The sequence below is a fragment of the Streptomyces sp. ITFR-21 genome, from assembly GCF_031844685.1.
Lineage (GTDB): Bacteria > Actinomycetota > Actinomycetes > Streptomycetales > Streptomycetaceae > Actinacidiphila.
Window position 1 is genome coordinate 6,795,660 of the sequence record NZ_CP134605.1, and the last position, 56,207, is coordinate 6,851,866.

Annotated in this window: 46 protein-coding genes and 3 pseudogenes (1 of these 49 only partly in view); 20 read left to right on the forward strand and 29 right to left on the reverse strand. The window is 72.9% G+C overall.

Features of this window, described 5'->3' with window-relative positions:
* Positions 1-95: 95 nt before the first annotated feature.
* The 3 genes from RLT57_RS30375 to RLT57_RS30385 are packed head-to-tail and all read right to left on the reverse strand — an operon-like array spanning position 96 to position 3,603.
* Positions 96-446: a UBP-type zinc finger domain-containing protein gene (locus RLT57_RS30375; RefSeq protein ID WP_311300463.1), complete on the reverse strand. Its 351-nt coding sequence runs from the start codon at positions 444-446 to the stop codon at positions 96-98.
* Entirely contained in the window at positions 443-1,924 is a 1,482-nt protein-coding gene (locus RLT57_RS30380) for an ATP-binding protein (protein WP_311300464.1), read from the reverse strand. Before RLT57_RS30380 ends, RLT57_RS30375 begins: the two co-directional genes overlap by 4 nt.
* Positions 1,921-3,603 (reverse strand): FAD-dependent oxidoreductase, encoded by a 1,683-nt coding sequence (locus tag RLT57_RS30385; RefSeq protein ID WP_311300465.1) that lies wholly within the window; start codon positions 3,601-3,603, stop codon positions 1,921-1,923. Before RLT57_RS30385 ends, RLT57_RS30380 begins: the two co-directional genes overlap by 4 nt.
* 276 nt (positions 3,604-3,879) lie before the next feature.
* Between RLT57_RS30385 and RLT57_RS30390 the strand changes: the two genes are divergently transcribed.
* From RLT57_RS30390 to RLT57_RS30400, 3 genes are all read left to right on the forward strand, one after another.
* On the forward strand, positions 3,880-4,188 hold the full coding sequence (locus RLT57_RS30390) for an SDR family oxidoreductase (protein WP_311300920.1): 309 nt from the start codon (positions 3,880-3,882) through the stop codon (positions 4,186-4,188).
* A 170-nt stretch (positions 4,189-4,358) separates the two neighbouring features.
* A complete protein-coding gene (locus tag RLT57_RS30395; RefSeq protein ID WP_311300466.1) occupies positions 4,359-5,414 on the forward strand; it encodes a chitinase in 1,056 nt (351 codons plus the stop codon).
* 356 nt (positions 5,415-5,770) lie between these two features.
* Positions 5,771-7,756, forward strand: a complete 1,986-nt coding sequence (locus RLT57_RS30400) for a discoidin domain-containing protein (protein ID WP_311300467.1) — start codon at positions 5,771-5,773, stop codon at positions 7,754-7,756.
* Positions 7,757-7,920: 164 nt separating this feature from the next.
* Here RLT57_RS30400 and RLT57_RS30405 read toward each other — a convergent pair whose 3' ends face one another.
* Together RLT57_RS30405 and RLT57_RS30410 are read right to left on the reverse strand one after the other, a co-directional pair.
* On the reverse strand, positions 7,921-8,748 hold the full coding sequence (locus tag RLT57_RS30405; protein ID WP_311300468.1) for an alpha/beta fold hydrolase: 828 nt from the start codon (positions 8,746-8,748) through the stop codon (positions 7,921-7,923).
* 270 nt (positions 8,749-9,018) lie between these two features.
* The gene (locus RLT57_RS30410; protein ID WP_311300921.1) at positions 9,019-10,527 is read right to left on the reverse strand and encodes a dihydrolipoyl dehydrogenase family protein; all 1,509 of its coding nucleotides are present in this window, start codon (positions 10,525-10,527) and stop codon (positions 9,019-9,021) included.
* Positions 10,528-10,861: 334 nt separating this feature from the next.
* Here RLT57_RS30410 and RLT57_RS30415 point away from each other — a divergent pair.
* A pseudogene (locus RLT57_RS30415) lies at positions 10,862-11,355 on the forward strand (ATP-binding cassette domain-containing protein); the annotation flags it as partial.
* A 1,057-nt stretch (positions 11,356-12,412) separates the two neighbouring features.
* On the opposite strand, the gene RLT57_RS30420 reads toward RLT57_RS30415, so the two are convergent.
* Complete coding sequence (locus tag RLT57_RS30420) at positions 12,413-12,913, reverse strand: MarR family winged helix-turn-helix transcriptional regulator (RefSeq protein ID WP_311300469.1); 501 nt, start codon at positions 12,911-12,913, stop codon at positions 12,413-12,415.
* Between the two features lie 39 nt (positions 12,914-12,952).
* On the opposite strand from RLT57_RS30420, the gene RLT57_RS30425 reads away from it, so the two are divergent.
* Positions 12,953-13,927, forward strand: a complete 975-nt coding sequence (locus tag RLT57_RS30425) for a DMT family transporter (RefSeq protein WP_311300470.1) — start codon at positions 12,953-12,955, stop codon at positions 13,925-13,927.
* A gap of 274 nt (positions 13,928-14,201) precedes the next feature.
* Positions 14,202-15,812 (forward strand): MFS transporter, encoded by a 1,611-nt coding sequence (locus tag RLT57_RS30430; protein WP_311300471.1) that lies wholly within the window; start codon positions 14,202-14,204, stop codon positions 15,810-15,812.
* Between the two features lie 29 nt (positions 15,813-15,841).
* Here RLT57_RS30430 and RLT57_RS30435 read toward each other — a convergent pair whose 3' ends face one another.
* Positions 15,842-16,756 carry an IS982 family transposase gene (locus RLT57_RS30435; RefSeq protein ID WP_311300472.1) on the reverse strand — a complete coding sequence of 305 codons (915 nt, stop codon included), beginning with the start codon at positions 16,754-16,756 and terminating at the stop codon, positions 15,842-15,844.
* 212 nt (positions 16,757-16,968) lie between these two features.
* Between RLT57_RS30435 and RLT57_RS30440 the strand changes: the two genes are divergently transcribed.
* Positions 16,969-17,532, forward strand: coding sequence for a COG4315 family predicted lipoprotein (locus tag RLT57_RS30440; RefSeq protein ID WP_311300473.1), 564 nt, complete (start codon positions 16,969-16,971; stop codon positions 17,530-17,532).
* Positions 17,533-17,549: 17 nt separating this feature from the next.
* Here RLT57_RS30440 and RLT57_RS30445 read toward each other — a convergent pair whose 3' ends face one another.
* From RLT57_RS30445 to RLT57_RS30455, 3 genes are read right to left on the reverse strand one after another with little or no spacing between them, the layout of a single operon-like run.
* A complete protein-coding gene (locus RLT57_RS30445) occupies positions 17,550-18,566 on the reverse strand; it encodes an NAD(P)/FAD-dependent oxidoreductase (RefSeq protein ID WP_311300474.1) in 1,017 nt (338 codons plus the stop codon).
* Positions 18,563-19,087, reverse strand: coding sequence for an isoprenylcysteine carboxyl methyltransferase family protein (locus tag RLT57_RS30450; protein WP_311300475.1), 525 nt, complete (start codon positions 19,085-19,087; stop codon positions 18,563-18,565). The genes RLT57_RS30445 and RLT57_RS30450 overlap by 4 nt, the downstream gene beginning before the upstream one ends.
* Before the next feature lie 7 nt (positions 19,088-19,094).
* Entirely contained in the window at positions 19,095-20,159 is a 1,065-nt protein-coding gene (locus RLT57_RS30455; RefSeq protein WP_311300476.1) for a type III polyketide synthase, read from the reverse strand.
* A 232-nt stretch (positions 20,160-20,391) separates the two neighbouring features.
* Between RLT57_RS30455 and RLT57_RS30460 the strand changes: the two are divergent.
* Positions 20,392-21,000 (forward strand): annotated as a pseudogene (locus RLT57_RS30460) (UbiA family prenyltransferase); the annotation flags it as partial.
* Between the two features lie 224 nt (positions 21,001-21,224).
* Here RLT57_RS30460 and RLT57_RS30465 read toward each other — a convergent pair.
* The 3 genes from RLT57_RS30465 to RLT57_RS30475 form a co-directional block, all read right to left on the reverse strand.
* The gene (locus tag RLT57_RS30465; protein ID WP_311300477.1) at positions 21,225-22,103 is read right to left on the reverse strand and encodes an LLM class F420-dependent oxidoreductase; all 879 of its coding nucleotides are present in this window, start codon (positions 22,101-22,103) and stop codon (positions 21,225-21,227) included.
* 144 nt (positions 22,104-22,247) lie between these two features.
* Positions 22,248-22,862 (reverse strand): hypothetical protein, encoded by a 615-nt coding sequence (locus RLT57_RS30470; RefSeq protein ID WP_311300478.1) that lies wholly within the window; start codon positions 22,860-22,862, stop codon positions 22,248-22,250.
* Between the two features lie 145 nt (positions 22,863-23,007).
* Positions 23,008-23,856, reverse strand: coding sequence for a universal stress protein (locus tag RLT57_RS30475; protein ID WP_311300479.1), 849 nt, complete (start codon positions 23,854-23,856; stop codon positions 23,008-23,010).
* Between the two features lie 238 nt (positions 23,857-24,094).
* Between RLT57_RS30475 and RLT57_RS30480 the strand changes: the two genes are divergently transcribed.
* Positions 24,095-24,679 carry an FAD-dependent oxidoreductase gene (locus RLT57_RS30480; protein ID WP_311300480.1) on the forward strand — a complete coding sequence of 195 codons (585 nt, stop codon included), beginning with the start codon at positions 24,095-24,097 and terminating at the stop codon, positions 24,677-24,679.
* 209 nt (positions 24,680-24,888) lie between these two features.
* Complete coding sequence (locus RLT57_RS30485; RefSeq protein WP_311300481.1) at positions 24,889-25,359, forward strand: cyclic nucleotide-binding domain-containing protein; 471 nt, start codon at positions 24,889-24,891, stop codon at positions 25,357-25,359.
* A gap of 21 nt (positions 25,360-25,380) precedes the next feature.
* Here the strand turns inward: RLT57_RS30485 and RLT57_RS30490 are convergent, their stop codons facing one another.
* On the reverse strand, positions 25,381-26,364 hold the full coding sequence (locus RLT57_RS30490; protein WP_311300482.1) for an isopenicillin N synthase family dioxygenase: 984 nt from the start codon (positions 26,362-26,364) through the stop codon (positions 25,381-25,383).
* 37 nt (positions 26,365-26,401) lie between these two features.
* Positions 26,402-26,860 (reverse strand): nucleoside deaminase, encoded by a 459-nt coding sequence (locus tag RLT57_RS30495; protein WP_311300483.1) that lies wholly within the window; start codon positions 26,858-26,860, stop codon positions 26,402-26,404.
* Positions 26,861-27,087: 227 nt separating this feature from the next.
* On the opposite strand from RLT57_RS30495, the gene RLT57_RS30500 reads away from it, so the two are divergent.
* Positions 27,088-28,314 (forward strand): PucR family transcriptional regulator, encoded by a 1,227-nt coding sequence (locus RLT57_RS30500; protein WP_311300484.1) that lies wholly within the window; start codon positions 27,088-27,090, stop codon positions 28,312-28,314.
* Here the strand turns inward: RLT57_RS30500 and RLT57_RS30505 are convergent, their stop codons facing one another.
* A complete protein-coding gene (locus RLT57_RS30505) occupies positions 28,315-29,799 on the reverse strand; it encodes a purine-cytosine permease family protein (protein WP_311300485.1) in 1,485 nt (494 codons plus the stop codon).
* A gap of 349 nt (positions 29,800-30,148) precedes the next feature.
* Here RLT57_RS30505 and RLT57_RS30510 point away from each other — a divergent pair, with 349 nt between their 5' ends.
* Positions 30,149-30,883, forward strand: a complete 735-nt coding sequence (locus RLT57_RS30510) for an SDR family oxidoreductase (protein WP_311300486.1) — start codon at positions 30,149-30,151, stop codon at positions 30,881-30,883.
* A gap of 320 nt (positions 30,884-31,203) precedes the next feature.
* Here the strand turns inward: RLT57_RS30510 and RLT57_RS30515 are convergent, their stop codons facing one another.
* The 5 genes from RLT57_RS30515 to RLT57_RS30535 all read right to left on the reverse strand — a co-directional run bounded on the left by RLT57_RS30515 (position 31,204) and on the right by RLT57_RS30535 (position 36,499).
* Positions 31,204-31,884 (reverse strand): TetR/AcrR family transcriptional regulator, encoded by a 681-nt coding sequence (locus RLT57_RS30515; protein WP_311300487.1) that lies wholly within the window; start codon positions 31,882-31,884, stop codon positions 31,204-31,206.
* A 262-nt stretch (positions 31,885-32,146) separates the two neighbouring features.
* Positions 32,147-33,133 (reverse strand): MDR family oxidoreductase, encoded by a 987-nt coding sequence (locus RLT57_RS30520; RefSeq protein WP_311300488.1) that lies wholly within the window; start codon positions 33,131-33,133, stop codon positions 32,147-32,149.
* Positions 33,134-33,231: 98 nt separating this feature from the next.
* Positions 33,232-34,110 carry a tetratricopeptide repeat protein gene (locus RLT57_RS30525; protein ID WP_311300489.1) on the reverse strand — a complete coding sequence of 293 codons (879 nt, stop codon included), beginning with the start codon at positions 34,108-34,110 and terminating at the stop codon, positions 33,232-33,234.
* 735 nt (positions 34,111-34,845) lie between these two features.
* Complete coding sequence (locus tag RLT57_RS30530; protein ID WP_311300490.1) at positions 34,846-35,628, reverse strand: SDR family NAD(P)-dependent oxidoreductase; 783 nt, start codon at positions 35,626-35,628, stop codon at positions 34,846-34,848.
* Positions 35,629-35,914: 286 nt separating this feature from the next.
* Positions 35,915-36,499 (reverse strand): TetR/AcrR family transcriptional regulator, encoded by a 585-nt coding sequence (locus RLT57_RS30535; RefSeq protein ID WP_311300491.1) that lies wholly within the window; start codon positions 36,497-36,499, stop codon positions 35,915-35,917.
* Between the two features lie 204 nt (positions 36,500-36,703).
* Here RLT57_RS30535 and RLT57_RS30540 point away from each other — a divergent pair, with 204 nt between their 5' ends.
* The gene (locus RLT57_RS30540) at positions 36,704-38,917 is read left to right on the forward strand and encodes an MMPL family transporter (RefSeq protein WP_311300492.1); all 2,214 of its coding nucleotides are present in this window, start codon (positions 36,704-36,706) and stop codon (positions 38,915-38,917) included.
* A gap of 75 nt (positions 38,918-38,992) precedes the next feature.
* Here the strand turns inward: RLT57_RS30540 and RLT57_RS30545 are convergent, their stop codons facing one another.
* The gene (locus RLT57_RS30545; RefSeq protein WP_311300493.1) at positions 38,993-40,564 is read right to left on the reverse strand and encodes an APC family permease; all 1,572 of its coding nucleotides are present in this window, start codon (positions 40,562-40,564) and stop codon (positions 38,993-38,995) included.
* 93 nt (positions 40,565-40,657) lie between these two features.
* Positions 40,658-41,392, reverse strand: coding sequence for a family 20 glycosylhydrolase (locus RLT57_RS30550; protein WP_311300494.1), 735 nt, complete (start codon positions 41,390-41,392; stop codon positions 40,658-40,660).
* A gap of 303 nt (positions 41,393-41,695) precedes the next feature.
* On the opposite strand from RLT57_RS30550, the gene lpdA reads away from it, so the two are divergent.
* The 3 genes and pseudogenes from lpdA to RLT57_RS30565 form a co-directional block, all read left to right on the forward strand.
* Positions 41,696-43,096, forward strand: a complete 1,401-nt coding sequence (gene lpdA / locus RLT57_RS30555) for a dihydrolipoyl dehydrogenase (protein WP_311300495.1) — start codon at positions 41,696-41,698, stop codon at positions 43,094-43,096.
* 269 nt (positions 43,097-43,365) lie between these two features.
* Positions 43,366-44,076 carry a TetR/AcrR family transcriptional regulator gene (locus tag RLT57_RS30560; protein ID WP_311300496.1) on the forward strand — a complete coding sequence of 237 codons (711 nt, stop codon included), beginning with the start codon at positions 43,366-43,368 and terminating at the stop codon, positions 44,074-44,076.
* A gap of 81 nt (positions 44,077-44,157) precedes the next feature.
* Positions 44,158-45,448: pseudogene (locus RLT57_RS30565) on the forward strand (MFS transporter); the annotation flags it as partial.
* On the opposite strand, the gene RLT57_RS30570 reads toward RLT57_RS30565, so the two are convergent.
* Positions 45,441-47,819 (reverse strand): phosphoketolase family protein, encoded by a 2,379-nt coding sequence (locus RLT57_RS30570; protein ID WP_311300497.1) that lies wholly within the window; start codon positions 47,817-47,819, stop codon positions 45,441-45,443. The pseudogene RLT57_RS30565 and the gene RLT57_RS30570 sit on opposite strands and share 8 nt — an antisense overlap.
* Before the next feature lie 598 nt (positions 47,820-48,417).
* On the opposite strand from RLT57_RS30570, the gene tap reads away from it, so the two are divergent.
* Entirely contained in the window at positions 48,418-50,655 is a 2,238-nt protein-coding gene (gene tap, locus RLT57_RS30575) for a telomere-associated protein Tap (RefSeq protein WP_311300498.1), read from the forward strand.
* Positions 50,656-50,661: 6 nt separating this feature from the next.
* Positions 50,662-51,219 carry a telomere-protecting terminal protein Tpg gene (gene tpg, locus RLT57_RS30580; protein ID WP_311300499.1) on the forward strand — a complete coding sequence of 186 codons (558 nt, stop codon included), beginning with the start codon at positions 50,662-50,664 and terminating at the stop codon, positions 51,217-51,219.
* A 111-nt stretch (positions 51,220-51,330) separates the two neighbouring features.
* On the opposite strand, the gene RLT57_RS30585 is transcribed toward tpg, so the two are convergent.
* From RLT57_RS30585 to RLT57_RS30595, 3 genes are read right to left on the reverse strand one after another with little or no spacing between them, the layout of a single operon-like run.
* Positions 51,331-51,855 (reverse strand): AAA family ATPase, encoded by a 525-nt coding sequence (locus RLT57_RS30585; RefSeq protein WP_311300500.1) that lies wholly within the window; start codon positions 51,853-51,855, stop codon positions 51,331-51,333.
* Positions 51,856-51,865: 10 nt separating this feature from the next.
* Complete coding sequence (locus tag RLT57_RS30590) at positions 51,866-52,378, reverse strand: hypothetical protein (protein WP_311300501.1); 513 nt, start codon at positions 52,376-52,378, stop codon at positions 51,866-51,868.
* 28 nt (positions 52,379-52,406) lie between these two features.
* On the reverse strand, positions 52,407-52,688 hold the full coding sequence (locus RLT57_RS30595; protein ID WP_399129725.1) for an integrase core domain-containing protein: 282 nt from the start codon (positions 52,686-52,688) through the stop codon (positions 52,407-52,409).
* 199 nt (positions 52,689-52,887) lie between these two features.
* Here RLT57_RS30595 and RLT57_RS30600 point away from each other — a divergent pair.
* A protein-coding gene (locus tag RLT57_RS30600; protein WP_311295276.1) for an IS3 family transposase occupies positions 52,888-54,080 on the forward strand; the annotation gives its coding sequence in 2 pieces (ribosomal slippage) (positions 52,888-53,152 and positions 53,152-54,080; 1,194 coding nt in all).
* 260 nt (positions 54,081-54,340) lie between these two features.
* Positions 54,341-55,546: an IS256 family transposase gene (locus RLT57_RS30605; RefSeq protein WP_311300510.1), complete on the forward strand. Its 1,206-nt coding sequence runs from the start codon at positions 54,341-54,343 to the stop codon at positions 55,544-55,546.
* 38 nt (positions 55,547-55,584) lie between these two features.
* Here RLT57_RS30605 and RLT57_RS30610 read toward each other — a convergent pair whose 3' ends face one another.
* Both RLT57_RS30610 and RLT57_RS30615 read right to left on the reverse strand, forming a co-directional pair.
* On the reverse strand, positions 55,585-55,905 hold the full coding sequence (locus RLT57_RS30610; RefSeq protein ID WP_311295275.1) for a pentapeptide repeat-containing protein: 321 nt from the start codon (positions 55,903-55,905) through the stop codon (positions 55,585-55,587).
* Between the two features lie 11 nt (positions 55,906-55,916).
* Positions 55,917-56,207 carry the 3' portion of a hypothetical protein gene (locus RLT57_RS30615; protein WP_311295274.1) on the reverse strand. Its footprint extends 210 nt past the window's final position, so 291 of the gene's 501 nt are visible here — the last part of the coding sequence; its start codon lies off the right edge, out of view — the gene reads right to left on this strand; its stop codon occupies positions 55,917-55,919.

Consider the following 56,207-nt stretch of genomic DNA (forward strand, 5'->3'; position numbering starts at 1 on the left):
GGGGAGGCCCGGTCGTACGGGGACCGTCGTGGGAGCCCGGCCGGGCTCCCACGACGGTCCTGGCGGCCGGTGGCGGCCGGCCGTGGTCCCCGCGGTCAGTTCAGCAGGTCGCGCCAGTCGGCCGGCACCCGCTCCGCGGGTCCCGGTACCGACTGCTCGGCGGGCCGGCTCACCGGCGGGCTCAACTCCGGCCCGTCCGCCACGTAGCTCTCCGTGCGGTAGTTCCAGAACCACTCCTCGCCCGGCTCGAAGCTGCGGACGACCGGGTGCCCGCTGCTCGCGGCGTGCGCGCTCGCGTGCTGCGACGGCGAACTGTCGCAACAGCCGATGTGCCCGCACTGCGCGCACCGCCGCAGGTGCAGCCACCAGCCCGCGGCGGCCTCGCACTCGGCGCAGCCGGACCCGCCCGGCTGGACGGACGGGTCGATTCCCTGGATCGCGGTCATGCCGGCTCCTCCTTCGCTGATGACACCGGATCGGTCTCCGGCTCCGAGGACGGTGCGGTGAGCGGCAGCCGCACCCGGAACCGGGTGTCGCCGGGCACCGACTCCAACTGGAGGTCCCCGTGGTGCTTGTTGACGACGATGCGCCAGGAGATGTCGAGGCCGAGACCGGTGCCCTCGCCCACCGGCTTGGTGGTGAAGAACGGTTCGAAGACCCGCTCCCGGATCTCCTCGGGCACCCCGGGACCGGTGTCGCGGAACTCGACCAGCAGATGGTCGCGATCCGGCGCGGTACGTACGGTGAGCGTGCCGGTACGGTCCATCGCGGAGACCGCGTTGTCGATCAGGTTCGTCCAGACCTGGTTCAACTCACCCGGGAACGCCGGGATCCTGGGCAGCGCACGGTCGAACTCCCGGACCACCCGCACCGCCGGACCGATCTTCCCGGCGAGCATCTGCAGGGTGCTGTCCAGGAGTTCGTGCACGTCCACCACCTGGTACGGCGCCCGGTCCAGCTGCGAGTACTGCCGAGCGGCGCCGACCAGTGACGAGATACGGGTGGTGGACTCCTGGATCTCGTTCATCAACAGCTCGGTCTCCACGGTGTAGTTCAGCCATCGCAGTGCCCCGTCCAAGGCGGCGGGGCCGGTCGCCTCCGCGACCTGCTCCAACCAGTCGGTGTCCAGGCCGGCCTGGACGAAGGTCGCGGCCAGGTCCCAGCCGCCGGCCATCCCGCGGTCCTCCAGCCAGTCGGCGACCTCGTCCTCGCGGTCCGAGGTCTCCACCGGGCCGAGCGGTGTCGCATGGGCGGCCTTGGCGGCCTGCTCGACCGCGCGCTCCTGGAGCTCGACCAGCGAGGCGATGGCGGCCCGCCGGCCGGGGTCGCCGGCGAGGGCGCCCAGCTTGTGCCGCATACCGGCCACCCGCTCCCGCAGCCTCGCGGTCGCCCGCTGGGCCGCCGCCGCGGGGTTGTTCAGCTCATGGGTCAGCCCGGCCGACAGCGAGCCCAGCGCCAGCAGCCGTTCGCGCCGGTCGACGGCCTGCTGGGTGTTGCGGGCGCCGAGGAACAGCCCCTCCAGCATGTGCACGGCCATCGGGAACCAGTCCTGCATCATCCGCGCGAACCGGTCGGCCGACAGCACGTAGAAGCGCGAGGGCACGGTGGTCCGCAGCGACTGGTTGTAGACCTGCGGCACCCGGTCGCCCAGGTACGCCTGGAACGCCCCGGCGTACACGCCGGTCTGCGCCGTCCTGGACACCTCCACGTCGTCGGCGCCGACCCGGCGCGACATCACCACCGTGCCTTCCAGGAGAACGTAGAAGCAGGTCGCGGGATCGCCCTCGGCGTAGACCGGGCCGGCCTCGAACGACTCCACGCCGCCCTCCCGGCACAGCCACTCCAGCTGCTCCTCGGTCAGCTTCTCGAAGAGGAACAGCGACCGCAGTTCGGGCACGCTGCACGGGCTCTTCCGCACGTTCACAGCCGCTCCAGGTATCGATGGACGAGCATGACGGCCATCGCGCCCTCGCCGACCGCCGAGGCGACCCGCTTGGCGGACTCCGCCCGAGCGTCGCCGGCTACGAACACCCCGGGAACGCTGGTCTCCAGGTGGTACGGCGGCCGGTCGAGCGGCCAGTCGGCGGGGAGCTTCCCGGCCGCGGCCAGGTCGGGTCCGGTGATGACGAAGCCGTGCCCGTCGCGGCGCACCACCCCGTCCAGCCAGTCGGTGCGCGGCGCGGCGCCGATGAACACGAACAGGTACTGGGCGTCGACCGGTTCGGTCTGCCCGGTGGCGGTGTCGCGCAGGGTTATCCGCTCCAGGTGCTCGGTGCCGTGTGCGCCGACCACCTCGGTGCCGGTACGGACCGAGACGCCGGGGGTCGCCTCGATCTGCTGGATCAGGTAGTGCGACATGGAGGCGGTCAGCGACGGGCCGCGCACCAGGAGCGTCACCGACTTGGTGCCCCTGGCCAGGTAGACGGCCGCCTGCCCGGCGGAGTTGGCGCCGCCGACGATGTACACGTCCTGCCCCTGGCAGCCGGCCGCCTCGGTCAGCGCGGAGCCGTAGAACACCCCGCGCCCGGTCAGCTCCTGCACGCCGGGCGCGTCGAGCTGCCGGTACGACACGCCGGTGGCCAGGATGACGGTGTGCGCCGACGCGGCGGTGCCGTCGGAGAACCGCACCGTCCGGGAGGAGCCGTTGACCTCCAGCGCGGTGACCTCGCACGCGGTCAGGATCTCGGCGCCGAACCTGGACGCCTGCCGGTGTGCCCGGTCGGTCAGCTGCACCCCCGACACGCCGTCGGGGAAACCCAGGTAGTTCTCGATCCGGGAGCTCCGCCCGGCCTGTCCGCCGGTCGCCGTGCGCTCGGCCAGTACCGTCCGCAGGCCCTCGGAGGCCCCGTAGACCGCCGCGCCGAGCCCGGCCGGGCCGCCGCCGATGACCACCAGGTCGTAGAACCGGGCCGAGGGGGTGGTGGCGAGCCCGGCGCCGGCCGCCAGGTCCTGGTCGGACGGCTCCACCAGCACGGCGCCGTCCCGGGTGATCACCAGCGGCAGCCGCAGCCCGTCCTCCTCCGCCGCCGCGAGCAGCCCCTGGCCCTCCGGCTCGTCGCTGGCGTACCAGCGGTACGGCACCTGGTTGCGGGCCAGGAAGTCCCGGACCTCCGAGGAGCGCGCCGACCAGCGGTGACCGACCACCTTGGTCTCCGGCACCGGCCGGCGGTCGCTGGCCTGCCAGGTGTCCAGCAGCTCGTCCACCACCGGGTACAGCTTCTCCTCCGGCGGGTCCCAGGGCTTGAGCAGGTAGTGGTCCAGGTCGACCACGTTGATCGCGTCGATGGCGGCGGTGGTGTCGGCGTACGCGGTCAGCAGCACCCGGCGCGCCGCCGGGTAGACGTCCATCGCCTGCTCCAGGAACTCGATGCCGTTCATCGCCGGCATCCGGAAGTCGGCCATGACCACCGCGACGCGGTCGCCGCGCAGCCGCATCTCGCGCAGTGCGCCGAGCGCGGACTCGCCGGACTCCGCGCGGACGATCCGGTGCCGCTCGCCGTACCGGCGGCGCAGGTCGCGCGCCACCGCCCGCGAGACGGCTGGGTCGTCGTCAACGGTCACGATCACGGTCCGTGTCGCGCCGCCGGGTTCTGTCCCCGGCATGCGTACCCCATTTCGCGCGGTGTGTCGGTGCCCGAGGGCACTTTTGTCCCATCGTAGGCACGGCCGGCGCCCACCCGCAGTCCCGGCCGGCGCCCACCCGCAGTCCCGGCCGGCGCGGGCGCCGGCCGGACGTGCCGGGGCCGGTTTCGGGCCGCGACACCGCGCCGCGTGCGGCTGACGCCCGCGCCGCCGGCCACCGCCGGCGATCACGATGTCCGATCTCGGATGCGGCGGGGGCCCGCCCCGATGCTGGGGGCGGGGCGGTGACCGCGCCGCATCCGAAGCTTCTCCACGTCGCTGTCGAAGGAGTTCGGCGGGCGCGGGGTGCGCGTCAACGGCGTCAGCCCGGGGCCGGTCGAGACCGACCTGTGGCTCGCCGCGGACGGGCTCGCCGCGACCGCGGCCGCAGCGAACGGCTCGACCGCCGCCGACGTACGCGCCCGGGCGGCGGCGGGCACCGTCGGCGGCCGGTTCACCCGTCCGGCGGAGGTGGCGGAGCCGGTGCTGTTCCTGGCGGGCGACCGGACCGCCAACGTCATCGGTGCAGGCTTCACCGTGGACGGCGGTTTCGTCACCACCGTCTGAGCCCGCCCCGGCCCGCCCGCCGCGCCTCCCCCGGAGAATCCCCAGGGGACCGACGGGCGGGCCGGGCATGGTCCAGACCTATTGACGCGTGGTCGAGACCACTCCTACGCTCCCTCGGGCGGCTTCTGTCAACTCGTGGTCACGGACCCACGACGACAAGGGAGCACAGCATGACCGGTCGGAGGTTACGACTGCTGGGCGTCGGCCTGGCGATGGCCTTCCTCGCACAGATCCCGGTCGCCGCGGCGGCCCACGCGGCGGTGACCGCGGACACCTGCGCCACCAAGCCGAGGCCGGCGGGCAAGGTCCTCCAGGGCTACTGGGAGAACTGGGACGGCGCCGCCAACGGCGTTCACCCCGGGCTCGGCTGGATCCCCGTCACCGACGGCCGGATCGCCGCACACGGCTACAACGTGATCAACGCGGCCTTCCCGGTGATCCGCTCCGACGGCACGGTGCTCTGGGAGGACGGCATGGACACCGGGGTGAAGGTGGCGACCCCCGCCGAGATGTGCCAGGCCAAGGCGGCCGGCGCGACCGTCCTGATGTCCATCGGCGGCGCCGCGGCCGGCATCGACCTCAGCTCCAGCGCCGTCGCCGACCGCTTCGTGGCCACCGTCGTGCCGATCCTGCAGAAGTACAACTTCGACGGTATCGACATCGACATCGAGACCGGCCTGGTCGGCAGCGGCAACATCAACACCCTGTCCACCTCGCAGGCCAACCTGGTCCGCATCATCGACGGCGTACTCGCCCGGATGCCCGCGGGCTTCGGCCTGACCATGGCGCCCGAGACGGCCTACGTCACCGGCGGCAGCATCACCTACGGCTCCATCTGGGGCGCCTACCTGCCGATCGTGAAGAAGTACGCGGACAACGGCCGGCTGTGGTGGCTGAACATGCAGTACTACAACGGCAGCATGTACGGCTGCTCCGGCGACTCCTACCAGGCCGGCACGCTGGCCGGCTTCACCGCGCAGACCAACTGCCTCAACGCGGGCCTGGTCGTCCAGGGCACCACCGTCAAGGTCCCCTACGACAAGCAGGTCCCGGGGCTGCCGGCCCAGTCCGGCGCGGGCGGCGGCTACATGTCCACCGGCCTGGTCTCGCAGGCATGGCGGACGTACGACAACGGGCTCAAGGGCCTGATGACGTGGTCGCTCAACTGGGACGGCTCCAAGAACTGGACCTTCGGTGACAACGTCAGGGCGCTGCAAGGCCGCTGAGTCCGGCCGGCACCGGCCGCGCCGTCATCGGCGGCGCGGCCGGTGGCAGACGGTGCCACCTGTTCCGACCCGCCGATTCCGGGCGTTGTTCCGGTACCGCCGGCCCACCGGACCCGGCGGCACGGGACCGGACCGGGCCACGGTCCGACCGGGATCCCCGATGCCGACCGACCAGGGCGAATCATCGGGACAGGCGTTCTTGCGGCCATTGTGTCAATAATTTCGCCTGGCGCGCGGACTATTGCGCTCCGGTAACGCAGTCATTACGATCCCCCGCGCCAGACTTCCCAACCGCTGCCGACTGCCGACCGGTCGCACGGGGCCGGGAGTTGACAGCCGATCGGAGGAGCGTCCAGATGGGTGTCACACGCCGGGTCTTCCTGCAGGCCGCCGTCGCGGTGGGAGCCGCGGGATCGATCGGGGCCGCCGAGACCGCCGCGGCCGGGAGCGCGAACGCCGCCAGTGCTCCCGGTGACGTGGTCGGTAAGGTGACGGTGGGTTATCAGGGGTGGTTCGCCTGTATCGGTGACGGTGCTCCGATCAATGGCTGGTGGCATTGGACGCAGAACTGGGGTCAGACGCCGTCGCCGTCGAACACGGGTATCAAGTGCTGGCCGGACATGCGGGAGTACGCGCACGGTTATCAGACCGGCTATGCGAGTCTGGGGAACGGGCAGCCAGCGACGTTGTTCTCGTCGTACGACCAGCAGACGGTGGACACGCATTTCCTGTGGTTGCAGCAGAACGGTATCGACACGGCGGCGTTGCAGCGGTTCAACCCGACGGGGGGTGAGGGTCCGACGCGGGATGCGATGGCGGTGAAGGTGCGCAGTGCGGCGGAGTCGCACGGGCGGAAGTTCTACGTCATGTACGACGTGTCGGGGTGGTCGAACATGCAGTCGGAGATCAAGGCCGACTGGACGAACAAGATGCAGGCCCACACGGCGTCCCCCGCCTACGCGGTGCAGAACGGGAAGCCGGTGGTGTGCATCTGGGGGTTCGGGTTCAACGACGACAACCATCCGTTTTCGACGGCGGCGTGCCTGGACGTGATCAACTGGTTCAAGGCGCAGGGGTGCTATGTGATCGGCGGTGTGCCGCGGGAGTGGCGGACCGGCGGTGCGGGAACCCGCTCGGGGTATGCGGACGTGTATCACGCGTTCAACATGATCTCGCCGTGGATGGTGGGTGCGATCGGGAACGCCGGTGATTCGGACAACGCGTACAACACGTACACGGTGGGGGATCAGGCGGACTGCAACGCGCACGGGATCGACTATCAGCCGTGTGTGCTGCCGGGGGATGTGTCGGCGCGGCAGCGTGCGCACGGCGATTTCATGTGGCGGCAGTTCTACAATGTGGTGCGCGCGGGGGTGCAGGGGGTCTATATCTCGATGTTCGACGAGTTCAACGAGGGGAACCAGATCGCGAAGACGGCGGAGTCGCAGGCGTGGACTCCGACGAATTCGGGGTTCCTGGCGCTCGACGAGGACGGTACGGCGTGCTCGTCGGACTACTACCTGCGGCTGACCGGTGACGGCGGGCGGATGCTCAAGGGGCAGATCGCGCTGACCGCGACCCGGCCCACCCCACCCGTCGTCACCGGCGGCGGCGACACCACTCCACCCACGGCGCCCGGCAACCTGCACGTCACCGCCCACACCGGCACCTCCGTCACGCTGGCCTGGACCGCCTCGACCGACAACGTGGGCGTCACCGGCTACCGGATCCGATCGGTGTCCGGCTCCACCGCCACCGTCGTCGGCACCACCGGCTCGAACACCACCGCCTACACCGTCACCGGCCTGAACCCGTCCACCGGCTACACCTACGACGTCCAGGCCCTTGACGCGGCCGGCGGCATCTCGCAGGCGTCCAACCGGGTGACCGCCACCACTGACGCGGGCACCCCGCCGCCGGCCACCAACCTGGCGCTGCACCGCCCCACCTCCGAGAGCAGCCACACCCAGGTCTACGGCTCCGGCAACGCCACCGACGGCGACACCGACAGCTACTGGGAATCCGCCAACAACGCCTTCCCGCAGTGGATCCAGGTCGACCTGGGCTCCGCGCTCGGTGTGAAGCGGCTGGTGCTGAACCTGCCGCCGGCCACCGCCTGGGCCACCCGCTCCCAGACCCTCTCGGTCCAGGGCAGCACCGACGGCGGGTCCTTTTCGCAGCTGCTCGGGTCCGCCGCCCACACCTTCGACCCGGCCTCGGGCAACACCGCGACCGTCACCCTGCCGGCCACCGTCACCACCCGGTACGTCCGGCTGACCTTCACCGCCAACACCGGCTGGCCGGCCGCCCAGCTCTCCGAGTTCCAGGTCTTCGGCGCCTGATCCCCGTTCGCCGCCTCATGGACCTCCGGCGCGCGTGCGGTCCGTGAGGCGGCTCAGCCGTCCGCGGCGGACCGGGCCGATCCCGGCCCGGGGGCCATCCATCCGGCCGGTTCCGGGACGGATGGCCCGAAGGGCCGGGGGCCGTGCGGTCCGCTCCTTTGCGGTCAGCTCCGCGCGAAGGCCAGCAGGTCCGCGTTGAACTCGTCGCGGTACGGGGCCACCATCGACAGGCCGTGCGGGGCGCCGGGGTACACCTTCAGCGTCGAGCCCTTGACCAGCTTGGACGACTTGTACGCCGCCGCCACGATGGGCACGATCTGGTCGTCGTCGCCGTGCGCGATGAGGGTCGGGACGTCGAAACGGCCCAGATCCTCGGTGAGGTCGGTCTCGGAGAACGCCTTCACGCAGTCGTACGCGCCCTTGATCCCGACCGTCATCGACCACAGCCAGAACGCGTCCCGCGTCCCCCGGGTCACGGTCGAGCCGGGCCGGTTGGCGCCGTAGAAGGAGGCGCTGAGGTCCTCGTAGAACTGGGAGCGGTCGTTGGCGACACCGTCCCTGATCTGGTCGAAGACCTCGATCGGCAGCCCCTCGGGGTTGGCGGGGGTCTTGAGCATCAGCGGCGGGATCGCGCCGAGCAAAACGACCTTGGCGACGCGGGCGGTGCCGTGCCGGCCGATGTAGCGGGTCACCTCGCCGCCACCGGTGGAGTGGCCGACCAGGATGATGTCGCGCAGGTCCAGCTGCTCGATCAGCGCCGACAGGTCGTCGGCGTAGGTGTCCATGTCGTTGCCGTCCCAGGTCTGGCTGGAGCGCCCGTGGCCGCGGCGGTCGTGCACCACGGCCCGGAAACCGTTCTCGGCCACCAGCTGGGCCTGGGGGTCCCAGGCGTCGCCGGTCAGCGGCCAGCCGTGGCTGAACAGGACCGGCTGACCCGACCCCCAGTCCTTGTAGAAGATCTCGGCGCCGTCCTTGATGGAGATGAAGGGCATGACGTCATTCCTTTCGATCGCATCCAGTGGGACACCACGGCGGTGCGCGTCCCCGCCGCGGCGCTTGGGCGTACGGGGCCGGCGGTCTTCTCGGGGTGACAGGATCTCCGGCCCGGCCGGAACACGCCCGGAACACGGGCAGAAGCGCCGGGGACGCGGGCGACCCGCGTGGCGCGGGCGGCCGAACCGCATGTGCCGCCGTCACCAACGTACCCGACAAATCGGGCACGGGCCTGTTCGCTGGGAGGCGTTCGGCCCGGCCCGCGCGGTCTACTGCCGCGGCCGGGCCCGGCGTTGGGTCCGCAGCGTCTCCAGCAGCCGCAGCCAGACCTCAGCGGCCGTGGGATAGCTGGGCACGACATGCCACAGCACGGACAGCGGCACCCGGGCGACCACCGCCGTCGTCGCGGAGTGGACCAGGTCCGCGACACCGGACCCGACGAAGGTCGCGCCCACCACGGTGTCGGTGGCCCGGTCCACGACGAGCTTGGCGCGGCCCAGATAGTCCTCCCGCATCACGTACGTGCCCGCGAGCCCGGCCATGTCGTACTCGGCCGTCTCGACGTCCAGGCCCGCCGCGCGAGCCTGCCGCTCGGTCATGCCCGCCGATCCCACCTCCGGGTCGGTGAAGGTCACCTGCGGGTTGCCGCGGTGCCCGGCGGCGGCGCTCAGCCCGCTGTCCTCGCCCCCGGCCGGCTCGCGCCCCGCCGCGCGTGCGGCGATCACCTCGCCGGCGACGCGCGCCTGGTACTTGCCCATGTGGGTCAGCAGCGCCCGCCCGCAGGCGTCGCCGACCGCGTAGAGCCACCGGCCCGGCACCGCCCGCACGCACTGCCGGTCGTCGACCTCCAGGTAGCCGCCGCCGTCGGCGCCGACCGTCGACAGGCCGATGTCCCCGGTGTTCGGCGTGCGCCCGGTGGCGAGCACCAGTTCGTCGGCCGACAGGGTGCTGCCGTCGTCGAGCTGGAGGGTGAGCTCGCCGCCGTGGGGCACCCCGGTGCCCGTGTCCCGCGGGCCGGCGCGCCGCACACTGCTGACGGTGCGGTCCGGCAGCAGCCGTACGCCCGACGCGCGCAGCCGATCGGCGACCAGCTGTCCGGCGAACGGCTCGGAACGCCCGAGCAGGCCGGTGCCCCGGTAGACCACCGTCAGCTCGGCGACGCCCAGCGCGCGCAGCCAGGTCGCCGACTCGCAGGCGACCACCCCGCCGCCCAGGATCACCACCCGGCGGGGCACCTCGTGCACGTTGGTGACGTCCCGTGAGGTCCAGGCACGGGCCTCGGCCAGGCCGGGGACCGGCGGCACGGCGGTGGTGGACCCGGTGTCGACCACCACCGCGTGCCGGGCGGTCAGGGTACGGGTGCCGCCCCCGGCCGTCGCCACCTCCACCCGGCGCTCCCCGGCAAGCCGCCCGTACCCGCGCACCACGTCGATGCCGGTGTCCAGCGCCCAGCCGACCTGCGAGGTGTCGTCGAGGCCGTCGACGACGGTGTCCCGGCGGGCCAGCGCCGCGGGCACGTCCAGGGTGCGGCCGACGAGCAGCGAGGCCACCCCGGGCACATGGCGGGCGCCGCTGAGCACCTCGGCCGGCCGCAGCAGCGCCTTGCTCGGCATGCAGGCCCAGTACGAGCACTCGCCGCCCAGCAGTTCCGCCTCGACCAGCACCGCGTCGAGGCCGGAGAACTGCGTCGCGTACTGAGCGGCGTTCTCCCCGGCAGCGGCGCCGCCCAGCACGATGACGTCCCACTCGCAGCGGTCGGGGTCAACGGAGGCCGCCATCGGCTCCACCCCCTTGTCCACGGGTGGTCCTGACCGGGACGAGCCGACTGCGAGCCATACGGTGACCGCCTCCCTGCCGGAAACCCTCGCCCGGCGTACGCCCTTCCACGATCGCCCCGCTCCGGAGGTCCCGCCACCGGCGCGCCCCGGGGCGTACCCGGCGGCCCGTCTCCGTACGACGCCGGTCGTACGGAGCTTCCCCCTGTGGTCGCGGTCGGGTGGAAGCCGGATCCGCCCGCAGGGTGTCGCGGCGCCGGGGGTGCGGAAAGCATGCCGGTCATGCACCGTCCCCCATCCCCATCCCCATCCCCATCCCGTCAGCCGAGGACCGTCGTTGATCGGAGCGCACGTCCTGACCAAACGCTACGGTGAGCGCACCGCGTGGCCGACCTCAGCTTCACCGTACGGCCGGGCGCGGTCACCGGCTTCCTGGGCCCGAACGGGGCGGGGGGAACCACCACGGTGCGGATGATCCTGGGCCTGGACGCTCCGACCTGGGGGCGGGTCACCGTCAACGGCAGGCCCTACGCCGAGCGCCCGGCGCCGCTGCGCGAGGTCGGGGCGATGCTGGAGGCCCGCGCCATCCACACCGGCCGCAGCGCCTACCACCACCTGCTCGCGCTGGCCGCCACCAGCGGCATCCCGCGCCGCCGGGTGGACGAGGTGATCGACGTCGTGGGCCTGCGCGAGGTGGCCCGCAAACGGGCTGGCGGCTTCTCCCTGGGCATGGGACAGCGCCTGGACATCGCCAGGGCGCTGCTGGGCGATCCGGCCACGCTGGTGCTCGACGAGCCGGTCAACGGTCTGGATCCCGAGGGCATCCTGTGGCCCACCTTCTTCACGCTGCTGCCCGCCGTGGTCGCGCCCGTCGGCTTCGGCGTGCTGTTCTGCGCGGTGGCCGCGGCCCGCTGGCCGCACACGGGGGCCGGCGGGCGGGCGGGCTTCGACCCGGCGCTCACCAGCCTGCGCGGCTACTTCCTGGCCCAGCTCGCGGTCGGCGTGCTCGGCGTGCTCGTCGTGCTCGTCGTCAGCGGCGAGTACGCGACCGGCATGATCCGCGCCACGCTGTCCGCCGTACCGCGTCGGCTGCCGGTGCCGTGGGCCAGGGCGGCGCTGTACTCGGCCGTCACCTGGGTGTTGATGACCGCCGGAGCCCTGACCGCCTTCCTGGCCGGGCAGGCCCCGCTGTCCGGCCGGGGCGTCGACGCCTCGCTGAGCGACCCCGGAATCACCCGCATGGTGCTGGGCACCGGCCTGTACCTGACGGTCGTCGCCCTGCTCGGCGTCGGGATCGGCGCGCTGGTCGCAACACCGCGGGCGGCATCGCCACCGTCTTCGGCCTGCCGCTGGTGCTGCCCGCCCTCGCCCAGGCGCTGCCCGCCTCCTGGTACGACCGCATCGGGCCCTACCTGCCGAGCAACGCCGGCCAGGCACTGCTCGCCCTACACCGCGGCGGGCACACCCTGGCGCCCTGGACCGGCTTCGCGGTCTTCTGCCGCTACGCCCTGGCGGCGCTGGCCGCCGCCGCGGTCACGCTCAAGCGGCGCGACGCCTGACGCGGCCTCAGGCCGGGCCGGGGGCGAACCAGAGCTCGTCGTCGGGGTTCAGCGTCAGCACGACGCTGGACCCCTCGTGCAGCACGCCGGCCAGCGTCACCAGCACCTTCGCCGTGCCCACCTCGGCGAAGGCGATCCGCCCGTACACCGGGACGCCCTCGGAGGTCTTGTAGGCGAAGGTCTCGCCGATGAGGCTGCCGTCCAGCTCCTTGGCGGGGACGGCCCTGGCGTTGCGGTGCACGTTCATGTGATCTCCCTGTCCGGGGTGGGGCCGTGATCCTACGGGGCCGCCGGCCGGCGGATCGCGGCGCCGCGGCCGGGACCCGCGCTCAGCGGTCCGGTTCGAGGCGGGACAGCCACGCGGTCAGCAGCGGCTCCAACCGGGCCGCCTCGTCCGGGGTGAGCGCGTCGAGCAGCCGCCGCTCGTTGGCCATGTGGTCGGCGAAGGCGCGGTCGACCAGGTCCCGCCCGGCGCGGGTCAGCGCGACCACCCGGCCCCGGCCGTCGTCCGCCGCCCGGCGCCGGGTGACCAGGCCGGCCGCCTCCAGCCGGTCCACCCGCTTGGTCATGGCGCCGGTGGTGACCATGGTGTGCGCGGCCAGTTCGCCCGGCGCCCGCTCGAAGGGGTCACCGGCCCGCCGCAGCGCCGCCAGCACGTCGAACTCGCCCTCGCTCAGGCCGTACCGGCGGTAGACCAGGCAGAGCTGCTCGGTGAGCAGGACACCGATGCGGTGCAGCCGGCCGATCACCCCCTGGGGAGCGACGTCGAGGTCCGGCCGCTCCCGCGCCCACTCGGCCTGGATACGGGAGATGTGGTCGGAAGGCGGCATGGCCCCAGTGTAGCTTCCGGGGAAGGCATAATGGCTTCCATGGAAGCCAACTTGCGCTGGATCCTGGTCACCGCGGTCGCGCCGGTGGCGTGGGGCACGAACTACTACGTCACCCGCGAATACCTGCCGGCCGGCCATCCGCTCTGGGGCGCCGCCGTCAGGGCGCTGCCGGCCGGCCTGCTGCTCCAGGCGCTCAGCCGGCGCCGCCCGCGCGGATCGTGGTGGTGGAAGGCGGCCGTGCTCGGCGTCCTCAACACCGGCGGCTTTTTCGCCCTGGTCTACCTGGCCGCGCAACTGCTGCCGACCAGCACCGCCTCGACCGTCATGGCCACCTCGCCGCTGGTCATGATGCTGATGGCCTGGGGACTGGTCGCCGAGCGCCCGCGGCCGGCGCATCTGACCGGCGCCGCGGTGGGCATCGGCGGGGTCGCCCTGACGCTGCTCGGCCACGGCGGCCCGGTCGGCGCGCGCGGCGTCCTCGCCTCCGGCTGCGCGCTCCTGATGTCCTCCTGCGGCTACGTCCTCGCCAAGCGCTGGAGCGGGCAGAGCGACGTCCTGGCCGCCACGGCGTGGCAGCTCATCGCCGGCGGCCTGCTGCTCCTGCCGTTCGCCGCCGTGGTCGAGGGCGCCCCCCCGGCGGTCGGCGGGCCGGCCGTCCTCGGCTTCGGCTACGTCACCCTGGTCGCCACCGCGCTCGCCTTCGTGGCCTGGTTCAGCGGACTGCGGCGGCTGCCCGCCGCGACGGTCGGCCTGATCGGCCTGCTGAACCCCGTCACCGGCGTGCTGCTCGGCGTCGCCGCGGCCGGCGACCGGCTGACGGGCCGCCAGACGGCCGGGATCGTCCTCACGGTGGGCGGGGTGCTCTGCGCGGCGCTCGATCCCGGGGCGCTCGGCCTCGCGGTGGGAGCGAGGGCGCGGCGAAGGCCCGGGGCCGGGCGGAGGCCGGCGCCCGCCCCCGCCGCGCCGCCGGCCGCCCCCGCGGCTCCACGGGAACGCCCCGCGGACGGCGGCTGACCGCGCCGCCGCAGGCCGGCTACCTGGCCGCCGACCGCCGACGCCCGGTACCCCCCCCGGGCGGCGGAACGATCAGGTGCCACGCCTCCCCGGTAGGCACCGGGCGGGCGATCCGGCGCTACGGGGGTCCATCGCCACCCGGGGGGAAAGGCCGAGTCGGATGATCGGGCCGCACCCCGGGTCGGTAGCCTGCTCATGGCCGTCGGCGGCCCGCGTCCGGGCCCGCCCGGCTTCACCCACGAGGTCCGCGAGCAGTCCACCAGCAGGAGTCGCAATGCCTGACACCCAGGCCGGCGCGCCCGGCCCCGGCCGCCCCGGCGACCCGTCGCCCGACCCGTCGGCCCGGTACCGGCCCGAGCGGTCCGACCCCGCCTCCGACAAGTGGTGGACCCTCACCGCGGTGTGCCTCGGGACGTTCATGCTGCTGCTGGACATCACCATCGTCAACGTGGCACTGCCCGACATCCAGTCGGCGCTCAAGAGCAGCTTCTCCGACCTCCAGTGGGTCGTCGACGCCTACGCCCTGACCCTGGCCGCCCTGCTGCTCACCGCGGGCAGCCTCGCCGACATGTACGGCCGCCGGCTGCTGTACGTGATCGGCCTGGCCGTCTTCAGCGTCGCGTCGCTGCTGTGCGGTGTCGCGGACGACACGCTGATGCTCCAGCTGTCCCGGGGCCTGCAGGGAGTGGGCGGCGCCGTCATGTTCTCGGTCTCCCTCGCCCTGCTCGCACAGGCGTTCCGCGGCAAGGACCGCGGCACGGCCTTCGGTGTCTGGGGGGCGATCACCGGGCTCGCGGTGGCCGTCGGCCCACTGCTCGGCGGCGCGCTCACCTCGGGCCTGTCCTGGCGGTGGATCTTCTTCGTCAACCTGCCCATCGGGGTGGTCGCCGTCGTGATCACCCTGGCCAAGGTCGCCGACTCCCGCTCGCCGCAGGCCCGCCGCCCGGACTGGCTCGGCTTCGTGCTGTTCACGGCCGCCCTGTCCAGCCTGGTCTACGCGCTCATCGAGTCCAGCCGGAAGTCCTTCGGCGACAGCGTCGTCATCGGCTGCCTGATCGCCGCCGCCGTGCTGATGCTCGTCTTCGTGCTGGTCGAGGCGCGCATCGAGCACCCGATGTTCGACCTGTCGCTGTTCCACAAGCCGACCTTCAGCGGCGGCTCGGTCGCCGCCTTCGGGATCAGCGCGTCCGTCTTCTCCCTGCTGCTCTACCTCGTGCTCTACCTCCAGGACGTGCTCGGCTACAGCGCCCTGGGCACCGGCATGCGGCTGCTGGTGATCTCCGGCGGCATCCTGGCGACCTCCACCGCAGCCGGAAGGCTCTCGTCCAGGATGCCGGTCCGGTACCTGATCGGCCCCGGACTGCTGCTGGTCGGCGGCGGACTGCTCTGGATGCGCGGGCTGGACGCCTCCAGCCACTGGACCCACCTGGTGCCCGGCATGATCATGGCGGGCGCCGGGGTGGGCCTGATCAACCCGCCGCTCGCCTCGACCGCCGTCGGCGTCGTGCAGCCGAATCAGGCCGGGATGGCCTCCGGCATCAGCACCACCTTCCGCCAGGTGGGTATCGCCACCGGGATCGCGCTGCTGGGCACGCTCTTCTCCAGCGAGGTCGAGAACTACGTGACCGACCACGTCGACTCGGTCCCCGGGCTCGGCGGACGCGGCCCGCAGATCACCGGCGCCGTCCAGTCCGGCACGGTCGGGCAGACCCTGGCGACCGTCCCCGCGAGCGCCCGGCGCCCGCTCGCCGAACTCACCGCGGCGGCGTTCACCACCGGCCTGAACCAGATCCTGCTCGTCGGCGCGATCATCGCCCTGGTCTCGGCGGTGATCTCCTTCGTCACCATCCGCAGCAAGGACTTCGCCCAGGCCGCGGGCCACTAGATGATTGAGTCCAAGGGTTGGGGTCACGGTTAGTGGTCGTAGGCGGTCAGGGATCGCTTGATGGGTTGCCCGGTTTTGTCGTTGAGCCAGATCGCGGCGGTCAGCGCGAGGACGCGGGACAGGACTCGTGCGGTGACGCCCGCCGGGCTCTTGCCGCCGTGCCGTTCCAGGTCGAGCTGGCCTTTGAGGGTCTGGTTGATCGACTCGATGGTCTGTTGCAACGGTTTGAACAGGTGCGCGCCGGGCCGTTCGGGTTCGCCCTTGCGGGCCGGTCGCAGCAGGTGCAGGTGACGTTCGGTGAGGTCGTGCTCGAAGTCGTGTCCGTAGTAGTTCTTGTCGCCGATGATCGTCTGGCCGGGGTGGGAGGCGGCCACGTCGGGTGCGGTGTCGAGCATGTCGCGCAGGGTCTCGCGTTCGTCGGCCTTCGCGCCGGTCAGCGCGAACAGGACCGGCAGGCCGCCCAGCGTGCACACCAGGTGCAGGCGCAGTCCCCAGAAATACCGGGAGTGCGACGCGCAGTAGCCGTACTCCGCCCAGCCGGCCAGGTCCGACCGTTTCGCGGTCTCCCGCGAGCAGCCGCAGCCGACCGGTGTGGAATCGACCACCCACACGTCGTCGGTCCACAGCGAGGTGTCCCGGGCCAGGATCCGGATGGTGCTGGTGAGCAGGGACGATGCGGCACGCAGTCGCTTGCCGTAGCCGGAGGGCTGGGGCACGTAGGGGAACATGCCGCGGAAGTCGCGGTCGACGCGGCGCAGCCACCGCCGCTCGGAGGTGTACCCGAGCAGCGCCGACATCACCGCCAGAGTGACCAGTTCAGCATCGCTGAGCGTAGGCGCGATCCCCACCTTCGGCCGCCACGGGGCCAGCCCCGGCGAAGCCTTCAACTCATCATCGATCCGGGCATAGAGTGCAGTCGCGAGGGTGTCCAGGTTTGTCTTCACACACCGACCATGGGCGCCCTCGCGCCATGTCCGCAGGCGAACCCTTGGACTCATTCATCTAGCCGGCGACCGGGCGCCGGAGGAGGGCGCCGCCCGCGTCCTCTTCGTCCGAATGGCTGGCGCCGGGGCGGCCGCGGGCGTGGGGAAAAGCGGTTGCGGGGGCGCGCGTCGGAGGCTGGGGCTCCTGTACGCGCGACACCCCTGGAGCCTTGATGAAGCGCACTGCCACGGCGGTCGGCTGGTCCGCCGCCGCCCTGCTGCTCGCCAGCGCCATGAGCGGCTGTTCCTCCACCGGCAAGGACTCCTCGTCCGCCGCCACCCCCGCCGCGTCCGCCAACGAGGTGGCGGACACCGCAGCCGGTTACGTCGGAGGCACCTCGTCGGCCTCCGGCTCGTCGAACACCCGGCAGGCCACGGTGTCCACGAAGTCCGTCGGCAAGCTCGGCACCATCCTGGTCGACGGCAAGGGCCGCACCCTGTACCTGTTCAAGGGCGACACCCAGAAGAACACGTCCACCTGCGACGGGCCCTGCGCGGTGGCCTGGCCGCCGCTGTTCACCTCGGGGAAGGCCAAGGTCGAGCAGCAGGCCAAGGAGGTCCTGCTGGGCACCGCCAAGCGGTCCGGCGGCACCGAGGTCACCTACGACGGCCACCCCCTCTACTACTTCGCCGGCGACTCCAAGTCCGGCCAGGCCAACGGCCAGGGGCTCAACCAGTTCGGCGCCCTGTGGTACGTCCTGGACCCGGCGGGCAAGCAGGTGACCAAGAGCAACTGACGCCGGTCCGCGCGGGGTCAGGCCAGCCGGTTCACGGCGGTCGTGAAGACGCCGGGGAAGCGGGCGGCCGTGGGCACGATCCGGCAGGCCAGCCGCGGGTGCGCGCGCAGCCACAGCAGTGAGCAGGTCAGCGCGCGGTACTGCCGCGACACCTGGCGCCAGGCCCGGTCGTAGTCCTGCGGCCGGTCCGCCCGTACACAGCGCACCAGCTGCGCGGCGGCCCCCAGCGCCATCGCGATGCCCTCACCGGTCAGCGCGTCGACGTAGCCTGCCGCGTCCCCCACCAACAGGGTCCGTCCCGCCACCCGGGTACGGACCCGCTGGCGCAGCGGCCCCGCGCCCCTGGTGGCGCTCGCCGCGGTGGGTGGCAGGCGGGCGGCCAGCTCCGGGAAGCGCGACAGGTGTTCCTCGAAGGGAGCGCGGTCGCAGGTCAGCACCGCCACGCCGACCAGGTCCGGGCCGACCGGCGTCACGTACGCCTCGGCCCGGTCCGACCAGTGCACCTCGACGCAGTCCGTCCACGGTGGCAGCGTGAAATGCCGCCGCAACCCGTATCTGGCCGCTCGCGGGCCGGGCCCGGCGGCCAGGTCCAGACCGCGCCTGATCGGCGAGTGCAGCCCGTCGGCGGCTGCGAGGTAGCGGGCGGCGATCCCGGCCGCCAGCACCCCGTCCCGGTTCTGCCGGACCGTCTCCACCCGCAACGGCAGTACGGTCACGCCGAGTTCGGCGGCCCGGCGGGACAGCGCCGCGTGCAGTTCGGTGCGCCGGACGCCGCGGCCGGGACCGGTGCGGAAGTGTGCCTCGGCCTGGTGGCGGGCGCCGACGTAGCGGATCCCGCGCAGGGGGTGCCCCTCCACCGCGACGCCGAGCTCGGCCAGCGCCCGCACCGCCGTCGGCATCAGCCCCTCGCCGCACGCCTTGTCGACCGGCCCCGGCCGCGGTTCGGCGACCACAACCTCAAGGCCGGCCCGCGCAGCGTGGATCGCGGTGGCGAGTCCGGCCGGCCCGCCGCCGGCCACCAGCAGGTCGATCACCGGGCGGCGACGGCGGTGGCCGTGGTCAGCGCGGAGTTCTCGCAGCGCAGCCGGACCGCCAGCAGGGGGAGGTCGGCGAGGGTGAAGCAGAGCGCGGTGATCCACGCGCCGTGCACCAGCGGCAGCGCGAGGCCCTCCACGACGACCGCCAGATAGTTGGGATGGCTCATCAGCCGGTAGGGTCCGCCAGTCACCAGCGGCAGCCCGGGGACGACGATGACCCGGGTGTTCCAGCGCGGTCCGAGCGTACGGATGCACCACCAGCGCAGCGCCTGCGCGGCGAGCGCCAGGGCGAACATGGGCCAGCCGAGAGCGGGCTGGAACGGCCGGCCGGCGGTGTGCGCCTCGACCAGACAGCCGGCCAGCAGACCGGTGTGCAGCGCGACCATCACCGGATAGTGGCCGCGGCCGTACTCGGCGGCGCCGTGGCGGCGGCTCCAGGCGGCGTTGCGGCGGGCGGTGACCAGTTCGGCGAGCCGTTCACCGGCCACCAGCAGGACGAGCAGCGTGTACGGGGTCATCGGCGGCCTACCAGCGCAGCAGTACGAGTTCGGAGCAGAATCCCGGTCCCATCGCCAGCAGCAGCCCCGCGGAACCGGGCAGCGGGGGCCGCAGCGCCAGGGTGTCGCGCAGGACGTGCAGGACGGAGGCGGACGACAGGTTGCCGACCTCGGCGAGCGAACGCCAGGCCAGCTCCAGCGCGCGGGCCGGCAGGTCCAGGGTCTCCCGTACCGCCTCCAGGATCCTGGGGCCGCCGGGATGGCAGACCCAGGCCGTCACGTCCTGCGGCTTCAGGTCGTGGTCGGCCAGGAACGCGCGGACGTCGGAGCCGAGATGGGAGCGGACCAGGTCCGGCAGGTCGCCGCCCAGCACGATCTGGAAGCCCCGGTCGCCGATGTCCCAGCCGAGCAGCCGCTCGGTGCCGGGATACAGCCGGCTGCGGGTCGCGACCACCCGGGGGCCCTCGTCCGGCCGGCCGCCGGGGCGGTCGCGTCCCACCGCGACGACGGCCGCGGCGCCGTCACCGAACAGCGCGCCGGCCACCAGGTTGGCCGCCGAGGCGTCGGCGCGCTGCAGGGTGAGCGAGCACAGCTCCACCGACAGCAGCACCGCCACGCCGTCGGGGCGAGCGTCCAGGTAGTCGTGCAGCCTGGCCAGTCCCGCGGCGCCCGCCACGCAGCCCAGCCCGAAGATCGGCACCCGCTTCACGTCCTCGCGCAGCCCCAGCCGCCCGGCCAGCCGGGCCTCGATCGAGGGGGCGGCGATGCCGGTCACCGAGGTGGAGATCACCAGATCCACGTCCCGCGCCCGCAGCCCCGCCTCGTCGAGCGCCCCGCGCACCGCCTGTTCGCCCAGTTCCAGGGCCACTTCGATGAAGCTGTCGTTGGCCTGGCCGAACCCGCTCAGCTCGGCGTAGCGTTCCAGAGGCAGGGCCAGCCGGCGGGTGCGGACGGTGGAGCCGTCGTGCACCCGGTCCAGGACCGCGCGCCCCGCGCCGCGCACCATCCCCATGGCCGCGAGCGCGTCGGTGATCTCGTGTTGCTCGTAGCGGTGCGGTGGGAGCACCCCGTGGACGGCGGCGATTCGCGTCATTTCCGCAGTATAGGAACGAATCCCGCGAAACCTCTCAACTCGGCGTGCGGCAAACAGGGTGTCCCGGCCGGTCGCGCCGCCCCGGCGGACCTAGCATCGAGCCGTGTCCAGCCCAGGAGCCCGTGCCACCGACGGCCGCCCCGTCGACGCCGTCACCACGGTGCCGCCCCGTCGGCCCGGCGCGGCCTGGCGCGGGCTGCTCCGGGCCTGCCACCCCGAACCCACTGTGGCGGTGACGGCCCTGATCACCGCGCTCGCGGCGGCCTCGGGGCGCGATCCGCTGGGCTGCCTGCTCGTCGCGGCGGCCGTGTGCACCGGCCAGCTGTCCGTCGGCTGGTGCAACGACCGGGTCGACCTGCGGCGGGACACCGCCGCCGGCCGCTCCGGCAAACCCCTGGTGGCGGGCGCGCTCAGGCCGGGAGCGGTGACGGCCGCGGCCGGCTGCGCGCTCGCCCTGTGCGTACCGCTGTCGTACGCGAGCGGACCCGCCGCCGGGACCGCGCATCTGACCGCCGTCGCCGCCGCGTGGGGCTACGACCTCGGGGTGAAGCGGACCGCCGCCTCCTGGCTGCCGTACGCGGTGGGCTTCGGCCTGCTGCCCGCCTTCGTCACGCTCGGACTGCCCGGCCGTCCTTGGCCGCCGGCCTGGTCCGTCGCCGCGGGCGCGCTGCTGGGTGTGGGCGCGCACTTCACCAACGTGCTGCCGGACATCGACGCCGACCTCGCCTCAGGGGTACGCGGCCTGCCGCAGCGCCTGGGGCGGCGGTGGACCCGGCTGCTCGCGCCGGTGCCCCTGCTGGCAGCCGGCGTGCTGCTGGTGTTCGGACCTCCCGGTCCGGCCGGGCGCGCCGGATGCGCGGCCCTCGCCGTCACCGGCGCGCTGGCCGTGGCCACCGTCCTGCCCGCCCGGGCCGGCGCGGACAGCCGGGTGCCGTTCCTGGCCACGCTCACCATGGCGGTGACCGCGGTGGGGCTGCTCCTGCTGCACGGCGGCTCGCTGGCCACGCCGGACACCGGCCGGGCGGAGCACCGGGCCCAGCCGGCGTCGGCCGTGCACCGGCGGGCTCAGCCGGCCGCGATCGGACCGATCGTCGCGAGGGCCTCCTCCAGCGCGGCGACGTGCTCGGCGGCCGTCCGCAGCCCCAGGCCCATCGTGTCCACCGTCAGATGGGTCGCGCCCAACCGGGCCCACCCCTCGGCGAACGCGAGCCGCTCGGACGGCGCCACCCGGGACAGGCTCAGCCGCGCCTCGACGCCGATGTGAGAGCGCTGCCGCCCGGCCTGCGCGAGGTAGCGGTCCAGGCGCTCCAGCGTCCGGCGGGTGTCGTCGTCCGGCGGCGACTGCGGGAACCAGCCGTCGCCCAGCCGCGCGATCCGGCGCAGCGTCGCCTCGGCCTGCCCGCCGAACCACACGGGAATGCTCCCGCGGACGGGACGCGGCTTGATCCCGGCGTTGTCCACGTGGTGCCACCGGCCCTCGAACGTGACCTGCGGCCGCGACCACAGCGCGCGCAGCAGTTCGACCTGTTCCTCGCTGCGGCGGCCGCGGTCGGTGAAGGACTCGCCCAGCGCCCCGTACTCCACCGCGTTCCAGCCCACCCCCACCCCGAGCCGCAGCCTGCCGCGGCTCAGCACGTCGACCTGGGCCGCCTGCTTGGCCACCAGCGCGGTCTGCCGCTGCGGCAGCACCAGCACACCGGTCACCAGCTCGGTGACCGTCGTGAAGGCGGCCAGATACCCCAGGAGCACGAAGACCTCGTGGAACGGGGTGTCGACGGTGTAGCCGGTCCAGTCCGGGCGGGTGTCCGTGCCCGCGCCCAGCACATGGTCGTAGGCCACGATGTGCCGGTACCCGGCCCGCTCCACCGCCCGAGCCCACAGGCTGATGTCGTCCGGATTGTCGCCGATCTCGGTCTGCGGGAAGACCGCGCCGATGCGAACCATGGGGGGTGGCCTTCCGCTCAGGAGTCTGCCGTCGTGATCACACGGGCAGCCTCGCCGACATCCGGCGCCGAGTCGAGAACCCCACGCGGAACAGGGCGCCGCCGGTCGGCGGCGCCCCGGGGCGCGGGCGGATGCGCGGCGCGGCTACTGGAGCCAGCGGTGGTCGCGGACGAGGGGGAGGCGGGCCCAGGTGCGGCCGAGGCCCCAGGTGTTGCCCGCGTAGAGGACGGCGAGCAGGATCATGGCCAGGGCGTAGACGACGTGGTAGTCGACCAGGGGGTTGGAGGAGCCGGTGGGGTCGCCGGTGGTGAGGTGCTGGGCGGGGGGCCATTCGGCGGCCCACATCATGGCCATGAGGGCGGTGCCGGCGACGGCGGTGGCGCGGAGTGCGACGCCGGTGGTGAGGGCGAGGCCGATGCCGAGGAGGGCGAGCATGAAGAGGGTGTCGGTCCAGCCCTGGCCGGCGATGGTGTGGAAGAAGGACTGGAGGGGTCCTGCCTGGACGTTGCTGAGGAAGCCCTTGGTGGGTGAGCCGCCGTCGGTCCAGCCCTTGCCGGAGGCGGTGGCGTAGTGCCAGCCGAAGAGCTTGTCGAGGAACGCCCACAGGAACACCAGACCGGTGGCGACCCGGACCACGGCGGCGACCCTGCCGACCACCGGACCACCGAGAACAGCCCGACCCGGCACGGCCGGAGCCCCCTCCACGGCGGCGGCGCTGCGCGTGCTGTCGGTGCGGCGGGATTCCTGGTGGACGGCCATGTCGGGCTCCTCGGACGGTTGGTGGCGCACTCGGTTCGCTGTGACCTCACTGTCCCGCGCGGCGGCCCGCTAGTGCTGGGGGCCGAGGTCCCTGCGCGGGGGGCCGAACGGCCCCCGTTCCGGGCCCGGTCGGGGCCCCGCCCGCTCACCCGCCGCGCGCCCCGCCCACCGGGACCACCGCCACCGGGCAGTGCGAGCGGCGCAGCAGCGCCCGTACCAGCGGCCCCGGCCGGGCACCGCGCCCGGTGCCGCCGGGACGGACCGCGACCACCATCAGATCCGCCTCCCCGGTCGCCTCGATCAGCTCCCGGCACGGCGCGGACCGTACCGGCCGGCTCTCCGCCGGCCTGCGCGGGCCCGCCTCCCGGAGCGGCGCCGCGGCCCGGCCCGGGAGCGCGGACCGCGCCGCGCCCTGACAGGCGACCCGGCCGGGCAGCCGACCGGCCGGCAGGACGAGGGCGGTCACCGGCGGGTACGTCCACGCGTGCAGCACGTCCAACCGGGTGTCGCGCAGCCGCGCCTCCTCGAAGGCGAACAGCGCCGCGTCCGCGTCGCCGTCGCTCTCCAGACCGAGCAGCACCCCGCCCGGCGCGGTCCGCCCGGCCGTGTGGCGTACGTCCGCGCCCGGCACGACGAGCACCGGTCCACGGGCGCGCGCTGCCACCCGGCGGCCCACCGAGGGCGCCAGCAGCCCGGCGAGGCCGGCCGGCCTGCGACTGCCGACGACGGTCAGTACCGCGTCCCCGCCGCGTACGAGCAGCGCCTCGGCCGGATCGCCCACGACCGCCGACAGCGTCACGCGGAGGCAGGGGTGCCGCCCGCGGACCCGCGCGGCGGCGGCCCGCAGGACGGGGCCCGCGGTGTCCGGGTCGGCCGGACAGTGGACCACCTCCAGGCCGGTACGGCGCCGCTCCGCCTCCAACGCGGCGGCGTCCAGGGCCCCGAAGGCGGTGAGGGACCCGTCCACGCCCACGATCACACGCTGCCGGTCCATGGCCGCTCCTCCGTCCGCCGGGTGTCGTCCCCCACCTGATGCTCCGGCCGCGGTCCGGCGGCGGGCAGGGGCCGGGCGAGGCCCGCTTCCGGGGCGGGTCCGCCCTCGGAGCGGGGCCGTTCGGCACTCGGCAGCGGTCCCGGGACGCGGCAGCGTGAGGGGCGCGCCGCAGGTACGACGCCCGGCGGAACCCCCGCGCGCCGCCACCGCGGCCCGCGACGGAAGGAAGGCCACACCCATGGACCCCGAAGTCCCCGTGATCCCCCCGGGCAAGGACATCGTCATCATCGGCGGCGGCGGCGCCGGCACGCTGGCGGCCAACCGGCTGCGCGCCCGCTGCGCCGGGCCCGGGATCCGGATCACGGTCGTCGACCGCACCGGCCACCGCGACCCGGAGACCGAACTCCTCGTAGCTCTCGGCTTGTTCGGGCCCGGTACGCCGCAACCCCCCGAACACCTCCGGCTGCGGGCCGGCATCGGCTTCCGGCGCGCGGAGGCCGCCTCGGTGGACACCGCCCGCGCGCGGGTGCGACTGGCCGGCGGCGCCACCGCCGGCTACGACGTCCTGGTGCTGGCCACCGGGGAGCACCCCCTCCCGCACGGCCTGGGCGGCGCGCGCGGCTTCGTCCCGGCCGACCCGCGCGCAGCGCGTCCGGACGCCGGGCCGGAGGTCTTCGCCGTCGGCGCCGCCGCCGGCGCCCGGCCGCCGGACGGACCCGCGGTCCACGCCCAGGTGGAGGCGCTCGCGGACGGCGTCAGGCGCCGGCTGGCCGGGGACCCCGCGTACCGATCCGGCGGCGGCGTGTTCGCGGCGCCGCGCTGACCGCCGGGTCCGCTACGGGCGGCCGGGACCGCGGCGCGCCCGTCCGAAGGACCCGTCGGCGCATGCCGTCCGGCCCCCGGGCCAGAGCCGTTCGGCCCCAGCCCACCCGCGCCCGCCGGGCCCACGATGAAGCCGTGACCGGCGGCGGCGCACGCGAGCGCGCCGCCCGGTACGGCCCCGAAGACGACCTTGAGACGACGGAGACGACCATGACGAGCAGGCTGATGACCATGACGGCCCGGCTGGACACGCTGTCCGACGAGCACCGCGAGCGCCTCATGGCGCTGGCCCACGAGGTCCGCTACGCCGCCGGGGCCCGGCTGTTCGAGGAACGGGAGCGGGCGGACCGGTTCTGGCTGATCCGCGAGGGCGACGTGGCGCTGGAGCTGCGGGTGCCCGGACGCCCGGCGGCGGTGATCGAGAACCTGGGACAGGGATCGCTGCTCGGCTGGTCGTGGCTGTTCCCGCCCCGCCGCTGGCACATGTCCGCCAAGGCGCTGACCGGTGTGCGGGCCTGGGAGTTCGACGCGGCCGAGGTGCGCCGGCTGTGCGAGGAGGACCCGCGGTTCGGCTACGTCTTCGTGCTCGCCTGCGCCGAGGTCATCGGACACCGTCTGGAGGACGCCCGCACCCGCCTGCTCGACCTGTACGGCCCCTACGGCAGCGGCCTGCCCCGCTGAACGGCACCGGCCGCCCGGCGCTCAGCCGACCGTGATCGCGTCCAGCTTCTCCTTCAGGTAGACCGAGGAGTCCACCGGCTCGTACGGGACCCGGCCGAGCGGGGCGGGCAGCGGCGTCACCGTGGTGTGCGGGTCGCACTCGTAGAAGTAGACCAGCGACATCAGGTCCTCGGCCGGTGCCTCGGGAGAGGGCGGCAGCACCCGGTGCCGGCCCGAGCGCCAGCGGTCCCCGGTCCACCGGGCCATCAGGTCCCCGATGTTGACGGTCAGCGCGTCCGCGTCGTAGGGGGCGTCCTCCCAGCCGGCACCGCCGTCGGCCGGGTCCACGTACACCTGCAGGCCCCCCTTCCCCTGCTGGCGGTCGAGCAGCGTCACCGTGCCGAAGTCGGTGTGCGGGCCGATACGGTACTGGCCGGGCTGCGGCTCGCCGACGACCGCGGTGCCCGGATACCAGTTGATGTTGAGGGTGTACGTGGGATGCGCGGTGTGCCGGGTGAAGAAGTCCCCGGGCTGCCCGAGGGCCGCCGCCAGCAGCCGCAGCACCTCGTCGGCGACCGCGCGCATTGCCGCCAGATGGCCCTCCACCGCCTCGCGCAGCTCCGGCACCTCCCGCTGCGGCCACACATTGGGCTGGAACCAGAAGGCGTCCGTCGCCGGGTCGCCGCTCGGCCGGTCCGCGCCGACCGTCCAGGACTCCTTGAGGTCCGGGGGAGTCGCGGTGCCCTCCGAGTAGCCGTTGGCCTCCGCGCCGCGGCCGAGCCAGCCGCGCCCGCCGACGCTGACCGCGTACCGCTGCTTGGCCTCCTGCGGCAGCGCGAAGAACCGGCGGGCGGCGCCGCGCACCGCCGCGCGCGCCTCCCGGCTGACACCGTGCCCGGTGAGCAGCAGGAAACCGGCCCGTGTCAGCGCGGTGTCCACCGCCGCGGCGGTCGCCGCCCGCGCGTCGGCGTCCCCGGACAGCCACGGGGCGAGGTCGATCACCGGGATACGGGTCCGGTCCTGCATGGGCGTTCCTCTCGTTCCGGCACGGCCGGGCCGGCCGCTACTCGCCGATGTCCTCGAACCACAGCTCGGGCCGGGCGGCGATGAAGTCCGTCATGAGCGCCACGCACTCGGGGTCGTCCAGCAGCGTCACCCGGACCCCGTTCCCGGCCAGCCAGTCGTGGCCGCCGTGGAAGGTCCGCGCCTCGCCGATCACCACATGGCCGATGCCGAACTGCCGGACCAGCCCCGAGCAGTACCAGCACGGCGACAGGGTCGTCACCATCGTGGTCCGCCCGTAGCCGCGCAGCCGTCCGGCGGCGCGGAACGCCGAGGTCTCCCCGTGCGCCGACGGATCGCCGTCCTGCACCCGGCGGTTGTGCCCCCGGCCGAGCACCTGCCCGTCCGGCCCGAACAGGGCCGCGCCGATCGGGATCCCGCCCTCGGCGAGCCCGGCCCTGGCCTCCTCGATCGCCACGCCCAGCATGATCGCCGGGTCCGCGGTCGCCGCGTCACTCATGCCACCCACTGTCCGGGCGGCGGCGCCCGGCCGCAACGTGCGGAAGGTACGCACCTGGCCGCACCCCTGTGGACGCCCTGTCGGCGCGGGCCGCGCCCGCGGGGCGCCCGACCGGGGGTGAAACACCCGCGCAATGTGCGGAAAGTACGCTCCGCAGCGCCGCCCGGAGCGCACCGCCCCGGTCCCGGCGACCGGAGTGGGCCGGGAGGTGCGAGATGGTCCTCGCCTTGAGCGAGATCCTCACGTTCGACGTGCTGGGGCGGGCCGGCGCCGAGGTGCTGGCCGGGCAGGACTCGCTCGGCCGGCCGGTCCGGTGGGTGCACTCCAGCGAGATCTACGAGATCGGCCCGCTGCTGTCCGGCGGTGAGCTGCTGCTGACCACCGGCCTCGGCCTGGCGGGCGCCGACGCCGGGGCGTGCCGCCACTACGTCCGCGAGCTCGACGAGCGCGGCGTGACCGGTGTCGCCGTCGAACTCGGCCGGTCGCTGCCCGACATGCCGTACGCGATCCTCGACGAGAGCCGCCGCAGGGGCCTGCCGCTGGTGGCGCTGCGCCGGGTGGTGCCGTTCATCCGAATCACCGAGGCGGTCAACACCGCGATCGTCACCCGGACACTCGGCGAACTGCCCTACCGGCCCGACGGGGCCGCCGCCGTGCTGGCCGACATGGAGGCAGGCACCGCGCTCAGCCAGCAGGAGGTGACCGCCCGGCTGCGGACCCTCGGCTTCCGCCCGGAGCGCTCGCACCGGCTGATCGGCGTCGCCGGCCACGCCGCCGAGCCGGCCGCCGCCGCGGCGGCCCTGGACCGGGCCGCCGACCGGCTCGGCGGCTCCCTGCTGCGGGCTGCGGCACCGGGGGCGGTCACCGCGCTGCTCGCGGTGCCGGGGCCGCCGGCCGGCGACCCGGTGAGCACCGCGCGGACCGCCGTCGGCGAGGCGTCCGCGGGCGGCGGCGAGGGGCTGACCTTCGCGCTCGGCCCCGCCGTCCGCCCGGACGGCGGCTGGCGGCGCTGGGGCGAGACGCTGCGCGAGGCCCGCGCCACCCTGCGGCTGGCGCTGACCGTGCCGCTGCCGGAGAGCGGTCCGGCCACCGCCCGCGGCGGCACGCTGGTGACGACCTCGCGGGCGCTCGCCCTGGAACGCCAGTTGGCGGGCGACGGCCTCACCGCCGCCGCCCGCGACCGGCTGGCCGCCCTGGTCGACCGGACCCTGGGACCGCTGCTGGGGTGGGAGGCCGCCCACCCCAGCGATCTGGTGCACACCCTGGAGGTGCACCTGCGCAACGGCTGCAGCCCGACCCGTACCGCCGCACTGCTGCACGTGGGCCGCCAGTCGCTCTACCAGCGGCTGGACCGCATCGAGTCGCTGCTCGGCCTGCCGGTCGCGGACCCCGAGGCCCACGGCGAGCTGCTGCTGGCGGCCTGCGCGCACCGCCTGCTGCGCGCCACGGAGTGATCAGACGGGCTTCGGCGCGGCCTGGAGCGCCGCACCGGCCGGACCGAGACCGGGCACCTTCCGCAGCGCCAGGTACAGCAACCCGGCGACGACGAAGCCTGCGGCGAAGGCGATGTCACCGATCTGCGGGACGTGCTTGGGGACCACACCGGTGAAGTCGGTCTGGTTGGAGAACAGCAGGACGCCCGCGGCGGTGCCGGCGGCCATTGCCAGCGGACCGGCCCAGTTGCGGTAGGTGGGGTCCGCCAGCAGCGCGCCGGTCTCGGCGTCGGGGCGGCCGCGGCGCAGCCACATGTCGAGAAAGACGACCGCCAGCCAGGGGCCGATCCAGTAGGTGATGACGAGCAGGAAGTTCTCGTACCGCTCACCGGAGTCGTGCAGGCCCGACCACGCGACGGCGGTCCCGGCGACGCCGAACACCAGGGCGACGGTGGCGCGCCGGACGGCCGCGGGCAGCTTGATGCCCATGGCCACGAACGACAGCGCGCCGGAGTAGATGTTGAGGGCGTTCGCCGCGATGCCGCCGATGGCGATGGCGAGCAGAGTCAGCTTGCCCAGCCACTCCGGCAGCGGGTCGATGAAGGCACCGGTGAGCGTAGCGCCCTTGGGGGCGACGAGGGTCGCCGACGCGGCGCCCACGATCTCCAGCAGCAGGCACGACACGAGCACCCCGAGCCCCGGCCACAGCGCGACCTTCCAGCGCGGCGTCGACTTCGCGAGATAGCGCGTGTAGTCCGAGCCGTACGGCGTCCAGCCGGCCGCGTAGCCGAACGCCGCGCCGGTGGTCAGCAGGAACGCGCCGCTGAAGGCGTGCGAGCCGTCCGCTGCGGACGGGTGCGACTTGGCCAGGATCACCACCGAGGTGACGAGGAAGATCACCGTCAGCACGGGGAAGGTGTACTTCTCCGCCGAGTGGATGAAGTTGTGCCCGAGGAAGGCCACCGCGATCTGCAGGACCACCACGATGAACAGGCACAGCAGCAGCCGCCAGTGCAGCAGCGTGTTGAGCGCGTACGCGGCGCTGACGCTGTTCACCGCGAACCAGCCGATGCCGGCGCTGAGCGCGTTGAGCCCGGCGGGCAGCGCGTTGCCGTAGAAGCCGAAGGCCGACCGGCCGGCGACCATCTGCGGCACGCCGAACCGGGGTCCGCGCAGGCCCAGGAAGGAGTGCGCGACCGCGCCGAGGGCGGTACCGAGGACGATCGCCAGCACGGCGGACCAGAAGCCGAGGCCGAAGATGCCGACCGCGAGCACGCCGATGAAGACGGTGGCGAACTCCATGTTGGGGCTGACCCAGGTCCACAGCAGCTGGATCGGCCGGCCGTGCCTGCCGTCGTCGGGGACTGGCTCCGCGCCGGTCGGCTCCACGGCCAGGACGTGGTCGCCGTAGGCCACGATCTCGTCGGGTGCGGCTTGGGCGAGGGCGACGGCGGGAGTTGGGGAACCGTCACCTCCGAGGGAAGCGGAGGAGGGGGTGGTCGTCATGGGGACACTATGGGCGGCCGGATGGGACCGGTAAACGTGCAGGGCGTCCTCAGTGCCGGGCCCGGCTGCGGACGTTCCGTACGCCGTGGCGCGTTTCGGCCGGTGCCTTTTTCTGTGCCGTTTCTGACTGGTTCCGGCTGCGTGACGGCGGGGGTGCGACGGGTCCGGCCGGGCCAGACCGGACCCGGACCGGTCGTCACCGGTCCCGGCCCGCCGGTCCGCGCCGCCGGTTCCGCACCGCCGCGCGCGGCGACGCGGCGGTGGTCCGCGGCTGTCGCGTAGCGGTGTCATCGCATAAGTGTTATCGTTGATTACGGAAAGCGGTCATCCATGTTGTGAAGGAGTCGCCATGCCCAGCACCAAGGTCGCCGTCGTCACCGGAGGCTCGCGGGGGATCGGCCGGGCGGCCGCCGAGCGGCTCGCCGCCCGCGGCTACGCCGTGGTCGTCGGCTACGCCGGCGGCCAGGACGCGGCCGAGTCCGTCGTGGCCGCCATCACCGGGAACGGCGGCCAGGCCGTCGCCGCCCGGGCGGATGTCGCCGACGAGACCGCCGTAGCCGCCGTGTTCGACCTGGCCGAGCAGCGCTTCGGCGGTGTCGACGCGGTCGTGCACGCGGCCGGCCGTATGGCGCTGGCGCCGGTCGCCGAGCTCGACCTCGCCGACCTCGACGGCATCCTGCGCACCAACGTGCGCGGCACCTTCGTCGTCGCCCAGCAGGCCGCCCGGCGGCTGCGCGACGGCGGCTCGGTGGTCACCTTCTCCACCTCCGTGGTCGGCCTGGCCTTCCCCGGCTACGCCGCCTACAGCGCCAGTAAGGGCGCGGTCGAGGCCGTGACGCTGATCCTGGCCCGTGAGCTGCGCGGCCGGAACATCAACGTCAACGCGGTCGCCCCCGGCCCCACCGCCACCGACCTCTTCCTGGACGGCAAGGACGACGCCACCATCGCTCACCTCGCCGCCCAGCCGCCGCTCGAACGCCTCGGCACCCCGGAGGACATCGCGGAAGTGGTGGCCTTTTTGGCCTCCGAGGCCGGGCACTGGGTCAACGGCCAGGTCCTACGCGCCAACGGCGGCATCATCTGACGGTCCGACAGGAGTTCGGCAGAGGTCCGGTGGGCGGGTCGCCGCCGGGATCGGCCGGTCCGGGCGGGGACGGTAGCGGGAACGCCCGCCGTGCGCGCTGCCGCGCATGGCACCGGCAAAACCGTCCTCGCCACCGGTGCCTCCGCGGACCCGGCGCCCGCGCGGCCCGCGCGCCGGAGGACGCCGGCCCCCGCCGCCTCCGAGCACGCCGGCCGCCCGGACGACCGTGCCGCCCGCGGACGGCTGAGAGCCCCTCGGGATCGCGGGTCGGGCGGCCATCGGTCAGGTGCCCCCGCCCGGCCCGCGTCCGGTCGCGCGGCTCAGGAGTCGGCCAGTGTGTCCAGCCATTGGCGGAGCAGTGCGGTCTCGGCGGCGGTCAGCGCGGCCGGCGGCGCGGCCCGCAGCTGGGACCCGAGCATCGCGGCCGTGGTCGCCACCGTCGCCGCCGCCACCGGATCGGGCGTCAGGGTGACCGCCCCGATCACCGCGTCCCTGACCCGGTCGGAGAACGCGGGATCGGGATAGAGCGCGGGCCGCGCTATCAGCGACAGCGCCACACCGGAGTTGGCCGACATGACCATCCGGGTGGCCGTCTCCGGCGCCACCCGCAGCCGGCCGGCCGCGGCGACCCGCTCCACCACCCCGCGCAGCAGCCGCTGCGCCTCCGCGGCGGCCTCCGGCGGCACCGACAGGCCCGGCGAGTACATCAGCCGGTAGTAGTTGGGGTTCTCCACCGCGAAGCGCACGTGGTGGTCCCACCCGTTGCGCAGATCCTGGACCGGGTCGGCGGAGGGCACCGCCGCGCGCTTGGGGGCGAGGTACTGCTCGAAGCCGTAGTCCACGACGGCGGAGAGCAGCCCCGCCTTGTCCCCGAACTGCCGGTACAGGATCGGCGCCCCCACCCCGGCCGCCTCGCACACGGCCCGCGTCGACACGTCGGCGTCCGTCGACCGCGACAGCAGGTCGGCCGCCGCCCGCAGAATCCGCGTTCTCGTGTCCATGAGAACGATGATAACGCGAGGCGTGCCTACCTCTCCCGCCCGGCGTCGACCGCGCGCCGACCGAGGCGGACCCCGCCCCGGCGGGGGGAGGCGACCGCTCTGGCGCGCCGGGCGCGGCGCGGACGCGGACCACGCCACCAAGTCCCGGGTCCGGTACGGCGCGGGTGAGCGCCGCCAGCGGCGCGCGGGGCGGCGGCTCGCGGCGTTCGGCTCGGGGCGCTGGACCGGCGCGGCCTCCCGGAGGACGCCGCGCACAGGCGTCTCAGCGCCGGGTGTCGATGACGACGCGCCCGTGGACGCGGCCGGCGAGGATCTCCTCGGCGAGGGCGTGAATACGGCTCATCGGCTCGACCCTGGTGAGCGAGCGGAGCTTGTCCGGTGGCAGCTCGGTGCTCAGCCGCCGCCACGCCTCGGCGCGTGGGCCGGCCGGGCAGCGCACGGAGTCGACCCCGAGCAGGGCGACGCCGCGCAGGATGAACGGCAGCACGGTGGTGGGCAGGTCGCTGCCGCCGGCCAGCCCGCAGGCCGCAACGGCGCCGCCGTAGCGGGTCCTGGACAAGGCCGACGCCAGCGTGGTGGAGCCGACGGTGTCGATCCCGGCCGACCACCGCTCCTTCTGCAGCGGCCTGCCGGCGCCCTCGGCGAGTTCGGCCCGGTCGACGAAGCCGGCGGCGCCGAGGTCCGCCAGATGCGCCCGGGTCTCCGGCCGGCCGGTCGCCGCGGTGACCTCGTGGCCCAGCTCCGCCAGCAGTGCCACGGCGAGGGATCCGACGCCGCCGGCCGCACCGGTGACCAGCACGCCGCCCGGCGCTCCCGGCACCAGCCCGTGCCGCTCCAGGGCCATCACGCACAGCATGGCGGTGAGCCCGGCGGTGCCGATGGCCATTGCCTGCTCTGCGGACAGGGTCTCGGGGCGGCGTACCACCCACTCCGGCCGGACCCGCTGGAGCCGGGTGTATCCGCCGGGGTGGGTCTCCGACAGGCCCCAGCCGGTGACCAGTACCTCGTCGCCCGGCCGCCACGCCGGATCCCGCGAGGCGACGACCCGGCCGGCCAGGTCCGCGCCGCAGACCATCGGGAAACTGCGGACGATCGGCGCGGTGTTCGTCACCGCCAGGCCGTCCTTGTAGTTCAGCGACGAGTGGGTGACCTCGATCGTCACCGGGTCGGGGGGAAGGTCGGCCTCGGTCAGCTCGCGCAGCTCGGCGGGACCCTCGCCGGTGGCCACCACAGCGGGAAACGACGTCATCTCTCGGTCCTCCGGACGACGGATGCGGACGGTGGGTAGGGGTACGGGCACGGACAGGCGCGTGGGAGCGAGCGTACGGGGCCCGGCGGCACCGTCGGTCACGGGGCCGCCGCCGGCGGCGGGTCCGCGGTTGCCAGGCCGCTGCCGGTGGACCGGTGGACCGGTGGGCCCGTTGCCCGCGGGCCGGACCGGCGGTCCCCGCTTCCCGTTCCCCGACCCGGGCGGCGGGACGGCGGGCGGCGGGACGGCGGGTGGGCGCCGGTCAGGTGAGCCGCGCCTGCGCGGCGGCGAGCCGTTAGCGGACGTCGGCCGGACGTTCGGGCACCAACACGTCGGATCCGCGCGTGCCGAGTTCCTCGTAGACCGTCAGGGACTCCCGTAGCGCCGCTACGCCTCGGTGGCCCGGCCCGCCCCGGTGAGGCCGACGCCTGGTTGCGCAGGCCCACGGCCAGGCCGAGGGTGTGGTTGTCCGCGGCGGGATCGGCCAGCGCCCGGTGGACGGCCACGGCTTCTCCGGCGCGGGCGACGGCCCGGTCCCGGTGCCCGAGGCCGATCAGGTGCAGGCTCAGGTTGCCCAGGCACAGCCCCGTGCAGTGGCTCACGGTGCTCGAAGGACCGGGGTCGGCGGACAGCGAGCGCAGCAGGGCCAGGGCCTCCTCGCCGGCGGCCACCGCCTCCCCGAACCGCTCGACCTCACCCAGGTACTTCCCCAGGTTCTGCGGGGACAGGGCCAGCCGGGCGGTCCCGGCCGCGTTCTGCGGATCGGCCGCGACCAGGGCACGGGTGAGGTCGGCGGCCTCCCGTGCGGCGGTGATCGCCTTCTCGGTACGTCCGAGCTCACTCAGCACGAGGCCGACGACCCTCACGGCCAGGGCCAGGATCGCGGGGTCACCGGCGGCGGCACCGGTCCGCTCGCCGCCGCCGCGCTCGGGCGCGCGCAGGACGGCGACCGCTTCCTGCGGCGAACGCCTCCTCAAGCCGGCCCAGACCGAGCAGCCCGGTGGCGGCGACGGACCTCGCGGCGGCCAGGCCCTCCCGCCGCGCGCGGGTCGGAGTCCGCCGCCCCCGCGAACGCGGCCCGCGCCTCTTCGGCCGCGGCCAGGGTCCGGCACTCGCCTGGCGCAGGCACAGGGCGAGCGTGCCGAGCGAGCGGGCCAGGGCGCGCCGCTCCCGGCCGCGGCCGCTCCCGGCCGGTGCCCGGCGCAGCGCGACGGCCTCGCGGGCCGGCTCCACCGCCTCGGCCGCCCGGCCCGAGCCGGCGCAGCAGGTTGCCCGTGCCGGCCAGTTCGTTCGCCGGCTCGCCCTCGGTGACGCCTGGCTGCGCCTCGACCAGAGCCCGGAACACCGCCTGCGCCTCCTGCCCGGCGGTCAGCGCCTGCTCCGGCATCGCGGCGGTGAAGGCGCCCGTGGGACGTATCCGGACTCCCCGCGTGTCGCTCCGGTCCCACCCGGCGGCGGGGGACCGCGCGCAGCTGAGCAGACGCCCGCGACCGGGCCGCCCATCATGGCCGGTGACGGCCTCCGCGTTCGACTCGCCCTTCGTCAGGCGGGCGGCACGCTGGGAGCCGCAGGTCAGGCTCTTCTGCTTCCGTACGCGGGAGCGGGCGCCTCGGCCTCCGTGCGCCGGCCCGAACTGCTGCCGCCGGGGATCGGGGCGGCCGCGGTACAGCTCCCGGGCCGGCAGGACCGGCGCGCGGAGCCGGGCGCGGTGCTCACCGGCCGGGCGTAGGCAGGCGGGTTCCGGTCAGATCCGCGCAGTAGTCCAGCAGCTCGTCCTGGACCTCGGCCGACTGCGCGGCCCAGTGGGTGCCGCGCGCACGCCGGTGGTAGAAGTAGCCGCCGCTGCCCAGCGCCTGCGGGTCGTCGCCGACGGCCAGCCACACCTGGGTCACCGGTGCCAGCGAAAGGTCGTCCGGCGCCCCCTTGCCGCCCATCTTCGTCGGGACCCAGCCGGGCTCCACGGCGTTGGAGGCCACGGCCGGCCACCTGCGCGCCACCGCGAACGCCAGCACGGTGTCGAAGAGCTTGCTGTCGGAGTACGCCTGCGATCCGTTCCACCGCCGCTGCGTCCACTGCGGGTCCCGCAGGTCCGGGTCGCCGCCCTGGTGCATACCGGAACTGAGGTAGACCAGCCGCCGCGGCGGGGTGATCAGGGCGGTGAGCAGGTAGGGCGCCAGCACGTTGACGGCGAACACGTGGGCGAGTCCGTCGACCGTCTCCACCCTGCGCGGCTCGCGGTATCCGATTCCCACGTTGTGGATGACTGCGTCGTACGGACCCAGCGCGTTGGCCTGCTCGGCGACGTCGCGCATCGCCGCGATGCCGGACAGGTCGCCGACGACGACGGCCTGCGCCCCGGGCAGTGACGCACGGGCCTCGGCCGCACGCCGTTCGTTGCGCGCGTGCAGGGTGACGGCGTGTCCGTCGGCGGCGAGAAGTTCCGCGGCCATCAGTCCGAGGCCGTCGGACGAGCCGGTGATGAGCACACGTGCCATCGCGGTCTCCAAGTGTCGGGAAGCGGCGGGGGAGGCCGCCGGGCGGGGTCCATTCTCCCAGGAGGCGGAGCCGGAACCACGGCCGGTGTCCCATTTGTCACCACAGCGGACAAGCGTACATCCGAGGCATCGACCCGTCCGGGACCCGCCGTATCGGCCTCCGACGGGCTGAAAGGGGGTCAACGGGCGCAACCGGACGCATGCGGTCCCGGGACTTGACCAGAGACCGATCGCAGGTTCGCGCGCCCCGCGCCCAGCTCGACGACGAGTACGTCACCGCGGAGAACTACGCCTTGGGCCGGGGCGGGACCCGCAGGATCCGCAGCATCGTCGACAGCAGCGCGTCACGTAGTTCCCCGTCGGACAGGTCGACCAGATCGGGCAGGCTCTCCGGCACGGCGAACACCGCGTTGAACGAAAGCCGCTCGGCACCGGTCGGGTGCTCGCCGAAGAACAGGGTCAGGCCGCGGACGCGCCGTGTCTCCCACTCCTTGTCGGACCGGTCGCGTCGGGCGGCCGGGTCGTTGGCCGCCATCACCGCGTAGTGGCGGTTGGCGACGAGGAAGTCGACGAGACCGGTCACCACGTGCTCCATCCGGGCCCGTCGGCCGCGCATCGCGGCCGCCTCGTCCAGCAGCCCCTCGACCCGCCGGATACCGGGCAGCATCGCCGCGTGCAGGATGTCGGCCTTGGCCCGGAAGTGGTAGTAGACGGCGGCCTTGGTCAGCCCCATCTCGTCGGCGATCATCTGGAGCGAGGTGGCGTCGTAGCCGCGGTCGACGAACAGCCGCTGGGCAGTCTCCAGGATCTGCTGCCTGGTCTGCTCGGCCTGCGCCGCGCGGGTGGACATGCCCTTCGCGGGCGTCGGCATCGGTGCGCTCCTCGTTTGGGGACCGCACCGCAGCATACAAGCTGACGGCAAGTGAGTCACCGGCTGTACGGCAAGTCATTCACCTGCCGAGCGGCAGGCGACTCACCTTACGTTGGCTAGCGATTCGCTTGACGTGCGGCTAGCGACTGCCTAGCGTCGGCGTCGGAGTTCGATACCCGCACCCCGCTGGGGGGAAAACTGTCCATGTCCAGTTATCTGTACCGACTCGCCCGGTTCTCGTTCCGGCGGCGCCGACTGGTCCTGGTGCTGTGGCTGGCCGCCGCCGTCGCGGCCATCGCCGTCGCCCAGGCGAGCGGCGGCAAGACCAACGACAACTTCACGATCCCGGGCACCGAGGCCCAGCGGGCCTCGGACGTTCTCTCCGCCAAGCTGCCGGCCTTCGGCGGCGGCCAGAGCACCATCGTCTTCGCCGCCGCCCACGGCGGAGCGAAGCTCACCGGTCCGGCCGACAGGCCGGCGATCGAGTCGGCGATGGCCGCGATCAGGTCGGTACCGCAGGTCTCCAACGTCGTGGACCCCTTCACCGGCCGACTCGTCTCGGACAACGGCGAGATCGCGCTCGGGCAGGTGCAGTGGTCGGCGAAGCCGCCCGATGTCAAGGACGCGCACCTCGACGCCGTCAAGGACGCGGTCAAGCCGGTGCGGGCCCTGGGCGTGCGGGTCGAGTACAACGGCAGCGTCTACCCCGGCTGGCGCCAGGAGATCTCCGAGGCGCCCGAGCTGATCGGCCTGATCATCGCGTTCGCCATCCTGATGGTCACCTTCGGCGCCCTGGCCGCCGCGGGCATGCCGATCCTGGGAGCCGTCGTCGGCGTCGTCACCACCTTGATGGGTGTCACCGCCGTCGCCTCGGTGCTGACGATCGCCTCCGCCTCGACCACCGTCGCTCTGATGCTCGGCCTGTCCTGCGGCATCGACTACGGCCTGTTCATCCTGTCCAGACACCGGACCAACCTGCTCAACGGCATGACACCCGAGGAGTCCGTGCCGCTGGCCATGGGCACCGCCGGAAGCTCCGTCGTCTTCGCCGCCCTCACCGTGGTCATCGCACTGTGCGGGCTGACCGTCGTCGGTATCCCGTTCCTGACCGTGATGGGGCTGGCCGCCGCGGCGTCCGTCACCGTCGCGCTGCTGATCGCCCTCACCCTGCTGCCGGCGATGATGGGCTTCGCGGGCCCCAAGGTCGCCAGGTTCACCCGGCTGCCGCTGCTCGGCGCCCGCGCCGAGCGGGTCGCCCGCCGCTCCGCCGCCGACCCGGACAGCCCCGTCGGTGCCAGGTGGGCCCGGTTCGTCGTACACAACCGGGTGCTCGTCCTCGTCGGCGGCGTCGCCCTGCTCGGCGTCCTCGCCGTCCCGGCCCTGGACATCCGGCTCGGCCTGCCCAGCGGCGCCTCGCAGTCCAAAAGCAACACCCAGCGCAAGGCGTACGACCTCACCACCGAGGGCTTCGGCGCCGGCTTCAACGGCGCGCTGCTGATCGTCACCCAGGACGTGAAGAGCCCCTCGGACACCCTGCAGGTCGCCCGGGCGCTGGCCAAGGTGCCCGACGTCGTCAAAGCGACCCCGCTGGCCGGGCAGAACGGCGTCTCGCTGGTCCGGCTGATCCCCGGTTCCGGGCCGAACGACTCGGCCACCGCCGACCTCGTCCACACCCTGCGCGACGACCGGGCCGCGCTCGAAGGACGGACCGGGACGCACATCCTGGTCGGCGGCACCACGGCGTCCAACATCGACGTCTCGTCCAAGCTGTCCGGCGCCCTGCCAATCTTCCTGATCACCGTGGTCAGCCTGGCCTTCATCCTGCTGACGTTCGCCTTCCGGACCGTCCTGGTGCCCGTGAAGTCGATCCTGGGCTTCCTGTTCTCGATGGCCGCGGCCCTCGGCGCCCAGGTGGCGGTCTTCCAGTGGGGCTGGGGCGAACACGTTTTCGGGATCACCCCGTCGGAGACGATCAGCTTCCTGCCGATCATCATGCTGGCGATCATCTTCGGGCTCTCCAGCGACTATGAGGTGTTCGTCGTGTCCCGGATCAAGGAGGAGTTCACCAAGAACGGCGACGCCCGCCGCGCCGTCGAACGCGGCACCGGGCTGTCCGCCCGGGTGGTCACCGCGGCGGCGCTGATCATGTTCTTCATCTTCGTGGCCTTCATGTTCACCGACGACCCGACCATCAAGGCGATCGGCTTCAGCTTCGCCGCCGGCGTCTTCCTCGACGCCTTCGTGGTACGGCTCACCCTGGTACCGGCGGTCCTGGCGATCATCCGGTCGAAGGTCTGGTACCACCCGCAGTGGTTCGACCGGCACATCCCCGACCCCGACATCGAGGGGCTCCGCCTGGAGCGGAGACTCGCCGCCGGCGAGCTCACCGCCACGGGCACCGAGCCCCGCGGGCGATGACCCGCCGGTCCCGGCCCCCGTGCGTCCGGCCCCGCCGCAGGCGGGCGGCGGGCCCGCCCGCGGCGCGGACCCCGTTCAGCCGAGGCCGGTCGAGGACGGCTCGGCCACCGGCTGCCCGGCGCCGGCCGGATCGGTGAGGTCGAAATGGCCGAGGAGCTCGTAGTGCACCGGCCGCCTGGCGCGCATCCACAGCGCGACGGCCACCCCGAGCGCGAACATCACGACGACCGCCTCGGGCAGATACCTGATGAACGGCACATCACCGTCGCCGGCGAGCACCGCGCGGTTCTTGACGAGCAGCCAGCAGGCACCGGCCATGGCCCCCGCGCCGACCAGCGGCGCCACCAGCGTGGTGAACCAGTGGAAGCCGTCCCGGGCGGTGGTCAGGAAATACCGGATGATGGCGAAGGACGTCAGCCCCTGCACCCCGAGGATGCCGAGCACACCCATCAGCGGCGCCCAGGTGCCGAGTTCGAGCAGCGACCCCTCCGTGCTGCTGTCATGCAGGGTGAAGCCCAGCACCAGCAGTCCGACCAGCACCGTGACCGTCATCGACGCCGCGGCGGGGGAGTGGTGCCGGGAGGTGCGCGCCAGCGCCGCGGGCGCGACCCCCTCGCGGGCCAGTGAGAACAGGTAGCGGGCGCCGGTGTTGTAGAACGCCATGGCGCACGCGAAGGGGCTGACGATGGCCAGGACCTGCATCATGACCAGCAGCCAGTGGCCGACGAAGGTCTCCGCCAGCGGGTAGAACGCCGAGTCGTACCGCCCGGTGAACTGGTCCTTCACCGCCTGCGCGGACCCGGTCAGCCCCCAGCCGGAGACGAACGCGTACGAGACGAGCATGTACAGCAGGCCGAGTCCGATCACCGACCCGTACGTGGCCGCCCTGGCGATACGGTGCGGATCGCGTGACTCCTCGGCGTAGTTCGGCGCCATCTCGAAGCCGACCCAGGACCAGAAGGCGGCGAACAGCGCCACACCGGCGGCGCCGCTGCCGAAGACATGCGCCGCGCCGTCGTTGCCGAACACCTCGGCGGGGTTGACCGGCCTGGCCGACAGCCCGTGCGCGCCGCCGTGCACGAGGACCCCCACCGACAGGATCACCAGGGCGAGGACCTCAAGGACCAGCGAGACTCCGAGGATCCTGGTGGTCAGCTCGATGTGGAACCAGGCCAGAACCGTCATGGCGGCCAGTGCGGCGATCATGTACACCCAGGCGGGTATGTCCGCCCCGGTCCACGACTCGATGCCGGTGGCGGCGAAATAGCCCATCACACCGAGCACCGAGGCGGAGAAGAGCATGTAGCACAGGGCGATCAGCACCCCGGAGCCGACGCCGGGGATCCGGCCCAGGCCGCGCGTCACGAACGTGTAGAAACCGCCGGCCGACGTCACCCGCCGGCTCATCGCGATGTAGCCGACCGAGAACACCGTCAGCGCCACCGTGGCCAGTAAGAACGCGGCCGGTGCCCCGTACCCGGACCCCATGACGGCCACCGGTACGTTGAAGAGCATCGCGGTCATGGGCGCCGCGCCCGTGACGATGCAGAAGATGACACCGGGCAGGCCCAGAGCGCCGCCCGCGAGCCGGTGCTGCGTCCCGGGCGGATCGACCGCCACCGCGGATGTGCCGTCGTCCCATGCCATGAATGAGGCTCCTCTCCGTGCCGCTGCCGTTCTCCGTTGTGTCCGCGCTCCGGAATGGTGAACCCTCCGATGACTCCTTCGTACCCCGGAGTGTTAACACCGGGTCAACTGATGCCAAAGCGACGGGCGATGCCTCCGTCCGGCGGACCGGACGGAGGCATCGGCGGGGCGGCGGGACCGGCCCGCCCGCGCGCGTCTCCCGCGCGCCCTCAGCGCCGGGTCACGAGCCGCTCGGCCAGGTCGCCTGCGTCGAGTGGCAGTAGGCGACGCCCATCGCCTTCCAGCGCGGGCCCTGCGCGCCCAGCCGCTGGCCGAACGCGGCCACCCGTGCGTGCTCTGCGGCGACCAGCCGAGCCCGGCCAGCGCCGGCAGCCGCGGGAAGGCCGTGTAGTCGATGTTGGCCGAGGTCACGATCGTCTCGGTCCACAGCGGGCCCTCGACGCCGAGCACCGACGACTCGCCCACTCCGCTCAGATACGCGCCGGGGTTCCAGTCGTACGCCTTGTTGACGTCGATCAGCCCTGCCCAGTTCTGCCCCAGCGCCGTCGACGAGGTGTACTTCATGTCCAGGTACGCCCGGTTGACGGGGGACATGATGACCTTCGTGCCGTGCGCGGCGGCGTCCGCCACATCCGAGTCCGAGGTCCCCGTGCCCCAGAACTGCGCGACGGTGGACGCCAGCGGCGTGGCGCGGGTGACGTCGTGCCAGCCGACCACCGCCTTGCCGTGCGCGGCGACGATCTGCTGCACATGGTTGACGAAGGTGGAGTAGCCGGCGGCGGTGGTCGAACTCGCCTCGTCGCCACCGGTGTTACGTAATCGTCGCATGGTCACCTTGTCGGTAGGCCGAGGATCAGGACGTTCCAGCCGCAGATACCGGCCACCGGCCGGGCGCCCCGCAAGTTGGCCGGACGGTCGCCCGCCCCCGCGACCCGCGCCGCCGGCCGGCCGCCGGCCGCCGCCGACCGGGCCGGGGCCGGGAGGGGCGCTCCCGCGACCGCGCCGGGTGTCGCTGCCGCGGAGCGGCCTTCGACCTGTGGTTCGCTTGGCCCGCGGAACAGGCGGGGGACCTCGCCTGTTGAACTTTCCCGGGACGACTGTCGGGCAGGACCAGGAGGGTGTGATCCGGATATGAGCGCACATTTCGATGTCGTCGTCCTTGGTGCCGGCCCCGGCGGCTACACGGCCGCGGTGCGCAGCGCGCAACTGGGCCTGTCGGTCGCCGTGGTCGAGGAGCGCTACTGGGGCGGGGTCTGCCTCAACGTCGGCTGCATCCCGTCCAAGGCCCTGCTGCGCAACGCCGAGCTGGCCGACATCTTCCAGCGCGAGGCGAAGACCTTCGGCATCCGGGTCGACGGCACGGTGAGCTTCGACTACCGCGAGGCCTACGCGCGCAGCCGCCGGGTGGCCGACGGCCGGGTGCGGGGCGTGCACTACCTGATGAAGAAGAACGCGATCACCGAGTACAACGGCGCCGCAACCTTCACCGACGCCCGCACGCTCTCGGTCCGGGCGGCCGACGGGACGCAGGAGACCGTCACCTTCGACCACTGCGTCATCGCCACCGGCGCCACCACCAGGCTGCTGCCGGGCACCTCGCTCAGCGACCGGGTCGTCACCTACGAGGAGCAGATCCTCAGCGACGAGCTTCCCGGCAGCATCGTCATCGCCGGCGCCGGCGCCATCGGCGTGGAGTTCGCCTACGTCCTGCACAACTACGGGGTACGGGTGACGCTGGTGGAGTTCCTGGACCGCCTGGTGCCGCTGGAGGACGAGGAGGTCTCGGCCGAGCTCGCCAAGGCCTACCGCCGGCTCGGCGTCAACGTCCTCACCTCGACCCGGGTGGAGTCGATCGACGACTCCGGGGAGAAGGTACGCGTCCACGTCTCCACCGGCGGCCAGCAGCAGACCCTGGAGGCCGACAAGGTGCTCCAGGCGATCGGCTTCCAGCCGCGCGTGACCGGCTACGGTCTGGAGAACACCGGCGTCCTGCTCACCGACCGGGGCGCGATCGCCGTGGACGGCCGCTGCCGTACCAACGTCCCGCACATCTTCGCCATCGGCGACGTGACCGCGAAGCTGATGCTCGCGCACGCCGCCGAGTCGATGGGCGTCGTCGCCGCCGAGACCATCGCCGACGCCGAGACGATGGAGCTGGACTACGTGATGATCCCGCGGGCCACCTACTGCCGGCCGCAGATCGCCAGCTTCGGCTGGACCGAGGCGCAGGCCCGGCAGCAGGGCTTCGACGTCCGGGTGCAGAAGTTCCCCTTCACCGCGAACGGCAAGGCCCAGGGCCTGGGCGAGCCGGGCGGCTTCGTCAAGATCATCAGCGACGGCCGGCACGGCGAACTCCTCGGCGCCCACCTCATCGGCACCGAGGTCACCGAACTGCTTCCCGAGCTGACCCTCGCCCAGCAGTGGGACCTGACCGTCCACGAGGTCGCCCGCAACGTCCACGCCCACCCCACCTTGGGCGAGGCGGTCAAGGAAGCCGTCCACGGCCTCGCCGGTCACATGATCAACATGTAGGCCCGCCGGCCCGTGCCCTGTCCCCGCTTCACTCGCACCGCACCGCACCGCCCCGCCCGCGACCCGCCGGACAACCGGCGGGTCGCTCCTTTTCCCGGCGGCGGCCCCCCGCCGATCGCGGCCCTGTGGCGCAGGTCGCGCTCACCGGATGAAATGACCGGGGACGGCATCCCCGTACGCACCCACGTGACGGAAAACCGGGGACGCGGTCCCCGGTTGTGTCCGCGCATGAGCACCGTATTCCCGGGCGATGAAAGGAGGGGTCTGTCGTGACCACCGTCGCAGAAGACGCGGAATGCGCGGAAACACGTACACGCAGCGGTTCCCGGACACGGTCGGACGCCCTGCCGAACCGGGAACGGACCGTCGTGGCGGCCCGCGAGGCTTTCGTGGAGCACGGGTCAAAGGCCCCGCTCGACGAAATCGCCCGGCGGGCCGGAACAGGCAACGCCACGCTCTACCGGCACTTCGCCGACCGGCGCGCCCTCATCCACGACGTGTTGCCGTACGTCGTGGTCCGCACCGCGGACCACGCGCAGGCCGCCGCTGCCGAGGAGGCCGACCCCTTCACGGCGCTGTGCCGGTTCGCCCACGCCGCCGCCGACGAGCGGATCGGCGCCCTGTGCGGGATCCTGGTCGGCACCGCCGACCACCACTCCCTCGATGTGAACCCCCGGCGTGAGCGGCTGAAGAGTGCCGTGGAACGCCTCATGGACAAGGCCCGCCGGGCCGGCCGGCTGCGCGACGACGTGACCGTGCGCGACCTGATCGTCGGCCTGTCGCAGCTCACCCGCCCACTGCCCGGCCTCGACCGCCCGGACGGCGACGACCTCGCCCGCCGGCGCCTCCGGCCGTTCCTCGGCGGGCTCCGGCGACCCGCTCCCCCTCCGGCGAACGGTCAGGCGACGAAGCCGGGAAAACCGCGCCAGGACCGGGGCCCGCGCATTGTCCGCGACCCGGATCCCACGACTGCCCCATGACGCCGTAAGTCCCACGGCGCCACCACGACATCACGTGCCTTTCGCACGTTTTTCTTTCCACACCCCCAGGTGGATAGCCCCGTGTCCCAAACGGTCGACAACCGGCTTCCCGACCCACGGCGCTGGAAGGCGCTGGTGTTCATCTCACTGGCCCAGCTGATGGTCGTACCCGATTCCACGATCGTGGACATCGCGCTGCCGAGCGCGCAGCACGACCTCGGTATCTCCGACGCCAACAGGCAATGGGTCAGCACCGCCTACGCACTGGCCTTCGGCGGTCTGCTGCTCTTCGGCGGCCGGATCGCGGACCTGTGGGGCCGCAAGCGCACCTGCGTCGTCGGAGGGCGGGTTCGCCCTCGCGTCCGCGATCGGAGGAGCGGCCGGCAACCAGGCGATGCGGCTCGGCTCCCGCGCCGCGCAGGGCGTCTTCGGCGCGCTGCTCGCACCGGCAGCCCTGTCCCTGCTCGCGGTCACGTTCACCGAGGCCAGGGAACGGGCCAAGGCCTTCGGCATCTTCGGCGCGATCGCCGGCGGCGGCGCGGTCGGCCTGCTGCTCGGCGGAGTCCTCACCGAGTACCTCAACTAGCGCTAAACCTTCTTCGTCAGCGTCCCCTTCGCGATCGTCGCCGCCCTCGGCGCGTACTTCGTGATCCGCGGGCCCGCCGGCGGACGCAACCGCTCCCCGGTGGACATCCCCGGCGTCGTGCTCTCCACGCTGGGCCTGGTCTCGCTGGTCTACGGCTTCACCCGCGCGGAGACCGGCGGCTGGTCCGCCGCCGCCCTGCTGCTGGCCGCCTTCGGACTGGTCGAGTCCAAGGTCAAGGCGCCGCTGCTGCCCCTGCGGGTGATCACCGAACGCAACCGGGGCGGCGTCTACCTCTCGCTCGGCCTCGCCGTCATCGGACTGTTCGGCGTCCTCTTCCTCACCTACTACCTGCAGGTGGTCCAGGGATACTCCGCGATCAGGAACGCCTTCGCGTTCCTGCCCATGGTCACCGCCTTCGTGGTGGGTTCGACGCAGATCGGCACCAGGCTGGTCACCCGGGTACCGGCGCGGCTGCTGATGGGGCCCGGCTTCGCCGCCGTCGCCGTCGCCATGCTGCTGCTGACCCGGCTGGGCGTGGGCTCCTCCTGCGCCGGCGTCATCCTGCCGGGCCTGGTCCTGCCGGGCCTCGGGATGGGCACGGCGTTCATGCCGGCCATGTCGCTGGCCGCCCACGGCATCCAGCCGCGTGACGCGGGCGTCGCCTCGGCGATGGTCAACACCTCGCAGCAGGTGGGCGGCGCGATCGGAACAGCGCTGCTGGACACCGTCGCAGCCTCCGCCACCGCCGTCTACGTCGCCGCGCACACCGCCGGCGCGGTCAGCCCTCCCAGCTCCAGTCGGCGACCTCCGGCAGGTCCGTGCCGTACTCGCGGATCCAGGCGTGGTGCCGCAGCCGGATGTCCTCCATCGCCTGCCGTACCGGAGCGGCCCGGACCGCCAGCCCCGGTACCCGGTCGATGACGTCCATCACCAGCCGGTAGCGGTCCAGGTCGTTGCGCACCACCATGTCGAAGGGCGTGGTGGTGGTCCCGATCTCCTTGTAACCGCGGACATGCAGTTGGGCGTGGCCGGCGCGCCGGTAGGCCAGGCGGTGGATGAGCCAGGGATAGCCGTGGTAGGCGAAGATCACCGGCCGGTCCGGCGTGAACAGCGCGTCGTAGTCCGCCTCCGACATGCCGTGCGGATGCTCCTCTTTGGGCAGCAGGCGGGCGAGGTCGACGACGTTCACCACCCGTACGGACAGCTCGGGGAGGTACTGCCGGAGGAGCTTGGCGGCGGCCAGCACCTCCAGGGTGGGAACGTCCCCGGCGCAGGCGAGGACGACATCGGGCTCGGCGTGCTCCGACCCGGTGCCGGCCCACTCCCAGATCCCGGCGCCCCGCGCGCAGTGCGAACGGGCCGCGTCCATGCCCAGCCAGTCGAAGCAGGGCTGCTTGCCCGCCACCACCACGTTCACGTAGTTCCTGGACTGCAGCACGTGCTCGGCCACCGACAGCAGCGTGTTGGTGTCCGGCGGCAGGTAGACCCGCACCACCTCGGGCGACTTGTTGAGCACGTGGTCGATGAACCCCGGGTCCTGGTGGGAGAAGCCGTTGTGGTCCTGGCGCCACACATGCGAGGTGAGCAGGTAGTTCAGGGACGCGATGGGGCGGCGCCAGGCCAGCGTACGCGTGGTGCGCAGCCACTTGATGTGCTGGTTGACCATCGAGTCGACGATGTGCACGAAGGCCTCGTAGCACGAGAACAGGCCGTGCCGGCCGGTCAGCAGATAGCCCTCCAGCCAGCCCTGGCAGGTGTGTTCGGAGAGGATCTCCATCACCCGGCCGTGCGGGTCGAGGTTCTCGTCCACCTCCAGGGTCTGCGCCTGCCACGCCTTGCCGGTCGCGGAGTACACCGCCTCCAGGCGGTTGGAGGCGGTCTCGTCCGGGCCGACGAGGCGGAAGTCGCGCCGCTCGGCGGTGTCGGCCATCAGCTGTTCGAGCAGCTTCCCGAGGACGCGGGTGGGCTCGTGCAGGGTCGCCCCGGGCTTGTCGACCGGTACCGCGAAGCGCTCCAGCTCCGCGATGGGCAGCTCGCGCAGGAGCAGCCCGCCGTTGGCGTGCGGATTGGCACCGGGCCGCCGGTCCCCTTCCGGGACGCAGGCCAGGACCTGCGGGCGCGGCCGTCCCCGCTCGTCGAAGAGCTCGTCGACGCGGTAGGACCGCATCCACTCCTCCAGCTGACGCAGGTGCGCCGGATTCGTACGCACCTCCGACAGCGGGACCTGGTGGGCGCGCCAGGTGTTCTCCACCGGCAGACCGTCCACCACGGCGGGCCCGGTCCAGCCCTTGGGCGTACGCAGGACGATCATCGGCCAGCGGGGCCGCTCCGTCGCGCCCTGCTCGCGGGCCGCCTCCTGGTGGGCCGCGATACGGTCCAGGGCGGTGTCCATCGCGGCGGCCATCTCCCGGTGCACGGTCAGCGGGTCGTGCCCGGTGACATGGATCGGGTCGTGCCCATAGCCGCGCAGCAGCTCGTCCAGCTCCTCCTCGGGGAGGCGGGCCAGGACGGCGGGGTTGGCGATCTTGTACCCGTTGAGGTGCAGCACCGGCAGCACGGCGCCGTCGTGCACCGGATCGAGGAACTTGTTACCGTGCCAGGAGGTCGCCAGCGGCCCGGTCTCCGCCTCCCCGTCACCGATCACGCAGACCACGACCAGCTCGGGGTTGTCCAGCGCGGCACCATAGGCGTGCGATAGCGAGTACCCCAGCTCACCGCCCTCGTGAATGGACCCCGGGGTCTCCGGCGCCACATGGCTCGGTACGCCCCCCGGGAACGAGAACTGCTTGAACAGGGCCCCCATGCCCGCGGCGTCGCGGGTGATGTCCGGATAGGTCTGCGTGTAGGTGCCGTCCAGCCAGGAGTTGGCCAGCACGGCCGGCCCGCCGTGGCCGGGACCCCAGACGCAGATGGCGTCCAGGTCGCGCGCCTTGATCACCCGGTTGAGATGGGTGTGGACGAGGTTCAGCCCCGGCGAGGTGCCCCAGTGTCCGAGCAGCCGCGGTTTGACGTGTTCGGGACGCAGCGGCTCGGTCAGCAGCGGATTGCCCATCAGATAGATCTGACCCACCGCGAGATAGTTCGCGGCCCGCCAATGGGCGTCCAGAGCCTGCAGCTCGTCCTCGGACAGTGCCGCGGGCGCGAGCGTTTCGGACATGTGTTCCTCCGGGGGAGTCGGTCGACGTACCACCACCTTCGGCTGCCCCGGTCGTACGGGGGTAGGGCCATCCGGGCGGTTGCCGGGGCCACTGGTCCCGGCGTGCCGCGCGGCCCGCACCGGAAAGGGCCACCGCCGCGCCCCGCACCGGGAACGGGCGGTGCCGCCGACCGCCGCAGAGCCGGCCGCCGGGCGGCCGAACGGGCCGGGGCAGGGCCCCGACGGGACCACAGGGCCGCCCGATCCGGGCCCCGTACCGCCGTCGCCCGGCCGCGCTCGGCGGCTTGCGGGAGGACGGGGAAGGCCGACCGGCGGCGGGGCCGCGTCGTCCGGACGGCTCCACGGGCCGGGCGGCAGCCGGATCGGCCCGCCGTCCGCCGTGTCCGGCCTCGCCCCCCTGATGCCCGGTACGTCCCCCGCCCCGGTCTCCGGCGCCCACGCCCCGAGCACGGTGCCCCGAGCCGCCGCCGGCGCCGGGGAGCGCGCCCGCCACCCGAGGCGTCGACCTGCCGGCTAACGGTTCGACGTACGCGGTGTGTACGGAAGAGGCTGGCCGAAGGTTCGGTTCGGCTAGCATCGGCGGCGCAGGAGGTGCACGATGTCCGAGTTGTTCGACGCGGTCGACGCCCTGATCGCAGGCCACTCACCGCTCCCCGCCCCGCCCGAGCGAGAGCGGCTGCGCAAGGCGCACGGGCTGAGCCAGGAACAGGTGGCCGCCGCGCTCGACGTGCGGCGCGCGACCGTGGTGTCGTGGGAGGCCGGCCGGACCGAACCGCGCCCGCCGCAGCGCGAGGCGTACGCGCGGCTGCTGTCGAAACTCGCCGAGCTCTATCCGGCCGCGCCGGTTGAGGGGACCACCGCGCCGGTCCCGGTCCCGGCGCCGAGCCCGGCGGCACCGGCGGCGGATCCCCATGCCGGGACGCCGGCCGCACCGGACCGGCCGGCCGGGCGCCTCCCGCGATCCGGTGCCCCGGCCGACCGCCCGGCCGCCGGCCCCGCCGCGGATTTTGCTTCGGCGGCGCCGGCCGCGAGCACGGTGCGGTCGCCGCGCCCGGCGGTGCGGAGGCCCGCGGCCGGGCCCGCCCCCGCCGTGCCGGCCGCGGTCGACCCGCGGTTCGCGCACGGCCCGCTGGGGGTGCTGGACGGCGACGGGTCCCTGTTCTGCGCGGGCGGCCTGGTCCTGGAGTGTCCGGCGAAGACGGTGCCGGCGCTGGTGGAGTGGACGCTGGCGGAGGCGAGACTGGGCGCGGCCCGGCTGCACCGCTCGGGGAAGGACTCCGACCCGCTGATCGTGCTCACCGCCGCGGCGGCGGCCCGGCTCGGGCTGCCGGACCGCCTCGCCGACCGCCGGGCGATGCGGCTGCCCGAGGACGACAAGGTCGTCCGGCAGATCGCACGCGCGAAGTGGCGGTTGACCAAGCGGGGCTTCGGCCCCTGGGCCCGTGTGTACCGCCCCGCGCAGGGCGGTACGCGCAACTGCGTGCAGTTGGCGGTGCTGCCGTGGGGCGCGCTGGACGCCCGCGCGTGGGGGGACGCGGGCGAGCTGCCGCCCGCCGAACTGGCCCGGGTGCTGGCCGCGTACGCCACCCGCGTGCTCACCCCGCGCGGCTCGACCGCCGTCGCCGGACTGGAGCTGATGTCCGCCCTGCGGCCCGCGACGCGCGCCGTGAAGGACGAGCAGACCGGCTCCTGGGCGTCGGGGCCGGTGCCCGGGTCGCTGACGGAGCCGGTGGATCCGGCGCCGCCGGAGGCCCCGGACGAACACCCCGTCGTCGCGGCCCTGTTCCCGCGCGCCCACCAGCGCACCCCGGCCGAGGTCCTCGACGAGGAGGCGTACGACTGGATCCGCGAACCGGAGCTGCTGACCGACGCCGAGTGCGCCCGGCCGTACGCGGTCGGCGTCGACGTCAACACCGCGTTCCTCGCCGCCGCCAACCGGCTGGTCGTCGGCCTGTCGGGACCGGTGCACGTCAAGGCGCCGCGCTTCGACAGGACGGTGCCCGGCTCCTGGCTGGTGGACCTGTCCGGCATCGAGCTGGACCCGCGGCTGCCGTCGCCGTTCACCCCGCACGGCCGCCGGCCCGAGGGCCCCGCCTGGTACGCCACCCCCACCGTGGCGTACGCGGCCGAGCTGATCGACGCCTACCGCCTGCCGGTCGCCCTCTCGCCGATCGAGGCGTACCTGCGGACCGGGGCGGGCCCGTACCTGGACCCCTGGTACAAGCACCTGGCCGACGCGTACAAGGCGACGATGGCCGATCTGGGCGTGACCGCCGACCTCACCCCGGCCGGCTTCCTCGCGGCGATGGAGGGCCACAAGGCCGGCGACCCGGGCATGGCGGCGGTGCTGTCGGCGATCAAGTCGACGGTCAAGGGCGGCATCGGCAAGCTGCGCGAGCGCCCGCAGGGCACCGCGTACCGGCCGGGGGAGCGGTGGCCGGCGCTGGAGCGTCCGACCTGGCGTCCGGACATCCGGGCCGCGGTCATTTCCGCCGCCCGGGTCAACATGCACCGCAAGCTGCTCAGGACCGCGCTGGCCACCCAGACCGCGCCGGCTCCGGCGGGAGCGGTGGCCTTCGGCGAGGACGCGCTGCTGCCGGTCGCGGTGCTCTCGGACTGCGCGGTCTACCCCTCCGGCGGTCCGTCGCCGCTGGACGTCCTGCCGTACGGCCCGGACGGCACGGCCGCCCCGGGAACCTTCCGGCTGGGCGTCTCACCCGGGATGGTCAAGCACGAGGGCACCCAACCCCTGTTCTGGGCGGTGGAACTGATGGAGCAGCGGCACAACCCGGCCCGGCACATCAAGGGCGCCGGCACCGAAGACGACGGGGAGTAGCGGCCGATGGGCATCGTCGGGGACAGCTTGGACCGGGCCGCCGCCGCCACGGCCACCCGCCCCATCCCGAAGTCCGCGCAGGCGCGGATGCGGTTCCTGGTCAAGCAGGCCAAGGGCTCCACCCGGATCGCGGCCGAACGGCTCGGTGTCTCCCAGCGCACGGTGGAGCGCTACCTCAAGGGCCAGCTCCGCCGCCCCCGCGCGGATCTGGCGGCCCGTCTGGAGCGCGAGGTCCGCAAGGACTGGCAGCCGCGGATCAAGGGCCGGGCGAGGAAGCGCGCCGCCTCCTCGGGCGGCATCGTGATCGAGACCCGCGCCCGGTTCGGCTTCACCGCCGCCCCCGGCTCCACCGACGACGGCCGGATGCGCCGTATCACCCAGCACCTGCCCCCCACCTACGCCGCTCGCCTCTTCGACGCCCAGACCGCCGGCGCCACCGAGCAGCAGCTCCGGGCCATCGCCGCCGAGGGACTCCAGGAGATCTACTTCAAGGACCGCGGCCGCCGCGCGGACGGCCTGGAGGTGGAGTTCACCGACATCGACTACATCGAGCTCGACTTCTGAACCGCCTCCGGCGCGGCCGGCCCGGTCCGGCCGCACGAGCCGAAGCACGATAGTCGTCACATGGGCAGTCTTGTTGTCACCCTGCGAGTGCGGCGCCGGAAGGTCGTCCTCTCAGCTCTTGACGGCCTCTGCGATCTGCTGGGCGGCCTGGGCGGGGGTGAGGCGCGTGGTGTCGACGACCTCGGCCTCGGCGTGCAGCCACGTGCGGGCCGCCTCGGCGTAGGGCTCGAGGTATTGGAGCCGGAAAGGGGAGTTGGGGCCGAGAACGGTGTCGCCCGCGATGCGAGCGCGGAGGGTGTCCTGGTCGGCGTGTAGGACGAAGTGCCGGACCAGAATGTCGTGCTCGGCAAGGCCTGAGCTGATCTCGCGCCAGTACTGCTCGACCAGGATGGTCATGGGCACCACCAGGGTTCCGCCGGTGTAGTCCAGGACGCGTCGGGCGGTCTCGACCACGAGCGGTCGCCAGGGCGGCCAGTGCTGGAAGTTGTCCGTCGCGGGCAGTCCTGGCTTGATGTCCATGAGTGTCTCGCCGACTTTCTCGGCGTCGAAGACCCGTGCGTCCGGGATCAGCTGCTGGACGAGTGCGCTGGTCGTCGTCTTGCCCGCGCCGTGAGTGCCGTTGAGCCATACGATCATGGACCTGACGCTAGCGTCTGCGGGCTGCTGGGACAGGGAGTGTGGAGGATCCGGTGCGGTCGATCGCCTTGGCCAGGAGCCTGGCGTGGTCTTCGGGCAGTGCTTTGATGGCGCCGCAGTAGGGCTGATAGTCCGTTGTGCGGAGCCAGTGGAAGACGTTGTGCGGCTCTCGGAGCCAGACAGCAGAGATGGCGTCGAGGGACCGCCCGAAGTCGCGGGCTGTGCCGCTGGTGCGGAGGTGGCGGTGCAGCAGTTGTGTGTAGCCGTTCCTCTTGCCCTGGGGGTTGATCCCGAGGAACTGGGCGGCTTCGTCGAGGCTGCCGCCGCGGGCGCGCCGGACGAGGAAGACCGAGGCACTGCGTCGGCGCATCTTGGGGGCGATGGCGGAGAGGAAGCCGAGGTGATGGTCGGCGGGGGCTTGGGGCAGGAACGCGGGGATGTGTTCGGGGCGCAGGCCGACGCCGGTGGAGGGGCGGCGGAGTCCGCCTTTGCCGGTGCGCCGGAAGGTTGAGGGGCCTCGCATTTTCCGGACAGTGATCTGACAGTTTATTTCACGCGGCTATACGAAACTCCATGTATTCGGCGTGAACTTCTCGCGGTGGGCGGTATCCGACAGCCGAGTGGAGGCGTTTGTGATTGTACCAGAGTTCGATGTATCGGGTGATGTCCTGTCGGGCGTCCTCTCGGGTCGGGTAAGTCACGCGGGAAACCCGCTCGTTCTTCAGAGCGCCGAAGAATGATTCCGCCATCGCGTTATCCCAGCAGACGCCGGTACGTCCGGATGACCGGCGGAGTCCGAACTGTTTCAGCGTCGCCGCGAACTCGGCGGACATTTAGTCGCACAGCACCATGATCTTGAGCACCGGGTATCCGTCCGTGCCATAGCGGTGCTTGTGCTTACCCAGCCATGCACAGACTCGCGGCCGGTCAGGGGCCTTGGTGGAGCTGCACCCGTCGAAGTGAGCTGCACTGATCTTTGTGGAGTTCTTGAAGCCTGGGTTACGATTCCGGGCGTAAGGAGAGGCACGAGCAATGCCAGCACCCCGTAAGTACCCTGATGAGCTTCGTGAGCGCGCGATCCGTGAGGTCCGCTCCACGGGCCGCCCGGTGGCCCATGTCGCCCGCGACCTGGGTATCCACAAGGAAGCCCTGCGCGGCTGGGTCCGCCAGGCCGAGGCGGACGCCGGTGAGCGTGACGACCGGCTCACCACTGCCGAGAGGGATGAGCTGAAGGAACTCCGGAAGGAGAACGGCGAGTTGAGGCGGGCCAACGAGATTTTGAAGGCCGCCTCGGTGTTTTTTGCGCAGGAGATCGACCGTCCCCGGACGAGGCCGAGCAGGTGATCGACCGCCTGCGCGACGAGGGCCTCGGGGTCGATCCCGTCTGCCGGGTGCTGAATCTGTCCCCGTCGACCTACTTCGCCCGCAAGTCTCGGCCGAAGTCTCCTCGCCGCCTGCGCGATGAAGAGCTGAAACCGCTGGTCACGGCCGTGTGGGAGGACTCCGGCCGGACGTACGGGGCCCGCCGGGTCGCCCGCGCGCTGGTCCGCGCCGGCCACCAGGTGGCACGTTGCACGGTCGAGCGGCTGATGCGCGAGCTCGGCATCGAAGGCGTCATCCGCGGCCAGCGGCGCCGCACCACCATCCCGGAACCGTCCGCCCCGCGCCCGCCGGACCTGGTCAACCGCCGCTTCACCGCCGAGCGCCCGAACCGGCTGTGGCTGGCCGACCTGACCTACATCCGCACCTGGTCCGGCTGGGTCTACGTCGCCTTCGTCCTGGACGTGTTCTCCCGCCGGATCGTGGGCTGGCAGGCCGCCACCCACATGCGCACCGACCTGCCACTGGACGCGCTGGAGATGGCGCTGTGGCGGCAGAGGATCAAGAAGGACGCCGACCTGATCCACCACAGCGACAGAGGGTCGCAATACGTGTCCATTCGGTATACGGAACGTCTCGCTGAAGTCGGCGCCTCGGCGTCGGTCGGCTCCGTCGCGGACAGTTACGACAATGCGATGGCCGAGGCCCTGAACGGCACGTTCAAAGCCGAGTTGATCGAGCATCAGGGGCCATGGCAGGACTTCGACGAGGTCGAACGGGCCGTCTTCCAGTGGGTCGCGTGGTACAACGCTGAACGGCTCCACTCCGCCCTCGGCTACCTCCCGCCCGACGAGTACGAACAGGCGTATTGGGCGCAACTGGAGCAAGCCCCGCTGACCGCTTGATCACACGATCGCAGACTCCACGAAACTCAGGGCACCTCAGGACCCCACGGAGGTCCGCCGTTGGATCACGGCCTTCATCCGCATCGAATTCCTAGAGACCGGCCTGTTCTTCTGGAAAACCACCTGGAACAGCATGGGGAGTGTCTAATAAACGGCGGATCTGTTGATCATGGAGACGCCAAGTGAGTGAGATGACCATCGAGCACGAGTCCGTGGCTGAGCCGGTCGCTGTGGCCGCGTCGGACGAGCAGTTGATCGCGATGCTGGTCGACCGGGCTCGGAACGAGGGCCTGCAGCTGACCGGCGAGGGCGGGCTTCTGCAACAGCTGACGAAGCGGGTGCTGGAGTCTGCCCTGGAGGGCGAGATCACCGGCCACCTCGGCTACGGCAAACACGACGCGGCCGGCCGGAACACCGGCAACAGCCGCAACGGCACCCGGTCCAAGACCGTGCTGACCGATGTCGGACCGGTCGAGGTGAAGGTGCCCCGGGACGTGGAGGGCAGCTTCGAGCCGCAGATCGTCAGGAAGCGGCAGCGACGGCTGACCGGCGTCGACGAGATGGTGCTGTCGCTGTCCGCGAAGGGACTCACCCACGGGGAGATCTCCGCGCATCTGGCCGAGGTCTACGGCGCCGAGGTCTCCAAGCAGACCATCTCAACGATCACCGACCAGGTGATGGAGGGCATGGCCGAATGGCAGAACCGGCCACTTGACCGTGTCTATCCCGTTTTGTTCGTCGATGCCATCAACGTCAAGATCAGGGACGGGAAGGTCGCGAACCGGCCCGTCTACGTCGTCATGGCCGTCACCGTCGAAGGCACCCGCGACATCCTCGGCATCTGGGCCGGCGACGGCGGCGAGGGAGCGAAATACTGGCTGCAGGTCTTCACCGAGCTCAAGAACCGCGGCCTGGACGACGTGCTGATGTTGGTCTGCGACGGGCTCAAGGGCCTGCCCGACGCGGTCGAGACGGTCTGGCCCCGCACCATCGTGCAAACCTGCATCGTCCACCTCCTGCGCAACAGCTTCCGCTACGCGGCCCGCCAGGACTGGGACAAGATCGCCAAGGCGCTCAAGCCCGTCTGCACCGCACCGAACGAGGCCGCGGCGGCCGAACGCTTCGGGGAGTTCCAGGACGCCTGGGGGAAGAAGTACCCGGCGATCATCAAACTGTGGGAGAACGCCTGGGCCGAGTTCGTGCCCTTCCTCTCCTTCGACGTCGAGATCCGCACAGTCATCTGCTCGACGAACGCCATCGAGTCCGTCAACGCCCGCATACGCAAGGCCGTCCGGGCCCGCGGACACTTCCCCACCGAGGCCGCCGCCCTGAAGTGCATCTACCTGGCACTGATGAGCCTGGACCCGACCGGCAAGGGCCGCAAGCGCTGGACCATGCGCTGGAAGGCACCCTTGAACGCCTTCCAGATCGCCTTCGAAGGCCGGCTCACCCCGGCCAACAACTGAACCTCAACAGCCAAGATCAGCCGTTAAATTGACAGACCCTACCTGAGCGTCGCATCAGTCAGCTTCGCCTCGTCCAGATACGCGTCGTGCAGGTTTGCGCGGGTCAAGTTGGCGCCGGTCAGATCCGCGCGCAGGACGGTCGTCCGGCTCAGGTTCGCGCCGGCCAGGTCAGCGCGGGTCAAGTTAGCGGCGGATAGCTCCGAGGCGGTCAGCTGCGCTCCGCGCAGATCCACGCCGATCAGCTGTTCCCCCCGCAGCATCGCACCGAACAGCTCTAATCCGCCTACGTCGGCGTTGGCTCGCAAGATCGTCTCGGGAAGATTTGATCTTCCCACTGTTGCCTCTTCCAGGTAACTCACTGCCACGAATGTCAGAGCGTCGGTCGGGGATGGGCCTCGTCGGCGGTGATGCCGACGAGGTCGGCGACCTCACCGGGCCCGTCGTCGTCTTCGAAGTGCTGATGTGCGCTCAGGCGCGATACGGCTTGTGCTTGTTGATCCACTCGCCGGCCGGAATGGTGGTGCGCTGGTATGCCACCGCGGCGTCCTGGTTCAGGGGGTAGACAGGCCGCGGTCGGCGAACTCGGCGCTGATCTGCCAGGTGGGGAGACCAGGGAGAAACGCAAAGGCCCATGTGGGGCGAAGTCGTCGACGCGGAAGCC

What these genes read in the sequence shown, in the direction of transcription:
- RLT57_RS30375 (WP_311300463.1), bottom strand. Translation starts at nt 446, where the DNA reads ATGACCGCGATCCAGGGAATCGACCCGTCCGTCCAGCCGGGCGGGTCC.
- RLT57_RS30385 (WP_311300465.1), bottom strand. Translation starts at nt 3,603, where the DNA reads ATGCCGGGGACAGAACCCGGCGGCGCGACACGGACCGTGATCGTGACC.
- RLT57_RS30395 (WP_311300466.1), top strand. Translation starts at nt 4,359, where the DNA reads ATGACCGGTCGGAGGTTACGACTGCTGGGCGTCGGCCTGGCGATGGCC.
- RLT57_RS30400 (WP_311300467.1), top strand. Translation starts at nt 5,771, where the DNA reads ATGGGTGTCACACGCCGGGTCTTCCTGCAGGCCGCCGTCGCGGTGGGA.
- RLT57_RS30405 (WP_311300468.1), bottom strand. Translation starts at nt 8,748, where the DNA reads ATGCCCTTCATCTCCATCAAGGACGGCGCCGAGATCTTCTACAAGGAC.
- RLT57_RS30410 (WP_311300921.1), bottom strand. Translation starts at nt 10,527, where the DNA reads ATGGCGGCCTCCGTTGACCCCGACCGCTGCGAGTGGGACGTCATCGTG.
- RLT57_RS30420 (WP_311300469.1), bottom strand. Translation starts at nt 12,913, where the DNA reads ATGCCGCCTTCCGACCACATCTCCCGTATCCAGGCCGAGTGGGCGCGG.
- RLT57_RS30425 (WP_311300470.1), top strand. Translation starts at nt 12,953, where the DNA reads ATGGAAGCCAACTTGCGCTGGATCCTGGTCACCGCGGTCGCGCCGGTG.
- RLT57_RS30430 (WP_311300471.1), top strand. Translation starts at nt 14,202, where the DNA reads ATGCCTGACACCCAGGCCGGCGCGCCCGGCCCCGGCCGCCCCGGCGAC.
- RLT57_RS30440 (WP_311300473.1), top strand. Translation starts at nt 16,969, where the DNA reads ATGAAGCGCACTGCCACGGCGGTCGGCTGGTCCGCCGCCGCCCTGCTG.
- RLT57_RS30450 (WP_311300475.1), bottom strand. Translation starts at nt 19,087, where the DNA reads ATGACCCCGTACACGCTGCTCGTCCTGCTGGTGGCCGGTGAACGGCTC.
- RLT57_RS30455 (WP_311300476.1), bottom strand. Translation starts at nt 20,159, where the DNA reads ATGACGCGAATCGCCGCCGTCCACGGGGTGCTCCCACCGCACCGCTAC.
- RLT57_RS30465 (WP_311300477.1), bottom strand. Translation starts at nt 22,103, where the DNA reads ATGGTTCGCATCGGCGCGGTCTTCCCGCAGACCGAGATCGGCGACAAT.
- RLT57_RS30470 (WP_311300478.1), bottom strand. Translation starts at nt 22,862, where the DNA reads ATGGCCGTCCACCAGGAATCCCGCCGCACCGACAGCACGCGCAGCGCC.
- RLT57_RS30475 (WP_311300479.1), bottom strand. Translation starts at nt 23,856, where the DNA reads ATGGACCGGCAGCGTGTGATCGTGGGCGTGGACGGGTCCCTCACCGCC.
- RLT57_RS30480 (WP_311300480.1), top strand. Translation starts at nt 24,095, where the DNA reads ATGGACCCCGAAGTCCCCGTGATCCCCCCGGGCAAGGACATCGTCATC.
- RLT57_RS30485 (WP_311300481.1), top strand. Translation starts at nt 24,889, where the DNA reads ATGACGAGCAGGCTGATGACCATGACGGCCCGGCTGGACACGCTGTCC.
- RLT57_RS30490 (WP_311300482.1), bottom strand. Translation starts at nt 26,364, where the DNA reads ATGCAGGACCGGACCCGTATCCCGGTGATCGACCTCGCCCCGTGGCTG.
- RLT57_RS30495 (WP_311300483.1), bottom strand. Translation starts at nt 26,860, where the DNA reads ATGAGTGACGCGGCGACCGCGGACCCGGCGATCATGCTGGGCGTGGCG.
- RLT57_RS30505 (WP_311300485.1), bottom strand. Translation starts at nt 29,799, where the DNA reads ATGACGACCACCCCCTCCTCCGCTTCCCTCGGAGGTGACGGTTCCCCA.
- RLT57_RS30510 (WP_311300486.1), top strand. Translation starts at nt 30,149, where the DNA reads ATGCCCAGCACCAAGGTCGCCGTCGTCACCGGAGGCTCGCGGGGGATC.
- RLT57_RS30515 (WP_311300487.1), bottom strand. Translation starts at nt 31,884, where the DNA reads ATGGACACGAGAACGCGGATTCTGCGGGCGGCGGCCGACCTGCTGTCG.
- RLT57_RS30520 (WP_311300488.1), bottom strand. Translation starts at nt 33,133, where the DNA reads ATGACGTCGTTTCCCGCTGTGGTGGCCACCGGCGAGGGTCCCGCCGAG.
- RLT57_RS30530 (WP_311300490.1), bottom strand. Translation starts at nt 35,628, where the DNA reads ATGGCACGTGTGCTCATCACCGGCTCGTCCGACGGCCTCGGACTGATG.
- RLT57_RS30535 (WP_311300491.1), bottom strand. Translation starts at nt 36,499, where the DNA reads ATGCCGACGCCCGCGAAGGGCATGTCCACCCGCGCGGCGCAGGCCGAG.
- RLT57_RS30540 (WP_311300492.1), top strand. Translation starts at nt 36,704, where the DNA reads ATGTCCAGTTATCTGTACCGACTCGCCCGGTTCTCGTTCCGGCGGCGC.
- RLT57_RS30545 (WP_311300493.1), bottom strand. Translation starts at nt 40,564, where the DNA reads ATGGCATGGGACGACGGCACATCCGCGGTGGCGGTCGATCCGCCCGGG.
- RLT57_RS30550 (WP_311300494.1), bottom strand. Translation starts at nt 41,392, where the DNA reads ATGCGACGATTACGTAACACCGGTGGCGACGAGGCGAGTTCGACCACC.
- lpdA (WP_311300495.1), top strand. Translation starts at nt 41,696, where the DNA reads ATGAGCGCACATTTCGATGTCGTCGTCCTTGGTGCCGGCCCCGGCGGC.
- RLT57_RS30570 (WP_311300497.1), bottom strand. Translation starts at nt 47,819, where the DNA reads ATGTCCGAAACGCTCGCGCCCGCGGCACTGTCCGAGGACGAGCTGCAG.
- tap (WP_311300498.1), top strand. Translation starts at nt 48,418, where the DNA reads ATGTCCGAGTTGTTCGACGCGGTCGACGCCCTGATCGCAGGCCACTCA.
- tpg (WP_311300499.1), top strand. Translation starts at nt 50,662, where the DNA reads ATGGGCATCGTCGGGGACAGCTTGGACCGGGCCGCCGCCGCCACGGCC.
- RLT57_RS30585 (WP_311300500.1), bottom strand. Translation starts at nt 51,855, where the DNA reads ATGATCGTATGGCTCAACGGCACTCACGGCGCGGGCAAGACGACGACC.
- RLT57_RS30590 (WP_311300501.1), bottom strand. Translation starts at nt 52,378, where the DNA reads ATGCGAGGCCCCTCAACCTTCCGGCGCACCGGCAAAGGCGGACTCCGC.
- RLT57_RS30595 (WP_399129725.1), bottom strand. Translation starts at nt 52,688, where the DNA reads ATGTCCGCCGAGTTCGCGGCGACGCTGAAACAGTTCGGACTCCGCCGG.
- RLT57_RS30605 (WP_311300510.1), top strand. Translation starts at nt 54,341, where the DNA reads ATGCTGGTCGACCGGGCTCGGAACGAGGGCCTGCAGCTGACCGGCGAG.